This is a genomic window from Streptomyces sp. NPDC015127, from assembly GCF_043080095.1.
GTDB lineage: Bacteria > Actinomycetota > Actinomycetes > Streptomycetales > Streptomycetaceae > Streptomyces.
Genome location: NZ_JBIBVE010000022.1, coordinates 1 through 56,362 on the forward strand (window position 1 = coordinate 1; position 56,362 = coordinate 56,362).

A 56,362-nucleotide genomic window follows, 5' to 3' on the forward strand; every position below is an offset into this window, starting at 1 on the left:
AGCACCCGAGGCCCTTCGTCTGGACGAAGACCGCCGACGAGATTCTCGACAAAGTCGCCGCATACTGCCGACGAATCTCTGACTCAGATCACTAGGAGGTGTCTTGTCGATCAGGCCGGATCAGCGAGTGGGGTCCCCCGACGCCCGCAGGGCGTAGGGGGAGGGTCTGGTGCCGTGCATCGCAAGGCGGCGGAGGGAGGCGACGCGGAGCGTCGGCGACCGACGACAACGCTGGCGGCACCTCCCGTGCCCGAAGGGCTAGGGGGAGAGGCGCGATGCCAGGCGTCGGGAGCCCGGCAAGATCGGCGAGACACCCCCTAGGGGGTGTCCGGTGGATCAGGGTCGGACAGGACGCGGCGTCTGGTGCATGAGGTCTCCCCAGGCCCGCAAGGCCTGGGGAGAAGCATCGCAAGGCGCCGGAGTGCCCTGATAGCGGAGCTGTCCGGGCATTTCGGCAACGCGGCGAGGTGCCGTCGCCTGGGGGTACCCCCAGGCGAAGCCCTGGGGGAGCGTCGTGGCCCCGGCCAAGATCCGCCGGACACCCCCTGGACCGGCCGCTCGGCCCGGGCCCCGCTCTCCGGGGGCCCGGGCCCCGTTCGCCCTCTTCGCCCATTTGTACAAGCAGGACAACCAGTTGCCCCGATCTGGGCTTCCCGCACAACCACAACCACCGGGCCCGGCCCTTAGCGTTCTCACCACCCGAGAGGCGAGAGGGGGCGGACGCGATGCCCGAGAGCGCGGAACACCGGCACTACTTCGTGGTGATCGGCGGCGACATGGCGCGCAGAGTCTGCGGCCTGCTGCGGTCGGCCGGGCACCTCGTGTGTCACCTCGCCCGCCCCACGGACGAGGATCTGCGCGAGGCCCTGCGGCGCGACGTGACGGGTGTGGCCGTCCTGCTCGACGACGACGTCGAGTCCCTGCGCTACGCCCTCGCCGTCGAGCACATCCACCCCCACGTCCACCTGGTCGTGACGGTGTTCGACCGGACGGTCAGCGAGCAACTCCTGCGCGTACTCCCCAACTGTCAGGTCACCTCGCCCGCCGATGTCGCCGCGCCCGTGCTCCTGGCCGCCTGTCTCCAGCCCGATCTGCTGAGCATCACCCAGACACCCGAGGGCCATGTCGCCGCCCGGCGGCAAGGCGACGACGTGCACCTGGAGCCATGGCGGCCGGCGCGCTCGGTCAGATACCGGGCCCGGCTGGGCAGGATCCGTGGACAGCTGCGGCCGCACGACGGCAGCTCGCGGATCATGCTCACGGGTCTGGCCGGGCTGCTCATGGTGCTCCTGGCGGACTGGACGTGGCTGGTCGCCCACCATCGCCCGCCCGTCGAGGCGCTGTTCGAGGCGGCGCGGACGGTGTCCGCGGTCGGCCCCGCGCTCGCGCACGGCTCGGACAGCTATCTCGTGTTCTCCGCCGTCGCGATGCTCGTCACGATCGTTTTCACCGCCGTCTTCACCGCGGGCATGGTCGACCGCCTGCTGGCACCGCGCACCGTCGGCATCGTGGGATCCCGGGCCCTCCCCCGGGCCGGCCATGTGGTCGTCGTCGGACTGGGACAGGTGGGCCTGCGCCTGTGCACACAGTTGCAGGCCCTCGGCATCGGCGTCATCGCGGTCGAACGGAACCCGCAGGCGCCGAACCTGCGCCTGGCCAAGGCACTGCGCGTGCCCGTGGTCATCGCCGACGCGACCGACAGGTTCGTCCTGAGCACGCTCGGCCTGCGCGACGCCCAGGCGCTGGCCGCTGTCGCCTCCGACGACCTCGAGAACATCGCCGTATCGGTGGCGTCGCTGGCCGTCGCTCCGGAGCTGCGGGTGGTCATGCGCGCGGGCGAGCACGAGGCCATTGCGGAGACCCGCTCGCTGTTCCGGATCGGTCACGTGCACGACCTCAACAGCCTGATCGCCGCGTACACGACGGCCAGCCTGAGCGGGCTTCGGCCGCGTGGCATCCTCACCAGCGGCAAGCGGCTGCTGGTGCAGCGCGAGGACGGGGCATTCGTGCCGTGGCCGCTCGCGGACCGCTGCGATCACCCGCACGAAGGGGACACGGGGGACCGTCTTCACGCGGCGGCCGGCACGGTGAACAGGGACGCGTGACCGGCCGCGCAAGCACGTGACGGCCCGCGCCGGACGCTCTTCCGCCCCTGCGGGTCCGCCGGATGCTGGTCCAGGAGAGTGAACAAGGGCCGCCACGCGCGCGTGGCGGCCCTCATGATTGCGTGTCCGCAAGTAAAAACGGTTCTGCTGCGAAGAACCGCGGTGGGGCGGGTGGGACTCGAACCCACGGCCGACGGATTATGAGTCCGCTGCTCTAACCGGCTGAGCTACCGCCCCTAACGGCGCGTCGCGCACATTTGTGCGCGCCGTCTGCCGCAGCATAGCCGGTCATACGATCTCCTGCCTCGCATGGTCGGCCACGCTCGACCATGAGGACTTCGCTGCGTGCCGCCCGGTTCCGCGTGTCGCGCAGAACATACGGAAGAGGCCCCGGAACGCGAAAAAGGACCCGCACCGGGGTCCTCTTCCGTCTCTGCTCCCCCGGCTGGACTCGAACCAGCAACCCTCCGGTTAACAGCCGAATGCTCTGCCAATTGAGCTACAGGGGATCGCGCTCCCCCGACTGGACTCGAACCAGTAACCTGCCGGTTAACAGCCGGCTGCTCTGCCAATTGAGCTACAGGGGATTGCTGCGTGTGCACCGAACGTACCTCCCGGGGTCCTCCTGGGGGGCGTGCGCTCGCTGCGACACATACATTAGCGCAAGCAGGGGGGTGCTCCGCCAATCGGTTCGGTGCCGGGTGAACACGGGCCTGGACGGGGTAGGCGGGCAGCACCGACGCAACGGAAGGTGACACCCATGCGGTACAAGCTCACGTTCGTCGTGGGACTGGCCCTCGGCTATGTGCTCGGCACACGGGCCGGGCGCGAGCGCTACGAGCAGCTCAAGAGGTCCGCGCGACAGTTCTCCCAGAACCCTGCGGTGCGCAACGCGGCGGAGTCGGCCGCCCACAACGGACGGGAGGCGGCGGGCAAGGCGTTCCACGCCGTGAGCGACAAGGTCGGCGACCGGGTGCCCGATTCGGTCGCGGAGCGGGTGCGCGCGCTGCGGGAGCGTGGCTCCGGCACCGAGGACGAGTGGGGAACCAGCAACACCTGACCCCACGCTGCCGCCGGTGGAACCGGCGGCAGCGCCGTGTCCGGCCGCCGAACCGGCGGCGGATGACGAGACCGCTCCCGGCGTACGGCAGAATTCCGGACATGGGGATAGTCGCCGGATTGGACAGCTCGTCTGCGTTCACACGCATCGTCGTCTGCGACGCGGACACGGGCGCCGTGCTGCGCCAGGGTTACGCGCCGCATCCCGTCGAGCCCAAAGCCACCGAGATCGATCCACAGGCGTGGCTGCTCTCGCTCGGCGAGGCGGCCGGAGGCGGTCTGCTGGAGGGCGTGGAGGCCATCGGTGTCTCCGCCCAGCAGCACGGCCTGATCGCTCTCGACGCACAGGGCGGACTGGTGCGGCCCGCGCTGCTCGGCAACGACAAGCGGGCGCAGGTCGCAGCGGCCGACCTGATCGACGCGCTCGGCGGGCGGCAGGCCTGGGCCGAGGCCGTCGGATCGGTTCCGCAGGCCGCCCAGCCCGTGGCCAAGCTGCGCTGGCTGGCCCGCACGGAGGCGGAGGCCGCCCAGCGGGTGGCCTTCGTGATGCAGCCGCACGACTGGCTGGTGTGGCAGCTGCTCGGGCGCCCGGCCCGCCGGACCACCGACCGCGGCGGCGCCTCCGGCACCGGATACTGGTCGGCAGGCACCGGCTCGTACCGCCCGGACCTCGTCGAGCTCGCGCTCGGTCACCCGTGCGCGCTGCCCGAGGTGCTGGGTCCCGCCGACGCCGCCGGGACCACGCCGGAGGGGCTGCTGATCTCGGCGGGCACCGGCGAGACCATGGCGGCCGCCTTCGGGCTCGGGGTCGGCACCGGCGACGCGGTGGTGTCGCTGGGGGCCTCCGGTTCCGTGATGGCCGTGCACCACGAGGCGCTGGCCGACCCGACCGGAATAATCACCTCGTTCGCCGACGCGACGGGGATGCACCTTCCGGTCGTGCACACCCTCAATGCCGTACGGGCGCTGCGCGGCACCGCCGAGCTGCTGGGCACGGCCGACCTGGCCGAGCTGTCGGCGCTCGCCATGAAGTCGACGCCCGGCTCGTGCGGCCTGGTGCTGCTGCCGTACCTGGAGGGCGAACGTACGCCCCAACTGCCGCACACCGCGGGCACCTTGAGCGGGCTGCGGCGCGAGTCGATGAAGCCCGAGCACCTGGCGCGGGCGTCGTTCGAGGGCATGCTCTGCTCGCTGGCCGACGCGCTGGACGTGCTGCGCGGACGCGGGGTCGACGTGCGGCGGGTGTTCCTCCTCGGGGCGGCCGCCGAGCTGCCGGCCGTCCAGGCCATCGCCCCCTCCGTCTTCGGGACCCAGGTCGTGGTGCCGCAGCCGGCGGACTACGCGGCTCTGGGCGCGGCCCGGCAGGCGGCGTGGGCGCTGGGCGCGGCGCGCGGGACGCTGTCCCCGCAGACGCCGCCGGCCTGGCAGGGCGCCGCCGCTGGCGTCGCCCCCGGCTTGCCCAAGGGGACCTTCGAGCCGGGCGACGAGGCCGCGGTGGGCAAGGCGGTGCGCCAGCAGTACGGGGCGACGCGGGACCAGATCCACCCGGGGGCATTCGGGCCTGCGGTATGACGATCTGCTTTTGACTCGCGCTTGGGGAAAACCCTTGGGGTTTCGGCGACCGGGTGCCGGAAGATGAGGTGACCTCCGATCTTGCCGAGCCCGAGAGACCGCGCGTGCTGATAAGACTGCTGCGGACCTATCTGAGTCCGTACAAGAAACCGATCGCCCTGCTGGTGCTGCTGCAACTGCTGCAGACCAGCGCCACCCTCTATCTGCCGACGCTCAACGCCGACGTCATCGACAACGGTGTCGTCAAGGGCGACACCGGTCGCATCCTGACCGTCGGCGCGCTGATGATCGGTATCAGCGTGGTCCAGGTGCTCTGCAACATCGGGGCCGTCTTCTACGGCGCGCGGACCGCCGCCGCGCTCGGACGGGACGTGCGGGCCGACGTGTTCGGGCGGGTGCAGAGCTTCTCGGCGCGCGAGGTCGGCCACTTCGGTGCGCCGTCATTGATCACACGGACGACGAACGACGTGCAGCAGGTCCAGATGCTGGTCCTCATGGCGTTCACGCTGATGGTGTCGGCGCCGATCATGTGCGTCGGTGGCATCGTGATGGCGCTCGGCCAGGACGTGCCGCTGTCGGCCGTGCTGCTGGCGGTCGTGCCGGTGCTCGGCATCGCCGTCTCGCTGATCGTCAAGAAGATGCGGCCCCTGTTCCGCACCATGCAGGAGCGGCTCGACACGGTGAACCGGGTTCTGCGCGAGCAGATCACGGGCAACCGCGTGATTCGCGCCTTCGTCCGGGACGAATACGAGAAGGGGCGCTTCCGCGGGGCGAACGACGAGTTGACGGACGTGTCGATGTCCACCGGCCGGCTCATGGCGCTGATGTTCCCCACCGTCATGACCGTGGTGAACGTGTCGTCCATCGCCGTCGTCTGGTTCGGCGCCCACCGCATCGACAGCGGTGCCCTCCAGATCGGCGCGCTGACCGCCTTCCTCGCCTATCTCATGCAGATCGTGATGGCCGTGATGATGGCCACCTTCATGTTCATGATGGTGCCGCGGGCCGAGGTGTGCGCCGAGCGGATCCAGGACGTGCTGGACACCGACTCCAGCGTCGTGCCGCCGAGCGCGCCCGTGCGGGAGCTGCGCGCCCGCGGGCATCTGGAGGTGCGCGGCGCGGACTTCTGCTACCCGGGCGCCGAGGAGCCGGTGCTGCGCGGCATCGATCTGGTGGCGCGGCCGGGCGAGACCACCGCGATCATCGGGTCGACCGGAAGTGGCAAGTCGACCCTGCTGGGGCTGGTGCCGCGGCTGTTCGACGCGACCGGCGGCGCGGTGCTCGTCGACGGCGTGGACGTGCGGGAGCTGGACCAGGAGCTGATGGCGCGCACGGTCGGGCTCGTGCCGCAGAAGCCGTACCTGTTCTCCGGCACCGTGGCGACCAACCTGCGCTACGGCAAGCCGGACGCGAGCGACGAGGAGCTGTGGCAGGCGCTGGAGGTGGCGCAGGCGGCCGACTTCGTCCGCGGGCTCGACGGCGGTCTGGACGCGCCCGTCGCCCAGGGCGGGACGAACGTCTCCGGAGGCCAGCGCCAGCGGCTCGCGATCGCGCGGACTCTGGTGCAGCGCCCGGAGATCTACCTCTTCGACGACTCCTTCTCCGCGCTGGACTACGCCACGGACGCGGCGCTGCGTGCCGCGCTGGCGCGCGAGACCGCCGACGCGACCGTGGTGATCGTCGCCCAGCGGGTGTCGACCATCCGCGACGCGGACCGGATCGTGGTGCTGGACGAGGGGCGGGTCGTGGGGGCGGGCAGCCACCACGAGTTGATGCAGGGCAATGAGACGTACCGGGAGATCGTGCTCTCGCAGCTGACGGAGGCGGAGGCCGCATGAGCGGGGGACCTGCTGCACGGATGATGGCGGGGCAGACGCCCGGCGAGCGGTCGATGGACTTCAAGGGCTCGGGCAGGCGGCTGCTGCGGCAGCTGGCGCCCGAGCGGGCCGCGCTGTGGTGGATGCTGGCGGCCGGTGTGCTGAGCGTCGCGCTGAACGTGGTCGGGCCCAAGATCCTCGGCATCGCGACGGACCTGGTCTTCGCCGGCGTCGTCGGCCGTGAGTTGCCCGACGGCACGACCAAGGAGCAGGCGGTCGAGGGCCTGCGGGCCGAGGGCGACGACGGGCTCGCCGACATGCTCTCCGGAGTGGGCTTCACCCCGGGTGAGGGCATCGACTTCACCGCCGTGGGCCATGTGCTGCTCGTGGCCCTCGCCGTGTACGTGGCGGCGGGCCTGCTGATGCTGGTGTCGACGCGGCTGTCGATCAAGGTGATCAACCGGACCGTGTACCGGATGCGGGAGGACGTGCAGGCGAAGCTGTCGCGGCTGCCCCTGTCGTACTTCGACAAGGCCCGCCGCGGCGAGGTGCTCAGCCGCGCCACCAACGACATCGACAACATCTCGCAGACCCTCCAGCAGTCGATGGGCCAGCTGATCAACTCGCTGCTCACGATCGTCGGTGTGCTGGCGATGATGTTCTGGATCTCGCCCCTGCTGGCGCTGGTCGCCCTCGTCACCGTGCCGGTGTCGGTGGTCGTGGCGACGCGGGTCGGCAAGCGGTCGCAGCCGCACTTCGTCGCCCAGTGGAAGTCGACGGGCGCGCTCAACGCCCATGTGGAGGAGATGTACACCGGTCACGCGCTGGTGAAGGTCTTCGGCCGCCAGAAGGAGTCGGCGCAGGGCTTCGCCGAGCAGAACGAGGCGCTGTACGAGGCGGGGTTCAGGGCGCAGTTCACCAGCGGGATGATGCAGCCGCTGATGTTCTTCGTCTCCAACCTGAACTATGTGCTGGTCGCCGTCGTCGGCGGTCTGCGGGTCGCGTCCGGCTCGCTGTCGATCGGTGACGTGCAGGCGTTCATCCAGTACTCGCGCCAGTTCTCGATGCCGCTGACGCAGGTCGCCTCGATGGCGAACCTGGTGCAGTCGGGTGTCGCGTCCGCCGAGCGGATCTTCGAGCTGCTGGACGCGGAGGAGCAGGAGCCGGATGCGCCGTCCGTCGAGCGGCCGGAGCGGGCCGAGGGACGGGTGTCGCTGGAGAAGGTGGCGTTCCGCTACGAGCCGGAGAAGCCGCTGATCGAGGGCCTGTCGCTCTCCGTCGAGCCCGGACAGACGGTCGCGATCGTCGGCCCGACGGGCGCGGGCAAGACGACGCTGGTCAATCTGCTGATGCGGTTCTACGAGGTGACCGGCGGGCGGATCTCGCTCGACGGGGTCGACATCGCCAAGATGTCCCGGGAGGACCTGCGGGCGGGCATCGGGATGGTGCTCCAGGACACGTGGCTGTTCGGCGGCACCATCGCGGAGAACATCGCCTACGGGGCTGCGCGCGAGGTGTCCCGGGAGGAGTTGGAAGAGGCCGCGCGCGCCGCGCATGCGGACCGGTTCATCCGCACACTGCCCGACGGCTACGACACGGTGATCGACGACGAGGGCTCGGGTGTGAGCGCCGGCGAGAAGCAGCTGATCACCATCGCCCGGGCGTTCCTGTCCGACCCGGTGATCCTGGTGCTGGACGAGGCGACGAGCTCGGTCGACACGCGTACGGAGGTGCTGATCCAGAAGGCGATGGCCCGGCTGGCCCACGGCCGCACCAGCTTCGTGATCGCCCACCGCCTCTCCACCATCCGGGACGCGGACGTGATCCTGGTGATGGAGGACGGCTCGATCGTGGAGCAGGGGACGCACGAGGAGCTGCTCGCGTCCGAGGGGGCGTACGCGCGGCTGTACGCGGCGCAGTTCGCGCAGGCCGTGGTGGAGGTGGAGTAGCCCCGGCGGGGCGGGGGCGGCGCCCGCGGCGCGGGGCGTCCCCGTCAGTCGAGGTAGCCGCGGAGCTGGTCGGCGAACGCGTGGTCGCGGAGTTTGTTCAGGGTCTTGGACTCGATCTGGCGGATCCGTTCGCGCGTCACACCGAAGAGGCGGCCGATCTCCTCCAGCGTGCGGGGGCGGCCGTCGTCCAGGCCGTAGCGCAGCTGCACCACCTTGCGTTCCCGCTCGCCGAGCGTGGACAGCACCGCCTCCAGGTGCTCGCGCAGGAGCAGGAAGGCCGCCGATTCGACGGGGGACGCGGCGTCGCCGTCCTCGATGAGGTCGCCGAGGGCGACGTCGTCCTCCTCCCCCACCGGCGCGTGCAGCGACACCGGTTCCTGCGCGAGGCGCAGCACCTCGCCGACCCGCTCGGGCGGCAGGTCGAGCTGGGCGGCGACCTCTTCGGGCGTGGGCTCGTAGCCGCGCTCCTGGAGCATCCGGCGCTGGACGCGGACCACGCGGTTGATCAGCTCCACGACATGGACGGGCACCCGGATGGTGCGGGCCTGGTCGGCGAGCGCGCGGGACATGGCCTGGCGGATCCACCACGTCGCGTACGTCGAGAACTTGTAGCCGCGCGCGTAGTCGAACTTCTCGACCGCGCGGATCAGGCCCAGGTTCCCCTCCTGGACGAGGTCCAGCATGGTGAGCCCGCGGCCCACATAGCGCTTGGCGACCGAGACGACGAGGCGGAGGTTGGCCTCGATCAGACGGCGTTTGGCGACGCGGCCCATGACCACCAGCCTGTCGAGGTCGACAGCGAGCCGGGAGTCCGGGTCGGGGGTGTTCGCCAGCTTCTCCTCGGCGAAGAGGCCCGCCTCGACGCGCCGCGCGAGCTCGACCTCCTCGGCCGCTGTGAGCAGCGGGATGCGGCCGATCTCGCGCAGATACTGGCGGAACAGGTCGGAGGACGGCCCCGACGCGTCGGCGGAGCGGGCCGCGGGCCGGGGCAGCTCGGGCAGGTCGAGTGCGCCGTCGGTGTCCTCGGCCGCCGTGTCGGCCACGGACTCGGGGGCGGGGTCCGGGACATGGTCCTGGACGGGGTCCGGCACCGCCTCCGGGTGCCGTGCGGGCCGGCCCTGCACGGGCACCTGCTCGACGGCGGCCGTGGCGACGGCCACGACGGCGTCGGTCTCGGTCAGGGTCTGGGTCTGCACGGGGGCGACCTCCAGGGTGATCGCTGCCGTTCGGGGGCGTGCGGCAGCTCCGAGGGCTCAGGCACCGCCCCCCAGTGTGGGGTACGACACATCCCTGCCACGAGGGGCGTGCGGTGACTTTTTGCGACCCGTGCGTGACCGGTCGGTTACTCGGATGCCCGGCGTACGGGTGTCTGGGAGTATCTGCCGGTGCACAAGAGCTGTGAGTACGAGACCCATGTGACCGTGCGCTGCGCGGGCGGCGGGGAGGACAGGCTGGACGCCTGGGCACGCGAGGCCGGGCTGAAGGTCACTCATATCGAGCTGGCCCGGGGCCGGATGGTCTCCCAGCCGATGCTGACGCTCCAGAGCCGGGACGGTTTCGCGGCCCAACGGGCCGCATCCGAGCGGCTGGTGGAACGGCTGCGGGCGTCCGGGTTCGACCCGGTGCGCGTGAAGATCGAGACCACGCCGTGGTCCCCGGAGGTCGCCGGGGCCGCGGACGGGTACTTCGAGCACCATGTGAAGCTCATGCTCGACGAGGACTTCGACCGGGAGGCGCTCGCGGCGCTGGCCGTGCGGCACGGGGGGCACCTGTCGTGGAACGCGCGGAGGGTGTCCGGTGGCGGACGGCACGAGCGTTTCGTGACGCAGCGCTGCCACGGCGGGTCCGCGGCGGATGCGGGCAGGGCGTGCGACGCGCTGGTCGCGGAGTTGCGGGCGGCGGGGCACGAAATCATCGCGGAGGAGCGGGAGTTCGTGCTGTACGACAGTGACCTGTCGGTGGACGACGGGTGGATCGAGGAGGGGACGGCACAGTGACGGAGACAGGCAGGCGGCCGATTCCGGGTGGGCCGGAGGATCTGGCCGAGCCCGTGGCGGACATTCGGCGGCGCACCACGGAACTGCCGCGCACGCTGCACGTGGGCATGGATCCCCAGGGGGCGCAGCGCCAGGTCTTCGACCCTGCGCTCAAGCACTTCACCCGGGCGTTCAGGCCGTTGGACGCCGTCGCGCCCGATGCCACGGCCTGGCAGTCGGCCCGCCGCGAGGCGCTCGACACGGTCCTCACCGCCGTCTCGCGATCGGGATGGGCCGATTCGCTGGTGCTGCGCGGCAGCATGCTGATGGCGGCCTGGTTCGGGCGGGAGGCACGTGAGCCGAAGGATCTCGACTTCGTGGTCGTGCCTGCCGACTGGAACATCGAGGAGGAGCGCGCCGGCACGATGCTGACCGAGGTCGCGTCGGCCGCGCAGCGCGTGGCCGACGAGCGGGGCGGGCCGCTGACGATCGACGCGAGCGGCGCCGAGTCGGAGTACATCTGGACGTACGACCGGGTGCCGGGGCGGCGGATGGTGCTGCCGTGGCGGGTGACCGGACAGCCCGGCGGCCAGGTCCAGCTCGACTTCGTCTTCAACGAGCGGCTGCCGCAGGAGCCGGTGCCCACCACGGTCGCGGGCACCGAGCTGCGGGCGGCGAGCCCGGAGCTGTCCCTGGCGTGGAAGGTCCAGTGGCTGCTCACCGACTGCTACGCGCAGGGCAAGGACCTCTACGACGCCGCCCTGCTCGCGGAGCGCCACCCGCTGCGGTACGAGCTGCTCCACGAGGTGTTCCGGCTGTCCGGCGAGTGGCCGTATCCGCAGCGGGAGGAGGTCGGTTTCGCGGACCTCGAGGAGGCCGTCGGGTCCGTGGAGTGGAACCACTTCGCCGCGGACTACCCGCAGTTCGCGGACGCCGAGCGTGAGTACGCGGAACGTCTGCTGACGGCGCTCGCCCCGACCTTCGCGGACGAACGGTAGTTCCTGGGGGCGCGGCCCGGCGCAGCCGCTACAGCGCCGCCGCGCCCTGGTTGCGCAGGGACTGACCGTACTGCTGGAGCACCCACAGCTCGTTGGCCACCGCCGCGTACCGCTCCGGGTCCGCGTTGCTCCCCAGTCGGGCCATGGTGCCCTGGACGTCGCGGATGCGGCGGTCCACAGCGCGCAGCCGGACCTGGACGAGCTGCTCGCCCGCGTATGCCTCGTCGACGATCCTGCCGTGGACCGCCTCCACCGCCAGCTCGGTGACCAGGGCGCGGACCGTGTCGTTCGGCGCGGCGTCGCGGACGCGGGCCAGGTAGCCGGAGGTGTCCCCGGCGCCCTGCTCGGCGCCGCCCGCGTCCTCGATGGTCTGGCGGACGGCCGCGTACGGCGGCGCGGTGAACTCGTCGACGCCGTACGCGTCGAAGGCGGGCGAGACCAGGGCCGGGTACTGGAGGGCGAGCTTGAGCAGTTCGCGCTCGGTGCGGTGGGCGGGGCTGCGCAGATTGAGCGCGGGCCCGGCCGCGTGCTGCGGCGGTGCCTGGACCTGCTGCTGCGGCCGCGGGGATCCGGGCCTCTCCGGGCCGCGTCCGCCGCGCTCGCGGGCCCAACGGGCCAGCTGCGCCACCCTCTTGACGACGAACTGGGTGTCGAGGATCCCGAGGATGCCGGCGAGCTGGACGGCCGACTCGTGCTGGATCGCGACGTTCTTGATGGCGGCGACGACGGGGGCGGCCTCGTCGAGGGCGGCGGCGCGGCCGGCGGGGGTCTCCAGATTGTGCCGGGCGACCATCTGCCGGATCGCGAACTCGAAGAGCGGGGTGCGGGTTTCGACCAGCTTCTGCACCGACGCGTCGCCCTCGGCGAGCCGCAGCTCGCAGGGGTCCATACCGCCGGGGGTGATCGCGATGGACGTCTCGGCGGCGAACTTCTGGTCGTCCTCGAAGGCACGCAGCGCGGCCTTCTGCCCGGCCGCGTCGCCGTCGAAGGTGAAGATCACCTCGGCCGTTGCGTTGTCCATCAGCAGCCGGCGAAGGATCTTGATGTGGTCGCCGCCGAACGCGGTGCCGCACGTCGCGATCGCGGTGGTGACGCCCGCGAGGTGGCAGGCCATCACGTCCGTGTAGCCCTCGACGACGACGGCCCGGCTGGTGCGGGCGATCTCCTTCTTGGCCAGGTCGATGCCGTAGAGGACGTGCGACTTCTTGTAGATCGCGGTCTCGGGGGTGTTCAGGTACTTGGGGCCGTTGTCGTCGTCGCGCAGCTTGCGGGCGCCGAAGCCGACGACCTCGCCGGTGATGTCGCGGATGGGCCACATCAGCCGGCCGCGGAACCGGTCGATGGGGCCGCGGCGGCCCTCCTGGGAGAGGCCGGAGAGGACGAGCTCCTTGTCGCTGAAGCCCTTGCCGCGCAGGTAGCGGGTGAGGTGGTCCCAGCCGGCCGGGCTGTAGCCGACGCCGAAGTGCTGGGCGGCCGCCTGGTCGAAACCGCGCTCGGCGAGGAACTTCCGGCCGATCTCGGCCTCGGGGCCGTCGAGCTGCTCCACGTAGAACTCGGCGGCGATCTTGTGCGCCTCGACGAGGCGGATCCGCTCGCCCCGCTGGTGGGTGGGGTTGTACCCGCCCTCCTCGTAGCGCAGGGTGATGCCCGCCTGGGCGGCGAGACGCTCGACCGTCTCCGAGAAGGAGAGGTGGTCGATCTTCATCACGAAGGCGATCGTGTCGCCGCCTTCCTGGCAGCCGAAGCAGTGGAACAGGCCCTTGCTCGGGCTGACCTGGAAGGAGGGTGACTTCTCGTCGTGGAAAGGGCACAGTCCCTTGAGGTTTCCGCCGCCCGCGTTGCGCAGCTGGAGGTACTCGGACACGACGGCGTCGATCGGGACCGCGTCCCGTACCGCCTTCACGTCGTCATCGTTGATCCTGCCGGCCACGCGTGAATTCTACGGTGGCGCGCGGACACCGCTCTCAGCCGTTCAGCTCCGCGAGCGGGACGCTCGGGTCGCCCAGCGCCTGGGCGTCCACCCGCGCCTTGGAGCGGATGAGCTGCTGGAGGCTCTCGGTGACGTCCCACACATTGACGTTCATCCCCGCGAGCACCCGGCCGCCGCTCAGCCAGAACGCGATGAATTCGCGCTTGCCCACGTCGCCGCGCAGCACGACCTGGTCGTACGACCCCGGCGGTGCCCAGCCGCTGTACTCCATGCCCAGGTCGTACTGGTCGGAGAAGAAGTACGGGACGCGGTCGTAGGTAACGGCCTGGCCGAGCATGGCACGGGCGGCGGCCGGACCGCCGTTCAGCGCGTTCGCCCAGTGCTCGACGCGCAGCCGGGCGCCGATCAGCGGGTGCTGGGCGGCGGCGACGTCGCCCGCCGCGTAGATGTCGGGGTCCGAGGTGCGCAGGCTCGCGTCGACGGCGACGCCGCCGCCGTGCGCCCGGTCGGCGAGCGCGAGGCCCGCGCCCTCGGCCAGCGCGGTGCGCGGCGCGGCGCCGATCGCGGCGAGGACCTCGTGGGCGGGGTGCTCCTCGCCGTCGTCCGTACGGGCCGCGAGCACCATTCCGTCCTGGCCGATGATCTCGGTGAGCCGGGCGCCGAAGTGGAAGCGGACGCCCCGCTCGCGGTGCAGCTCGCTGAAGACCTGGCCGAGCTCGGGCCCGATGACCTGGTGCAGGGGTGTGGCCTCCGGTTCGACGACCGTGACCTCGGCGCCGTATCCCCGGGCAGCGGCGGCGACCTCCAGGCCGATCCAGCCGGCGCCCGCGATGACGAGATGGCCGTTGTCCCGGCCGAGCGCGGCGAGGACGCCGCGCAGCCGGTCGGAGTGGGCGAGGCGGCGCAGGTGGTGGACTCCGGCGAGGCCGGTGCCGGGGATGTCGAGTCGGCGCGGCTCGGCTCCGGTGGCGAGCAGCAGCTTGTCGTAGTGGATGACGGCCCCGTCGCCGAGGCGGACGGACTTGGCCGCGCGGTCGATGGCCACGACCGGCTGGCCGAGGTGCAGCTCGACATCCGCCTGCGCGTACCAGCCCGGCTCGTGCACGAAGACGCTGTCGCGCTCCTCCTTGCCCGTGAGGAAGCCCTTGGACAGCGGTGGACGTTCGTAGGGGTGGTCGCGTTCGTCGCCGATGAGGATCACTCGCCCGGTGAATCCTTCGGCGCGGAGGGTCTCTGCGGCCTTGGCTCCGGCCAGTCCACCGCCGACGATGACGAATGTCCGATGTGCGTCGACCACGTGATGCCTCCTTGAGTCCCACTGTTCGTCTCTGCGCCGCTCGGCCTTCAGCGAGCGTCCCGCACGGAACGTGGCGGCGGAAGAGGGAGTGCCCCTCGGGCGTGTCAAACCGGACGAAACGACAAACGATCACCGTACCTCGTGCAGCGGGTGCGGGGCGGTCAGCGGCGCAGGGACAGCCGGGCGTGCAGGGTGCGGGCGGAGGCGTCGGTGAGCGAGGCGATCTGGTCGACGATCACGCGCTTGCGGGCCCGGTCGTCGGGCGCGGCCTCGAACAGCGCCCGGAACTGCGGCTCCAGCCCTTCCGGCGCGCGGGCGGTGAGCGCCTCCGCCAGCTCGGCCAGCACGATGCGCTGGTCGGCGCGGAGCGCCTCCTGCTCGGCGCGCTGCATCACATAGCGGTCGGCGACGGCCTTGAGGACGGCGCACTCGTTGCGCGTGGGTCGCGGGACGACCAGCTCGGCCTCGTACCGGGTGAGCCCGCCGCTGCCGAACGCATGGCGCGTGGCGCCCTCGGCGGCGAGCGCGAACCGGCCGATGAGCTGGCTGGTCGCGTCCTTGAGCCGGGCCTGGGCGACGGCCGAGCCGTCGTAGTGGTGCGGCCACCACGGCTCGTCGATCAGCCGGTCGAGCGCCTCGGACAGCTCCTCGGGGTCGGTGTCCTTGGGCACGTAACGGCCCACGGCGACGGCCCAGATGCCCTCGCGCTCGGCCGGGGACAACAGGCAGTTGGGGTCGATGTGCCCGGCGTGCAGCCCGTCCTCGAAGTCGTGCACCGAGTACGCCACGTCGTCGGACCAGTCCATGACCTGCGCCTCGAAGCACTTGCGGTGCGCGGGTGCGCCGCTGCGCACCCAGGCGAAGACCGGCAGGTCGTCCTCGTACACCCCGAACTTCCCCGAGGCCGGGTCGGTGGGATGGCCGCCGCGCGGCCAGGGGTACTTGGTGGCGGCGTCCAGCGCGGCCCGGGTGAGGTTGAGACCCACGCTGACCGGCTCGTCGTGGCCGGCAAGCGGGACGAACCGCTTGGGCTCGATACGGGTGAGCAGCCGCAGCGACTGGGCGTTGCCCTCGAAGCCGCCGCAGTCCTCGGCGAACTCGTTGAGCGCCTGCTCGCCGTTGTGGCCGAACGGAGGGTGACCCAGGTCGTGGGCGAGGCAGGCCGCCTCGACGAGGTCCGGGTCGCAGCCGAGCGCGGCGCCGAGCTCGCGCCCGATCTGGGCGCACTCCAGCGAGTGCGTCAGCCGGGTGCGGGGGCTGGCGTCCCAGGCGTGGCTGCGGGTGCCAGGAGTGACGACCTGGGTCTTGCCCGCCAGGCGGCGCAGCGCGGACGAGTGCAGGACGCGGGCCCGGTCGCGCTGGAAGGCCGTACGGCCGGGCCGCTTGTCGGGCTCGGGCGCGAAGCGTTCGGCGTCCGCGGTGCCGTAGCCGTCGGGCGCCGAGGAATCGGAGGCGTACGCCTCCGGGGTCCGGGCCCCGGCGGCCTGCCGGTTGCGGGCGGGGTCGTGCGGTGCGGGTGCCTGGGGGTCGGGCGGCCAGGTGATGCCGTCGGTGCCGGTGGTGCCAGTGCCATCCATGCACCGAAGGTAACCGCCGGGGCCGACGGTGGGGACCAGGAAGGGCCGAGGGCGCCCGGGAGGGTGGTCGGCGGGGCGCCCGGGAGCGTGGTCGGCGGGGGCGTGCGGGTGGGTGGCGCGGGGGTGGCCGCGCGGGTCGGTTGGCGCGGGGGTGGTCGCGCGGGTCGGTTGGCGCGGGGGCGGCCGCGTGGGGTGGCCGCGCGGGTCGGTTGGCGCGGGGGTGGTCGCGCGGGTGATCGGCGCCGGGGCGGTCGGGCCGGGGGCGGCCCGGTTGTCAGGCCGCGGACAGCTCGTGGTGGCGCAGGGCGTACGGGCGCGTGCGTGCCTCGTCGTAGCGGTGGAGCAGCAGGCGGGCAAGCGCCGGGTGCGTGCCGAGCGGTTCGGCGGCGATCCAGGGTGCGGCAGCGGCGCTGCGGGTCGCGAAGAGGCCGGGAGCGGCGAAGTAGGACGCGACGGCGATCCGGTGCCGGCCGCGGGCGGTGAGCGCCCGGACGGCGGCGGGCACGGTCGGCGCGAGCGCGGAGGCGTACGCGGCGACGACGGGTACGCCTCCGAGACGTTCGCCGAGCATCTCCGCCATGCGGCGGGTGTCCTCGGCGGACTCGGGGTCGCGCGACCCCGCGGAGGCGAGCACGACGCCGGCGCTGCGGCTGCCGCCGTCCGCGTCCTGCCAGCCGGCCTCGGCCAGCCGGGAGCACAGGGCCTCGACCAGCAGGGGGTGCGGGCCGAGGGGCCGGGCGACGCGGATGTCCGCGCCTCCGCCCGGCGCGGCCGCGGCGGCCTGCGGCAGGTCGTGCTTGACGTGGTAGCCGCGGCTGAGCAGCAGCGGCACGAGCACGGCGGGCGCGCCGCGGAGCCCGGCGAGGGTGTCGGTGAGCAGCGGCTCGTTCAGCTCGATGTGCCCGAGCCGGACGTCCAGACCCGGCCGGAGCTCACGGACCCGCTCCAGGAGAGCGGAGACGGTGCGCAGGGCGCGCGGGTCGCGGCTGCCGTGGGCTACGGCGACGAGGGCCGGCTGGGGGTGGGACGGGTGGGAGCGGGGCGGGCGTTGGTGGGTCTGGGGCATGCGCTGCGGGTTCCGTTCAGTCGGACGTGACTCAGCTGGGTGCCGAGCTGAGCGGTGATGCGCGTCAGCAGCTGAGCGGTGGTGTCGAACTGCGCGGCGCTGTCGTGGGGCATCGCGGGCTGGAGGTGCGGGGACTCACGAAGGTGTTCCGGCTCCGTCATGGACCGATCGTGGCGGGCGGAGGTTGCCGGGGTGTTGCGTGGGGGTGACAGGTGTTTGCGCCGGGCTCACGGTGAGGGGGCGGGGGGTGGGCGGGGCTGGTGCGGCCGAGCGCGGGGGCGGGTGGCCGGATACGGGTGGTGTGCGGGGGGGGGTGGGCCGCTGCGCGGGGCCGTTCCCCTACCCGCCCCTTCCCGTAACCGGGGCTCCGCCCCGGACCCCGCGCCTCAATCGCCGGCGGGGCTGTCATGTGGCGACGCGCCCCGGGACGTAGACCGCGCCCCAGCCCCAGCCGTACCCGAAGCGTCAGGCCGTGAGCCAGACCCGCAGGGGGCCCGCCACGGCGCAGCCCGCTCGCAGGGCCGGTGGCAGGTCGTCGCCGTGCTCGTAGCCGACCACGGGGACGTCCGGGCAGCGCGCGGTCACCGCCGACAGGCAGCCCGCCCAGGCCGCGTCCAGGTCGCCGTCCCGGGTGAAGAGGTTGGAGATGCCCGCCGCCCCCGGTGTCGTGGTCAGCACCGCTCCCGCCGTCACCCGGCCGACCGGGTCGTGTGCCGCGAGGACCGTCGTCGTCGGGTCGGACAGCAGCTCCGCGCGGAACAGGGCGTCGAGGCCCTGGCCGTCGTCCCACGCCGTCGCCCACTCGGCCAGTTCCCCGGGCGTCGTCACCGGGGACCACCGTGCGCCGCGCGGTGCCACGGGCGCGGGCAGGCCCGCCGGGCGGTACAGCCACTGCGCCTCGAACAGCACCTCGAACCCCGCCGCCGTCAGGTCCAGGCAGGCGAAACTGTCCTTGACCGACGCGCCGGGCCCCGCGGCCGCGGTGTCGATGGCCGCGAGGACATCGGCGGAGGACGCGTCCGGGGTCAGCGTCACCGCGTCCGGATACAGCGGCGGGGTCCGGCGGGAGTTCGTCCAGGCGTGCGGGGCGAACGTGCCCGGCAGACCGTGCGCGCGGCACATGGCCTCGCACCACACCGCGTTGTTGTGGGCCGCTCGCAGCGCCCTCTCGTCCGTCACGGAAGTGATCATGCCAACACAGGGGCCACCGGGACGAACCGTTTTCTCATGGACCGCGTCTGACGTCCCGTGAGGGGTTTGAGGAAGATCTCGCGCCGCGGGCAGCGGCGAACCGTCCAGGCCGTCATGCTCGGCTGCGTACTCGCGCTCGCGCCCGCCACCTGGATGCACGCCGTGGCCGACAGCCGCGTGCGCGCCGTCGCCGACGTGCCCGCGCAGGACGTGGCCGTCGTCTTCGGTGCCGGGCTGTGGAACGGCCGGCCCACCCCGTACCTCGCCCACCGCCTGGACGCCGCCGCCGAGCTCTACCGGGCGGGGAAGGTCAAGGTCGTGCTGGTCACCGGCGACAACAGCCGTGTCGAGTACGACGAGCCCGACGCGATGCGCACGTATCTGACGGAGCGCGGTGTCCCGGACGGGCGGATCGTCAGCGACTACGCCGGTTTCGACACCTGGGACTCCTGCGTCCGGGCGAAGGAGATCTTCGGTGTCGAGCGCGCGGTGCTGGTGACGCAGGGCTTCCACATCCGCCGGGCCCTCGCCCTGTGCCGTTCCGCCGGGGTCGAGTCGTACGGCGTCGGTGTCGCCGAGCCGCACGACGTGACCTGGTACTACGGCGGGGTGCGCGAGATGTTCGCGGCGGGCAAGGGGTCGCTGGACGCCCTGCTGCGGCCCGACCCGAGGTTCCTCGGCGCGAAGGAACCGGGCGTGCGGCAGGCCCTGGAGTCGGCCGGCCGCTGACACGCGGCACCGGCACGCTCGCATCCGGGCCCCCGGCGCGCGACAGTGAGCCGCATGACGAACGACGACGCGGCAGAGCTCCTCGCCCGGCACTCCGAAGCACTCGCCCTCTTCACCGACCGGGTGCACGCGGTGCGGGCCGGCCAGTGGGACGATCCGACGCCCTGCACCGAGTGGTCCGTGCGCGATCTGGTCAACCACCTCACGGCCGAGCAGCTGTGGGTGCCGGACCTGGTGACAGACGGGGCGGACATCGAGGACGTGGGCGACGCGTACGACGGCGACGTGCTCGGCGCGCGTCCGGCGGCCGCGTGGGACGCGGCCGCCCGCGCCGCCCACAAGGCGTTCGCCGCGGACGGCGCGCTGGAGCGGACTGTGCGGCTGTCGTACGGCGAGACCCCGGCCGTCGCCTACTGCGCGCAGATGACCACGGACGCGGTGGTGCACGCCTGGGACCTGTCGCGGGCGATCGGCGCCCCGGAGCGGCTGCCCCACGCGCTCGTGGCGTTCGCGCTGGACGAGGTCACCCCGTACGCGGACGAATTGGCCGCCTCGGGTCTCTTCGCGCCGCCGATCGAGCCGCCGCCGGGCGACAGCGCCCAGTCCCGACTGCTGGCCATGCTGGGCCGCCGGGGCTAGGGAGGGTCGTGGCCCCGGCCAAGATCCGCCGGACACCCCCTAGGAGTCAGGGGCGCCGGCCTCACCGGGGCGGGCCGTCCGCGCGGAGGGCGGCGTACCTCGCTTGTAATGTGCCGCGCCCGCCGGCGTAACACGGATGTTCCACGCTGGGCGTCATGCGCGACGAGACCATCCCGACCCACTGTCCCTACTGCGCCCTGCAGTGCGGCATGAACCTGCGCGGCAGCACATCGGCCGAGGCGGTCGTCGAGGTGGTGGAACGCCCCGATTTCCCCGTGAACCGGGGGGCGCTGTGCGGCAAGGGCCGCACCTCTCCCGCCCTGCTCTCCTCCCGGGTGCGCCTGACCGAGCCGCTCATCCGATCCCACGCCACAGGCCGGCTCGAGCCGGCCACCTGGGAGGAGGCCCTGCGTACGATCGCCGACGGGCTGCGCCGTACGAGGGACACGTACGGCCCCGACGCGGTGGGCGTCTTCGGCGGCGGCGGGCTCACCAACGAGAAGGCGTACACGCTGGGCAAATTCGCCCGGGTCGTGCTCGGCACCTCGCAGATCGACTACAACGGCCGGTTCTGCATGTCGTCGGCCGCCGCCGCGCACAACAAGGCGTTCGGTCTGGACCGCGGCCTGCCCTTCCCGCTGGAGGACATCCCGAGGACCGGGTGCGTGATCCTCGTCGGCTCCAACCTCGCCGAGACCATGCCGCCCGCGCTGCGGTACCTGACGGAGCTGAAGGAGAACGGCGGCACGCTGATCGTCGTCGACCCGCGGCGTACGAAGACCGCCGAGCAGGCCGACCTCCACCTGGCGCCCCGACCCGGCACCGACCTGGCGCTCGCCCTCGGTCTGCTGCACCTGGTCGTCGCCGACGGGCGCACCGACGAGGAGTTCATCGAGGAGCGGACCAGCGGCTGGGCGGACGCCCGGGCGGCGGCGATGGCGCACTGGCCGGAGCAGGTCGAGCGGCTCACCGGCGTGGGCGTGCCCCAGCTGCGTGAGGCCGTACGGATGTTCTGCGACGCGCCCACGGGCATGGTGCTCACTGCGCGCGGGCCCGAGCAGCAGTCCAAGGGCACGGACACGGTCAGCGCCTGGATCAACCTGTGCCTGGCCACCGGCCGGGCCGGCCGCCCGCTGTCCGGCTACGGCTGTCTGACGGGACAGGGCAACGGGCAGGGCGGCCGTGAGCACGGCCAGAAGGCCGACCAGCTGCCGGGCTACCGCAAGCTGGACGACCCGGCGGCGCGGGCCCATGTCGCCGAGGTGTGGGGCGTGGATCCTCAGACGCTGCCCGGCCCGGGACGCAGTGCCTACGAGCTGCTGGACGCGCTCGGCACGGACGTGAAGTCGCTGCTGCTGATGGGCTCGAACCCGGTGGTCTCGGCGCCGCGCGCCGCGCACATCGAGGAGCGGCTGAAGTCGCTGGACTTCCTGGCCGTCGCGGACGTCGTGCTGTCGGAGACCGCCGCGCTCGCGGACGTGGTGCTGCCGGTGACGCAGTGGGCGGAGGAGACCGGCACGACGACGAACCTGGAGGGACGAGTGCTGCTGCGGCGCCGCGCGGTCGACGCGCCGCCCGGCGTGCGCAGTGATCTCCAGGTGCTGGGCGGCCTCGCCGGGCTGCTGGGTCACGAGAAGGGCTTCTCGTCCGACGCGGAGGAGGTCTTCGACGAGCTGCGCCGGGCATCGGCGGGCGGGCCCGCGGACTACTCGGGGATCACCTATCGCAGGATCGCCGAGGAGGACGGGGTGTTCTGGCCCTGTCCCGAGCAGCAGGACGCTCATCCGGGGACGCCGCGGCTGTTCCTCGACCGGTTCGCCACGGACGACGGGCGGGCGCGGTTCGTGCCCGTCGGACACCGGCCCGCCGCCGAGGAGCCGGACGACGAGTACCCGGTGCTGCTGACCACCGGGCGGGTGGTCGCCCAGTACCAGTCGGGGGCGCAGACGCGCCGCGTCGACGAGCTGAACGCGGCGGCACCGGGCCCGTTCGTGGAGCTGCATCCGCAGCTGGCCGAGCGCATCGGCGTCGCCGCGGACGGCGATCCGGTCGCGGTGGTCTCGCGGCGGGGGCGGGCCGTGGGGCCCGCACGGATCACCAACGGGATCAGGCCGGACACGGTGTTCATGCCGTTCCACTGGCCCGGCGAGGGCCGGGTGAACACGGTGACGAACCCGGCGCTCGATCCCACGTCGCGGATGCCGGAGTTCAAGGTGTGCGCGGTGCGCGTGGAACCGGCGGCCTGACGGGCCACCACCCCCGGCTCACACCCCCGCCGCTCCCGCCCGGCCGCACCAGTCGCCGCCCGCGATGCGCTGCCCGCGCGCCGTCAGGTCGCGGGCCACGCCGTCGGCGGCGACGTAGACCCAGGCAGGTAGCGCGGTGCCGTCCGCGAGGGTCACCTGCCGCGCCACCCGCTCGTACATGTTGCGCGGGTGGCCGGGGGCGATGAAGTCCTCCAGCTGGTCGAGCGTCCTGAGCAGGCGGGCGTACTCCTCGGGCGCGGCCCGCACGCACGCGCCCGCGACCGGGCCGCCGTCCTGCGCGTCCTCGACCAGGTACGGGTAGCCGGGCCCGTCGTACAGCAGGGCGCCCGGCAGTGTCGCGGGCTCCTCGGCCGAGGTGCGGCCGGCGAGGAACAGGTCGTGGTTGTGCTCGCCGGGCCGCAGGGTGCCGTAGACGAAGAACGGAAGCTGCGCGCTCACGGCGTCGTCGTCTCCGCCCGTACCCATGCCGCGTACGCGGCGCCCGCCCGAACGGTCGGGAAGGCGATGATCTCGGGGGTGTCGTAGTCGTGCGCGGCGGTCAGATGTGCTTCCAGGGCCTCGTAGCAGGCCGGGGTCGTCTTGAAGACGACCTGCCACTCCTCGGCGCGCTCGACGGCGTTCCGCCAGCGGTACACGGAGGTCATCGGCGCCGAGACCTGCGCGCAGGCGGCGAGTCCGGCCTCCACCGCGCCGTGCGCCAGTTCGTGCGCCTTATCGGCGCTGTCGGTGGTGGTCAGCACGGCGAGCAGCTCGGGCGCGGCGGGCTGTTGCTCCACGGCAGGGGCTCCTTCGGTGGGCGGCTGGGGGACGGGGGCCAGGCCCGTCCACGCCACCGTACGCACCACCCGGCCCCCTGCGCCCGGCCCGCCCCTTGATCAGGCCGCGTAGGGGTGCGCGGCCTTGGCGGAGCGCAGGGCGGTGCCCCACCAGGAGAGCTGGTCGAGCATCGTCTTGGCGGCCGCGTCGGGGCCCGCGGGGTCGCGGTGGTTGCCCTCGTCGTCGAAGTGGGCCCCGGCGTTGTGGAAGGAGACCGTGTCGCGGACGGTGACGGCGTGGAGCTCGGCGAACACCTGCCGCAGGTGTTCGACGGCCCGCAGCCCGCCGGACATGCCGCCGTAGGAGACGAAGCCGACCGGCTTGGCCTGCCATTCGCCGAAGTGCCAGTCGATGAGGGACTTGAGGGTGGCGGGGAAGGAGTGGTTGTACTCGGGGGTGAGGACGACGAAGGCGTCGGCGGCGGCCAGCCGGGGTGTGACCTTGGCGAGTTCGGCGGTCACGGCGGGGGACGGCTTGTAGGACAGGGACGTGGGCAGTTCCGTCTCGGCGAGGTCGACGAGATCGACGGTGAAGTCCTCGCGACGGGCGGCGCGGGAGAGGAACCAGTCGGCGACGACGGGCCCGAAGCGCCCTTCGCGGTTGCTTCCGACGATGACGGCGAGCTTCAGCGGCGCCTTCTCGGCGGGGCCGGTGACGGTCGTGTTCTCAGGCGTGTTGAGGTCCATGGGGAAGAGCGTGGTACCTCAAGTTTGGTTGAGGTCAAGCGCCGCGGTGCCGTCACCCGTTCAGCATGCCCGGGGCGCACCCCACCCGAATGCGGCACCCTGCGCGGTGACCTGCGGCGACACCCCGCGTCCAGCGCGACACGCCGCTCCGTGCCAGTGAATCTGATGCGCCATCAGCAGGCATGGGGGGCGGCCCGGCCCTTACCTCGAAGCAGAGGACCCTGCATCACGCGCTCCCGGAGGACCCCCATGCGCACGACCGCCCGCCTGCTGACCGGCATCGCGCCGGTCATCGCCTCGATAGGTCTCGCCACCCCGACGGCCCTCGCCGGGGACTTCGGAACCCTGGAGCTCCACCCGTCGACGGCCGCGCCGGGCGACACCGTCACCGTCAGCACCCAGGCGTGCGGCAAGAACGGGCGCGGCACCGGTGACGCACGGGCGCTGGGCGCGGGCGAGTTCAAGCTGTGGCCGGGCACGCACAAGGAGCTCGCCGTGGGCCAGTTCACGGTGCCCGAGACCGTACGGCCCGGGACGTACGGGATCGGTGTCGTGTGCAAGAACGGCAAGGAGGCCAGCGGGGACGTGACCATCCGTCACCACGGTCCGAGCGGCCATGTGAAGACCGGCATCGGCGGCAGCGTCGGCCCGGACCTCACCCAGATCGCGGCGGGCACGGCGGTCATCGCCGCGGCCGCCGTCGGCGGGACCCTGCTCCTGCGCCGCCGGGCGAGCGGCGCGCAGGGCAGCTGACGGGCCGGCTTCCACCGGCCCGTACCGCCCGAGCCCCCGCTCCCGTCCGGCCCCGAGCCGACGGGGGCGGGGTGCGAGCCGTTCGGCCCTCTTGCCGGAGGCCGCTCCGGGCTCTTTCCCCCGAGGCCGTTCCGGCCCCGCCTTCCCGGACGCCCTTCCCGGAGGTCATTCCGCCCCCTTCCCCGAGGCCGTTCCGGCCCGGCCCCCTTCCCGGAGGAGAGATGAGCGCGAAGGCCAAGGGCCTGGGTGTCGCCCTTGCCCTGTGCGCGGGCCTGTGGCTGGTCCAGAACGGCGTGCGGGACGTGACGCCGCCGATACCGTCGGCCGCCGAGGCGTTCGCAGCGGGCCCCAATCAGCACACCGACGCCGCCGCCGCCCCGCTGCCCGCGTCCAGGCCGCTGCGGCTGCGGATCCCCGAGATCGACGTGGACGCCCCGGTGAGGGGCCTCGGCCTGGAGCGGGACGGCAGCCTGGAGGTCCCGCCGGCCGCCGACCGCAACCTCGCCGGGTGGTACGAGGACGGCACCGCGCCCGGGGCGAAGGGCACGGCGATCGTCGCCGGCCATGTGGACAACACCGAGGGCCCGTCCGTCTTCTACAACCTCGGCGCGCTCCGGAAGGGCAACCGGGTCGAGATCACGCGCGAGGACGGCCGGACCGCGGTGTTCACCATCGACGCGATAGAGGTCTACGACGCGGACGCCTTCCCCGACCGGAAGGTCTACGGCCCCCGCGACCGCGCCGAACTGCGGGTGATCACCTGCGGCGGCGGCTACTCGGAGAAGACGGGCTACCGGGGCAACGTCGTGGCGTACGGGCATCTGATCGGCGTGCGGCAGGGCTAGCGGGTTTCTCGCACCCAAAAAGCTAGCCATGGACATAGTAGCCATGTACGGTATCGGCCGAGGCGCATCCATACCCGCCCTCCGTCGAGCCCCGCGAGGAGCAGCCATGTCCACCGCACCCCTGCTGAACAGCCAGATACTCGGCCAGGCCCACTACGCCGCCCGCGCCCTGCTGGAGCGCGAGCTGGCCCGTACCGGCAACACCTTCTTCCACTCCATCGCGCTGAACGCCCTGGCCGCACAGGGCGGCGCGGCCGCGCGCGAGGCGATCGCCGAGCGCATGACGTCCACCGTGAAGATCGACGAGGGCGAGGCATTGAAGGCCCTGGTGGAGCTGGCGGACTCCGGTCTGGTCGAGACCGTGCCGTCTTCCTCCGCGCCCGGGGACGCGGACCGCATACAACTCACCGAGGACGGCCGGGCCCTGCAGACCCGGCTCGCCGCGTTCGCGGCCGAGGTCGCACCCCGCGTCTACGGCACCGTCCCCGAGGAGGACCTGGCCGTCGCCGCCCGCGTCCTGCTGCAGATCACCGAGCGCGCGAACGCCGTCTGCGCGGAGACCGCCGACCGCTGATGAGCAGGGCCCGCGCTACGCGCTCCACTGGTCGAAGCCGAGCTTGGCGACCAGGGAGAAGACGACGACGAGCAGCACCCCGCGCACGAACTCGCTGCCCTTCCTCAGGGCCATGCGGGCGCCGATCATGCCGCCCGCCAGGTTGAAGACGGCCATGACCAGGGCCAGCTGCCACAGCACGGTGCCCTGGTACGCGAACATCGCCAGCGCGCCCCCGTTGGTGCAGACGTTGACGATCTTGGCGGTCGCGGAGGCGGTCACCAGGTCCAGGTGGAGCACGGCGGTCAGCGCCAGGACCAGGAACGTGCCGGTGCCCGGCCCGAACAGGCCGTCGTAGAAGCCGATCCCGCCGCCGACGAGGACGATCGCCGCGACAGTCCGGGCCCGGCTCACGCGCCGCCGCGCCTCGTCGGTCGCCGTGCCGAACGTGGGCCGCAGCATCACGAAGGCCGCCACCCCGAGCAGCACGACCATGATCACGGGACGCAGGACGTCGCTGCTGATGCCGGCCGCGAAGAAGGCGCCGCCCATCGAGCCCGCCAGAGCCGCGAGCCCGATCCGCACGGCCGTCTTCACCTGGACGGGCGCCTTGCGCACATAGGTGACGGCCGCACCCGTGGTGCCGACGATCGCGACGGCCTTGTTGGTGCCGAGGACGTGGGCGGCCTGGACGTTCGGCAGGCCGAGCAGCAGGGCGGGCAGGAGCAGCAGTCCCCCGCCGCCCACCACCGCGTCGATCCAGCCGGCCACCGCGGCGGCGAGACAGAGGAAGACGAGGGTGGTCAGTGATATGTCGGGCACGGGGCGACCCTATGGACGCGATGCGTGCACCGTCCAACGAACTGTTGATTCTTGAGCGTCTCCTGAGCTTTCCGTAACCGGGGCGCGGCCCCGCGTGAGGGACGGCCCCTCACATCCGCCCCCGGCCGCCGCTGAGGGCAGCGTTCCGCACGGGAAACAGAAGGGAACCTGCCGGGTAACACCGACGACGCACGCTGCTTGCATGACTTCGGACATCGTGGTGATCGGCGGCGGGACGGCAGGCGCGCGGCTCGCGCGGCAGCTGGGCACGGCCGCCCGCGTCACCGTCATCGGCGAGGAACAGCACGCCCCGTACAACCGGGTGCTGCTCGCCGAGGTGCTCGCCGGGCGGTACGGGCCCGAGGTGATCGCCCTGCCCGAGGTGCCCGTACGGCGCGGTGTCCGGGCGACGTCCATCGACCGCGAACGCCGGCTCGTGCACTGCGCGGACGGCACCGCGGTCGGCTACGACCGGCTGGTCCTCGCGACCGGTTCCAACCCGGTGCTGCCGCCGCTGCGGGGCATCGGCCCCGGCCTCCCCGACGGCGTGCACCCCTTCCGCACCCTCGACGACTGCGCGGCCCTGTCGAAGGCCGTCCGCCCGGGCACCCGGGCCGTCGTCGTCGGCGGCGGGCTGCTCGGCGTCTCCGCGGCCCGGGCGCTCGCCGAGCGCGGCGCCAAGGTGGTGCTGGCCCAGCAGGGCGAGCACCTCATGGAGCGCCAGCTCGACGTCTCCGCCTCCACGCTGCTGCGCAGCCACCTGGAGGCCATGGGCGTCGAGGTGCACACCGAGTGCCGGGTGCGCGGCCTGCGCACCGGCGCCGACGACGCGGTCAGCGCCGTGGTGCTCGCCGACGGCTTCGCGCTCGACGCCGAGCTCGTCGTGCTGGCCTGCGGGGTGCGCCCCAGGATCGGGCTCGCGGCCGACGCGGGGCTCACGGTCCGCCGCGGCATCGTCGTCGACGACGAGCTGCGCACCTCCGACCCGTACATCCACGCCATCGGCGACTGCGCCGAGCACGACGGCGTGGTCCACGGCCTCGCGGGCCCGGCCGTCGAACAGGCCGACGTCCTCGCGTCCGTGCTCAGGCCCGGCGCCACCGGCCGCTACACCGGCACCCGCGCCCTGACCCGGCTCACGCTCGCCTCGGCGACGAGCCCTCTCGACCTCGCCGCCTTCGGCGATCCCACACCCCGTCCCGGCGACGACGTCGTGCAGCTCGCCGACGCCACCCGCGGCGCGTACCGCAAGGTCGTCGTCCGCGGGGACCGGCTGGTCGGCGGGGTACTGCTCGGGGATCTCGCCTCGGTCGGCGCACTCGCCCGGGCCTGGGAGGGCGACGAGGCCCTTCCCGACTCCGTGCCCCTGCTCCACCTGCTCACCAATGATGGAGGCCTCTGAACATGGCTGCGATGTCCACCCCCGCGATCACCCCCACCATCGTGGTCGTCGGCCACGGCATGGTCGGCCAGCGATTCCTGGAGGCCCTCGCCGACCGCGGCGTCACCGGCCGTGCGCGGATCGTCGTGCTGTGCGAGGAACCGCGCCCCGCCTACGACCGGGTCCGCCTCACCTCGTACTTCTCCGGGAACACGCCCGAGGACCTGTCCATGGTCGAGGCCGGCTTCATGGAGAAGCACGGCATCGAACTGCACGTGGGCGACCCGGCGGAGGCGATCGACACCGCCGCCCGCACGGTCACCTCGCGCGCCGGGCTGACGGTCGCGTACGACACGCTGGTGCTGGCCACCGGCTCGTACCCGTTCGTGCCGCCGGTGCCGGGCAAGGACGCGGAGGGCTGCTTCGTCTACCGCACCATCGAGGACCTGCTGGCGATCGAGGAGTACGCCAGGAAGTCCCGTGTCGGCGCCGTCGTCGGCGGCGGCCTGCTCGGACTGGAGGCGGCGGGCGCGCTGAAGGGCCTGGGGCTCGAGACGCACATCGTCGAGTTCGCGCCGCGGCTGATGCCGGTGCAGGTCGACGAGGGCGGCGGCGCGGCGCTGCTGCGCACCATCGAGGACATGGGCCTGTCGGTCCACACCGGCGTCGGCACCCAGGAGGTCACCGCCGACGACAGCGGCGCCGTCAACGGCATGGCCCTGTCGGACGGTTCGGTGCTCGCCACCGACATGGTCGTCTTCTCCGCCGGCGTGCGGCCGAGGGACCAGCTCGCCCGGGACGCGGGTCTCGCCGTCGGCGAGCGCGGCGGCATCGTCGTCGACGAGCAGTGCCGCACCTCCGACCCTGCGGTCTTCGCGATCGGCGAGTGCGCGCTCGCCTCCGACGGGCGGGTCTACGGACTGGTCGCGCCCGGCTACGAGATGGCCGAGACGGCGGCCGCCGCGCTGGAGGGCGAGGTCGCGTCGTTCACCGGCGCGGACCTGTCCACCAAGCTGAAGCTGCTCGGCGTCGACGTCGCCTCCTTCGGCGACGCGCACGGAGCGGCCGAGGGCTGCCTCGACGTCGTCTACTCCGATTCCCGCGCCGGTGTCTACAAGAAGCTCGTCATCGACCCCGAGGGCACGCTGCTCGGCGGCATCCTCGTCGGCGACGCCGAGGCGTACGGCACGCTGCGCGCGTTCACCGGCTCGAAGCCGCCGGTCTCCCCCGAGCAGCTGGTGCTGCCCGCCGGCTCCGGCGCGCCGGTCGCGCTCGGCCCCGCCGCCCTGCCCGACGACGCCGTCGTCTGCTCCTGCCACAACGTCACCAAGGGCACGATCCGCGGCGCCGTCACCGAGCACTCCTGCACCACCGTCCCCGAGGTGAAGAAGTGCACCAAGGCGGGCACGGGCTGCGGCAGTTGCGTCAAGGTGCTCGGCCAGCTGGTCAACGCCGAGCTGGAGGCCGCGGGCGTCGAGGTCGACAAGGGCCTGTGCGGCTGCTTCGCCCAGACCCGCCAGGAGCTGTACGAGATCGTCCGCGCCCTGCGCATCACCTCGTATCAGCAGCTCCTCGACAACCACGGCCGGGAGGCGGCGCGCGGCACGAACGGCTGCGAGATCTGCAAGCCCGCCGTCGGTTCCGTCATCGCCTCCCTGGCGCCCACGATCGGCGCCCCCGGCTATGTGCTGGAGGGCGAGCAGGCGGCGCTCCAGGACACCAACGACCACTTCCTCGCCAACCTCCAGAAGAACGGCTCGTACTCGATCGTGCCGCGCATCCCGGGCGGTGAGATCACCCCCGAGAAGCTGATCGTCATCGGCGAGGTGGCCCGCGACTTCGGCCTCTACACGAAGATCACCGGCGGCCAGCGCATCGACCTGTTCGGTGCCCGGGTCGACCAGCTGCCCCAGATCTGGGGCCGGCTGGTGGACGCGGGCTTCGAGTCGGGGCACGCCTACGGCAAGGCGCTGCGGACCGTTAAGTCCTGTGTGGGGCAGACCTGGTGCCGCTACGGCGTGCAGGACTCGGTCCGCATGGCGATCGACCTGGAGCTGCGCTACCGCGGCCTGCGCTCCCCGCACAAGCTGAAGTCGGCGGTCTCCGGCTGCCAGCGCGAGTGCGCGGAGGCCCAGTCGAAGGACTTCGGCGTGATCGCCACCGCCAACGGCTGGAACCTGTACGTCGGCGGCAACGGCGGAGCGACGCCGCGCCACGCCGACCTGCTGGCGCAGGACCTGTCCGACGCCGAACTGATCAGGCTCATCGACCGGTTCCTGATGTTCTACATCCGCACCGCCGACCGGCTGGAGCGCACCTCGACCTGGCTGGAGCGGATCGAGGGCGGCCTCGACCATGTGCGCGACGTCGTCGTGCACGACTCGCTGGGCATCTGCGCCGAGCTGGAGTCCCTGATGGCCGACCATGTCGCCGGCTACCGCGACGAGTGGGCCGAGACGCTGAACGACCCGGAGCGGCTGCTGCGGTTCGTGTCCTTCGTCAACGCGCCCGACGTGCCGGACCCGACGGTGAAGTTCGTGCCCGAGCGCGACCAGGTCAAGCCCGACCTGCCGCTGCTGTCCATCCGTCCGCTGGGCGAAGCCCTGGAAGACTCCCTGGAAGGTACTGCCGCCCGATGACCATCGCGCCTGAGAAGACCCTGCAGAAGACGGACACGCACGTCCAGCTCCGGCTGGGCGACGAGTGGCTGACCGTGTGCCCGCTGTCCCGGCTCACGCCGGGCCGCGGGGTGGCCGCCCTGCTGCCGGACGGCCGCCAGGCCGGGCTGTTCCTGGACCGTGACGGCGTGCCGTACGCGATCGACAACCGCGACCCGTTCACCGGGGCGCAGGTGCTCTCGCGCGGCCTGATCGGCACGGCGGCCGGCCGCCCGTTCGTCGCGTCGCCGCTGCTCAAGCAGCGCTTCGACCTGGTGTCCGGGCGCTGCCTGGACGACGAGACGGTCTCGGTGACCGCCTACGAGGTCCGCCTCGGCTAGGGGCTGTCCGACGGATCAGGGCCGGACAGGACGCGGCGTCTGGTGCATGGGGTCTCCCCAGGCCCCCAGGCCTAGGGGGTCGGGTCTCCCCAGGCCCCCAGGGGCCGAGGGGGTGAGGTCTCCCCAGGCCCGCAGGGGCCAAGGGGACGCATCGCAAGGCGCCGGAGTGCCCTGATAGCGGAGCTATCCGGGCTTCGGCAACGCGGCGAGGTGCCGAGCCAGACGTCGTGGCCCCGGCCAAGATCCGCCGGACACCCCCTGAGGCATCCCCGGCTCCGCTCACGCGTCGTCTGTCACTGCCCTGACTCTTCGCGGCGCGTGAGCGGCACCCTGTCCTGCCGGGCCCCTGCGGCCCGGCAGGCGCCCCTGGGTGACGGCGAGTACCGCGCCGACGAGCAGCACCACCGCGCCGGCCGCCTGGACGGCGCCGAAGGACTCGCCGAGGAAGACCATGGCCGCCGAGCTGCCGAAGACGGGCACGAGGAACATCATCACGGAGGCCGAGGCGGGGCCGACCGCGCCGACTCCGCGGTAGTAGAGGAGGTTGGCGAGGGCGGTCGGCCCGACGGCGAGGAAGACCACGTTCAGCCAGATCCCGGCGGGCAGTTCGCCCCAGCTCACCTCGCCCAGCTCGGGGGCCGAGAAGAGGCCGAGGGCCACGGCCCCGGCGCAGGTCGCGTACGTCGTGGCCCGCAGCGGTTCGATGCCGGCCAGCACGCGCGGCCCCGCGAGGGTGAAGCAGGCCCAGCAGACGGCGCTGAGCAGGAACAGCAGATCACCGGTCAGCCGTGTCGCGCCCCCACCGCCGGTGCCCGCGCCGACGAAGAAGACCACGGCGCCCACCACGCCCAGGCCGAGCCCCGCGATGCGGGCGGGCGACGCCGACTCCTTGCGGGTGAGCAGCAGGAACGCGGTGGTCAGGACCGGGCTCATGACGGGGATGATGACGCCCGCGTCCATGGAGGGCGCGAGCGAGAGCCCCCAGAAGAAGCTCAGGTTGTACGCGAAGACGCCGAGCAGCCCGGCGAGCGCCGCCCTCCCCCGGTCGCGCGGGGCGACCCGTACGCCGCGCCGGCCGAAGAGGCGCACGGCGAGCAGCAGGGCGAGCGCGCCACCGCCGAAGCGGAGGAACGCCGCGACACCGTGGGGCACCTCCTCCACGACCACCTTGGAGCTGCTGAAGGCGCTGCCCCACAGCACCATGGTCACGGTCAGCAGCAGGTACGGATTGTCCTTGCCCTGAGGCGTGTTCACCGTCTTCGCCGAGTTCATGGGAACAGCGTCGGCGCCCGGCCCCTCCCCGGTCTTGTACGTATGTGCGGGGGACAATGGTGGGCGTGGACACGGCTGACGGCTCTCCGGGCGCGCACGGCGACGGCTGGGCGTGCTACTGGCGCGACCCGGACCGCCCGCTGGAGGCGATGCGCGCCCACTTCTTCGACCACGTCTACCACCCGCACAGCCATGACGCGTACTCGTTCGGGCTCACCGAGGCGGGTGCCCAGCGCTTCAGCTGCCGGGGCGGCGCGCACGTCAGCGGTGCGGGCATGGTGATGGCGTTCAACCCGGACGATCCGCACGACGGGCGGGCGGCTGCCGACGTCGGCTACCAGTACCGGATCGTGCACATCGGCCCCGATGTCGTACGCGAGGTGCTGACGGACGTGGCCGGCGGGCGGGCGGCCATGCCGCTGTTCCGGGAGCCCGCGCTGAGCGACCCGGAGCTGAGCGGCACCCTGCTGCGGCTGCACACGGCGCTCCTCGGCGACGCGGACCCCCTGGTGCGCGACGAGCGGCTGACGGCGGCGGTCACCGCCATGGTCGCCCGGGGCACGGCACGCCCGCCGCGGGCACGCGTCCCGGGGCGCGACGGCCCGGCCAGGGTCGCGGCGCGCCGGGCCCGGGCGCTGCTGGAGGAGGCGTACGCGCAGAAGGTGACGGCCGAGGCTCTCGCCGCGGCGGCGGGCTGCAGCCGCTTCGCCCTGTACCGCGCCTTCCGGGCCGAGTACGGGATGTCACCGGCGGACTGGCAGCGGCTGGTGCGCCTGCGGCGGGCGCGCGGGCTGCTCGCGGCCGGTCTGCCCGCGGCGGACGCGGCCGCCGCGGTGGGTTTCACCGACCAGAGTCACTTCCACCGGTGGTTCGTGCGCTGTTTCGGTGTGACTCCGGGGCTGTACCAGCGGGCGGGCCGGTCGTGACGCGTCCGTCACGACCGGCCCGGCGTCGCCCCCGCCGGAGTCAATCGCCCTGTGCCATGGCCTCCTTGGCCGCCTCCATGTCCATCCAGATGACCTCCCACATGTGGTGGTCGGGGTCCTGGAAGGAACGGCCGTACATGAAGCCGTAGTCCTGCGGGTCGTTGGCCGGGGTGCCGCCGGCGGCGAGGGCCGCGTCCGCGAGCTCGTCGACCTTGTCCCGGCTGTCGGCGCTCAGGGCCAGGATCACCTCGGTGGAGGTGGTGGCGTCCGCGATCTCCTTCTTGGTGAAGTCCTTGAACCGCGGCTTGGTCAGCAGCATCGCGAAGATGGTGTCGCTGATGACCAGACATGCGGCGTTCTCGTCGGTGAACTGCGGGTTGAAGGAGTAGCCGAGCTTGCTCCAGAAGGCCTTGCTCGTCTCCAGGTCGTCCACAGGCAGGTTCACGAAGATCATCTGGGGCATGGCCGTCTCTCTCTCGTACGGTCTCGTCGGGTGCTCCGCCGTGCGGTGCGTTCGAAGGGATAGACGGGCGGGACGGTCCGGACTCATCGCTCGCGGGCGGCAAAGTTCGGGGGATGTCCGAGTGACCCCCGTGGCGGCAGGACCGGGCGTGTCCGGACACTCCCGGAGTCGACGCCTCCGGGTCACCATCCGTTGCCGCAGCGTCAATTCGCTGCTCCTATGTTCTGCGACGCGCGACCCCGCGGCGCCGGCCGGCGCGGCGGGTCGGTCATCCCACCCTGGAGTGACAAGTGGAACGTCGTAGTTTCCTGCGTGGCGCGGTCGTCGGCACGTCCGCCGCCGCCTTCGGCTTCACGCTGTGGCAGGGGGCCGCGTCCGCGGCTCCGGCGCAGCCCGGCGCCGGCCCGTACGGGGCGCTCGGTGCGGCCGACGCGAACGGCATCCAGCTCCCCGCCGGTTTCACCAGCCGGGTGATCGCCCGGTCCGGCCAGAAGGTCGGCTCCACCGCGTACACCTGGCACAGCGCCCCGGACGGCGGCGCCTGTTTCGCCAACGGCAGCGGCTGGATCTACGTCTCCAACTCGGAGATCTCCTCGACCGGCGGTGCCAGCGCGATCAGGTTCGACTCGTCGGGCACCATCACGAGCGCGTACCGCATCCTGTCCAACACCAACCGCAACTGCGCCGGCGGTGCCACTCCCTGGAACACCTGGCTCTCCTGCGAGGAGGTGAGCACGGGATACGTCTACGAGACCGACCCGTGGGGCGTGAACGCCGCCGTCCGCCGCAGCGCGATGGGCCGCTTCAACCACGAGGCGGCGGCGGCCGACCCGGTGCGCAAGGTGATCTACCTGACGGAGGACGCCTCCGACGGCTGCCTCTACCGGTTCGTGCCCACCACGTGGGGCAACCTGTCCTCCGGCACGCTCCAGGTGCTCAAGGCCGGGACCGCCACGTCCGGCAGCTTCACCTGGGCGACCGTGCCGGACCCGGACGGCTCGCCGACCCCCACCCGCGACCAGGTGTCCGGCGCCAAGCTGTTCAACGGCGGCGAGGGCTGCCACTACGCCAACGACACCGTGTGGTTCACCACCAAGGGTGACAACCGGCTGTGGCAGCTGAACCTGCTGAACAACACCTACGAGCTGGCCTACGACGACTCGCTCGTCGTAGGCGGCGGCGCGCCGCTGACCGGTGTCGACAATGTGACGGGCTCCGCCTCCGGTGACCTCTTCGTCGCCGAGGACGGCGGCAACATGGAGATCTGCGTGATCACGCCGGACGACGTCGTCGCGCCGTTCCTGCGGGTCAACGGGCAGTCCGGCTCGGAGATCTGCGGCCCGGCCTTCTCGCCCGACGGCCGCCGGCTGTACTTCTCCAGCCAGCGCGGCACCTCGGGCAGCTCCTCGGGCGGCATCACCTACGAGGTGACCGGTCCGTTCCGCGCGTAGGGCTCCGGCTCCGCCGAGGCGCCGCCGCGCAGCAGGGCGGCGCCCAGCGGGGTGAGGGTGTGCAGGACCGCGTTGCCGTGGCGCAGGGTCACGACGAGTCCGGCCTCGCGGAGGACCGCGGCGTGCTGGCTCGCGGAGGCGAGGGAGACCCCTGCCCTGCGGGCCAGTTCGCTGGTGGTGCATCCGTTGCGGATGGCCTGGAGCACGGCGGAGCGCGTGTGGCCGACGAGACGGCCCAGCGAGGGCCCGGCCGACTCGCCGAAGGCGGGCTCGCCCCCGTGCGCGACGGGGTAGACAAGCACCGGCGACAGCGAGGCGTCGCGCAGCACCACCGGGGTGCCGCGGCAGAAGAACGACGGCTGGAGCAGCAGTCCCCGCCCGTTCAGATGCAGCTCCCGGTCGACCGGGTAGTCGGCCTCCAGCACGGGGGCGCGCCAGCGCAGCACGGGCGGCAGCGAGGCGAGGAGCTCGTCGGCGCCGCCGTCGAGCAGCGCGCGGCCGCGCACGGCGCGGTCCGCCTCGACGCGCGCCTGGATGTGGGGCCAGTACGGCTCCACGGCGGCCCGGTAATAGGCGCGCAGGGCGGCCACGAGCCGGGCGACGGCCTCCGAGCTGCCCTCGGCGAGGGCGAGGAGCCGGGCGGGCAGGACGCGCAGCGGCGAGCGGTGGGCGACCGCGAGGGCGAGTTCCGTGTGCAGCCGCGCGGGCGGGGTGGCGCGGAGCGCCTCCAGCCCCGCGTCGAGGCCGTCACGGCCCTCGGCAGGCGTCAGGAAATCGGGGAAATAGCCCCGCGGTGGCACGAGCTGGGCGAGCAGACGTGTTTCACCTTTCAACCGGCTGCGGGCTTCGGAGCGCCATTCACCGAAGGTGAGTGCGCCTCTGCGGTCGCGCAATCGGTGAAAACTGAGAATGGATTCCCACAACGCGTCGGGCCTGGCGGCCATCCGTACTTTCGCCAAGTCGTCCGCATTGAAATGAATTCGAAGCACCGAACCCCCACCTGTTGCACCCGCAATCGCCCCCATCACTGAGTATGCATGCAATCACAGGTTGTTACCACGGTGTTTCAGCCACAGTTGAAACGCCTCGCGGGAGCACGGGGGCAACCGAAAGGCTGTACGACGTCGGGCATGAAACCTACTTCACCGATGTGACGCAGCAAGGACCGTGGGGGGCCTTCGCGTCCGGCGGCGGTGGCGGAGGTTGCGGCTCCGTGTCCGGCACGGGTAATGGAGCGCGGTCGGCGGGTGGGGATCCGCCGGCCGCGTTCCGCCGGTTTCCTTGCGGGTTCCTTGCGGGTTCCTTGCCGGTTCCCCGCGGGGAAAATGTCGAGAATTCGATTCCCGTTGGACGTACGGAATTAAACTGAATGCCCGGTCAGGATTAGGTGGATCCTGTCACCGCGGACTCCGCACAACGGACAAAGCGGAAGGGGCAGGCGCCTCGCACAGGGCGCCTGCCCCTTCCGCTTGGGTTCCGGGACCGTCACCGGGATGCCGGTGAGGGTCGAGGTTCCGGACTGCGGGTTTTCGTGCCCCGCTCCCGGATGACGGCCCCGGAAGTATGTCCGCGCTCGGACGCGTGGGTGCTCGGACGCCGTCGGCCGAGCACCCCCGGCGTCAGCGCGAGTCGCTGCCCGTCGACTGGGCTGCCGCCCGGCCCGCCTCGAGGCGCGCCACCGGGATGCGGAACGGGGAGCAGGAGACGTAGTCCAGGCCCACCTCGTGGAAGAAGTGCACCGACTCCGGGTCGCCGCCGTGCTCACCGCAGACGCCGAGCTTGATGTCCGGGCGGGTGGCCCGGCCCGACTCGACGGCGCTGCGGACGAGCGAGCCGACGCCGTCCTTGTCGATGGTCTCGAACGGGGAGACACCGAAGATGCCCTTCTCCAGGTACGCGGTGAAGAAGCTGGCCTCCACGTCGTCCCGGGAGAAGCCCCACACCGTCTGGGTGAGGTCGTTCGTACCGAAGGAGAAGAACTCGGCGGCCTCGGCGATCTGACCGGCGGTCACGGCGGCGCGCGGCAGCTCGATCATCGTGCCGAGCGCGAGCTTCAGCTCCACGCCGGTCTTCGCCCGGACCTCGGCGATGACCTGCTCGGCCTCGTCGCGGACGATCTCCAGCTCCTGGACGGTGCCCACGAGCGGAATCATGATCTCCGCGCGCGGGTCGCCCTTGGCCTCGATGCGCTCGGCCGCGGCCTCCGCGATCGCCCGCACCTGCATGGTGAACAGGCCGGGGATGACCAGGCCCAGCCGTACACCGCGCAGACCCAGCATCGGGTTCTGCTCGTGCAGGCGGTGCACGGCCTGGAGAAGCCGCAGGTCGTTCTCGTTGGGGTCCTTGCGGGCCTCGGCGAGGGCGACGCGCACCGACAGCTCGGTGATGTCGGGCAGGAACTCGTGCAGCGGCGGGTCGAGCAGACGCACCGTCACCGGCAGCCCGTCCATCGCCTCGAACAGCTCGACGAAGTCCCGCTTCTGCTGCGGCAGCAGGGCCTGCAGGGCCTCCTCGCGCTCCTCGTCCGTGTCGGCGAGGATGAGCTTCTCGACCATCTCGCGGCGCTCGCCGAGGAACATGTGCTCCGTGCGGCACAGGCCGATGCCCTGCGCGCCGAACCGCCGCGCACGCAGGGCGTCCTCGGCGTTGTCGGCGTTCGCCCGCACCCGCAGCCGGCGCACCCGGTCCGCGTACGCCATGATCCGGTGCACGGCGGCGACCAGCTCGTCGGCGTCGTCGGCGCCCGCGTGCATGCGGCCCTCGAAGTACTCCACGACCGGGGACGGCACGACCGGGACCTCACCGAGGTACACCTTGCCGGTGGAGCCGTCGATGGAGACGACGTCGCCCTCCTCGATGACCTGGTCGCCCACGGTCATCCGGCGGCGCTTGGTGTCGACCTCCAGCTCCTCGGCGCCGCAGACACAGGTCTTGCCCATGCCGCGCGCCACGACGGCCGCGTGGGAGGTCTTGCCGCCGCGCGAGGTCAGGATGCCCTCGGCGGCGATCATGCCGTCCAGGTCGTCCGGGTTGGTCTCGCGGCGGATCAGGATGACCTTCTCGCCGGAACGCGACCACTTGACCGCGGTGTAGGAGTCGAAGACGGCCTTGCCGACGGCCGCGCCCGGGGAGGCGGCGATCCCGCGGCCGAGCAGCTCAGTCTTCGCCGTGTCGTCGAAGCGCGGGAACATCAGCTGGGCGAGCTGGGCGCCGTTGACCCGCTGGAGCGCCTCGGCCTCGTCGATCAGGCCCTGGTCCACGAGCTGCGTGGCGATGCGGAACGCGGCACCGGCGGTGCGCTTGCCGACGCGGGTCTGCAGCATCCACAGCTGGCCGCGCTCGATGGTGAACTCGATGTCGCACAGGTCCTTGTAGTGCGTCTCGAGGGTTTCCATGATCTGCATCAGCTGGTCGTACGACTTCTTGTCGATCGACTCGAGCTCGGCGAGCGGCACGGTGTTGCGGATACCGGCGACGACGTCCTCGCCCTGCGCGTTCTGCAGGTAGTCGCCGTAGACGCCCTGGTGGCCGGAGGCGGGGTCGCGGGTGAAGGCGACGCCGGTGCCGGAGTCCGGGCCGAGGTTGCCGAAGACCATGGAGCAGACGTTGACCGCGGTGCCGAGGTCGCCGGGGATGCGCTCCTGGCGGCGGTAGAGCTTGGCGCGGTCGGTGTTCCAGGAGTCGAAGACCGCGTGGATGGCGAGGTCCATCTGCTCGCGCGGGTCCTGCGGGAAGTCGCGTCCGGCCTCGGCCTTGACGATCTTCTTGAACTGCTTGACCAGCTTCTTCAGGTCGGCCGCGTCGAGGTCGGTGTCGACGGTGACCTTCTTGGCGGCCTTGGCCTCGTCGAGGGCGTCCTCGAAGAGCTCGCCCTCGACGCCCAGCACGGTCTTGCCGAACATCTGGATCAGGCGGCGGTACGAGTCCCAGGCGAAGCGCTCGTCGCCGGCCTGCGTGGCGAGGCCGGCCACCGACTCGTCGGAGAGGCCGATGTTGAGGACGGTGTCCATCATGCCCGGCATCGAGAACTTGGCACCGGAACGTACGGATACCAGCAGCGGGTTGTCGGCCTGGCCGAGCTTCTTGCCCATGGACCGCTCGAGGGCGTCGAGGTGGGCGCTCACCTCGTCGCGGAGGGCGGCGGGCTCCTCACCGCTCTCGAGGTAGACCTTGCAGGCCTCGGTGGTGATCGTGAAGCCCGGAGGGACCGGAAGACCGAGGTTGGTCATCTCGGCGAGGTTCGCACCCTTCCCGCCGAGCAGGTCCTTGAGGTCCTTGTTGCCCTCGGTGAAGTCGTAGACGAACTTCTGATCTTTGTTTTCCGACACGGGTCTCGACTCCTCGAGGACTCGGTGGCTGCCCTGACGGCGAGGAACATACCCAGATCGAAGGCACCTGGGTACGTCCACTTGCGCGTCATACGGCCTTAACCACTCGTCCGCCAGGAGATCGAAAGTGCCGCTGAGGCGCGGAGGCATAGACCTCTTGCTTCATCTCTTGAACGGATCACTACGAAGAGCGACCACATACCCCCACAACATGCACGATCAGTGAGAATCGAGTACGGGATTCGAACACCAAAAGGGTGGCACTCAGTGCCATCCTTTGAGAGATGCAGTCGTCTTCAAATCGCTCATCTGAGCGCACCCCCTATCAGGGGTGGCGAGAATCACGCCGAAGAACCTGACGAAATTCCAACATCCGGACCGCCACGGCAGGCGCCGGCGAGCGCTCAGCCGCCCGAAGTGTCCAGTTCAGCGTCCGCTGCGACCCCTGCGCAGTCGTACGGATCCTTCAGCCAGCCGTCCGGCAGGACCACGCGGTTGTTGCCCGACGTCCGGCCCCGGGGCCCGTCCGCACCCTCCGGCCACGCCTGATCCAGATCGAGCCCGCTCAATTGAGCGCTCAGCTCGTCCAGGGACGACGTGACCGCCAGCTTCCTGCGCATCTCGGAGCCGACCGAGAAGCCCTTGAGGTACCAGGCCACGTGCTTGCGGAAGTCGATGACACCGCGCGACTCGTCGCCGATCCACTCGCCCAGCAGCGCGGCGTGCCGCAGCATCACCTGCGCGACCTCGCGCAGCGTCGGCCGTGCGTAGTCACCACGCCCCTCGAAGGCCGCCACCAGGTCGCCGAAGAGCCACGGCCGCCCCAGGCAGCCGCGCCCCACGACCACCCCGTCGCAGCCGGTCTCGCGCACCATGCGCAGCGCGTCGTCCGCGGACCAGATGTCGCCGTTGCCGAGCACCGGGATCTCAGGGACGTGCTCCTTGAGGCGTGCGATCGCGTCCCAGTCGGCCGTTCCGCCGTAGTGCTGCGCCGCCGTGCGTCCGTGCAGGGCGATCGCCGTGATGCCCTCGTCGACCGCGATGCGGCCCGCGTCGAGGTAGGTGATGTGGTCGTCGTCGATGCCTTTGCGCATCTTCATCGTGACCGGCAGGTCACCCGCGTTGGACACGGCCTCGTTGAGGATCGCCCGCAGCAGCGGCCGCTTGTACGGGAGGGCCGAGCCGCCGCCCTTGCGGGTCACCTTGGGGACCGGGCAGCCGAAGTTCAGGTCGATGTGGTCGGCCAGGTCCTCGTCCACGATCATGCGCACGGCCTTGCCGACGGTGACCGGGTCCACCCCGTACAGCTGGATCGAGCGCGGTGTCTCGGTCTCGTCGAAGTGGATCAGCTGCATCGTCTTCTCGTTGCGCTCGACCAGCGCCCGCGTCGTGATCATCTCGCTCACGAACAGGCCCTTGCCCCCGCTGAACTCACGGCACAGGGTGCGGAAGGGGGCGTTGGTGATTCCGGCCATGGGAGCGAGCACCACCGGCGGCTGCACGGTGTGCGGGCCGATCCGGAGCGTGGTGGCAGCAGGGGCGAGCGTGGTCATGGGCCCCATTATCGCGCACCGGCCGGATCCCCGGTCGGCCCGTACGATGCGCCCATGCACGAGATCGGCCGCCGGCACCGGATCCTGGTCCTGGCGATCTGCTGCATGAGCCTGCTGATCGTCAGCCTCGACAACACCGTCCTGAACGTCGCCCTCCCGTCCCTGCGCGACGAGCTGGACGCCTCCGTCGCCGGCATGCAGTGGACGATCGACGCCTACACCCTGGTCCTCGCCTCCCTGCTGATGCTCGCCGGGTCCACCGCCGACCGCATCGGCCGCCGCAGGGTCTTCAAGGCCGGGCTCGTCCTGTTCTCCCTGGGGTCCCTGCTCTGCTCGCTCGCGCCCAGCCTCGAACTGCTCGTCGTCTTCCGCATGGTGCAGGCCGTCGGCGGCTCCATGCTCAACCCCGTAGCGATGTCGATCATCACCAACACCTTCACCGACCCGCGCGAACGCGCCCGCGCCATCGGCATCTGGGGCGGCGTCGTCGGCATCTCCATGGCGGCGGGACCGCTGGTCGGCGGACTGCTCGTCGACACCGTGGGCTGGCGGTCCATCTTCTGGGTCAACCTGCCCGTCGGCCTCGCCGCCCTCCTGCTCACCTGGCGCTACGTCCCCGAGTCCCGGGCCCCCAGGCCCCGCCGCGCCGACCCGGTCGGCCAGCTGCTCGTGATCGTGCTGCTCGGCTCGCTCACCTACTCGATCATCGAGGCCGACCCCGCCTTCGCCGCGCTCTCGGCCGGCGCCCTGGCCGGCCTCCTGATCTACGAGCCGAGGCGCCGCGAACCCCTCATCGACCTGCGCTTCTTCCGCAGCGCACCGTTCAGCGGCGCGACCGTCATCGCGGTGTGCGCGTTCGCGGCGCTCGCCGGCTTCCTCTTCGTCAACACCCTCTACCTCCAGGACGTGCGCGGTTACTCGGCCCTGCGGGCCGGCCTGTACATGCTGCCGATGGCGGGCCTCACGCTGGTGTCCGCGCCCCTGGCGGGACGGCTCGTCGGCAGCCGGGGCCCGCGCCTGCCGCTGCTGATCGCGGGCACCGCCATGGCCGCGAGCGGCGTTCTGTTCGCCGCGTTCGAGGCCGAGACCTCGCAGGTGCTGATGTTCGCCGGCTATGTGCTGTTCGGCCTGGGCTTCGGCATGGTCAACGCGCCGATCACCAACACCGCGGTCTCCGGCATGCCCCGCGCCCAGGCCGGAGTCGCCGCGGCGGTCGCCTCCACCAGCCGCCAGATCGGCCAGACGCTCGGCGTCGCCGTCATCGGGGCCGTACTCGCCGCCGGAGTCCCCGCCTCCGCCCCCAGCGAGGGCTTCGTCGCCGCGAGCCGGCCCGCCTGGTGGATCATCGCGGGCTGCGGCCTGTGCGTGCTGGTCGTCGGCGCGCTCACCAGTGGCCGCCGCGCGCAGGAATCCGCGCGCCGCACGGCGGAGCGGCTGACGTGCCGGAACGAAGAGGACGCCCCCGCGCACCGGTGAGGCGCGCCGCATCGGGGCCGGCCCCCGGACGCCCGCACAAAGGGCCCGTCAGGAGGTGGCCGCCGCGACCGCGAGTGACCTGAGCTCCTCCAGCCGCTCGCGGCTCTCCTCGTCCAGGTGCAGCAGCCCCACGTGGGCGTTGCGGATGTACTTCGCCCGGCCGCCCTGCGCCACCACCTCGTGGCGGGCCCACACCGCACGGAACTCGGCCGACCGCTCCAGCCGGGCCAGCAGCGCCTTCCAGGCCGGCTCCGCCAGGTGCTCGGCCATCGACGCACGGAACTTGTTCGTGATCGCCGTGGCACTCCAGCAGGGGCTGGGCATGAGCGCGGTGGCCGCCGGGCTGGCACTCGTTCCGATGGCCCTGGCCTTCTTCGGGGCCTCCCTGGCCGGGCCGCGGCTGGTGACCCGGTACGGCAGCCGCGTCGTGACCGCGGGCGGTGTGCTCCAGGGCCTCGGCATCGGCGCGCCGGCCCTGGCGGTGTGGCGGGACTGGCCCTCGGTCGGCTTCCCGAAGCTGCTTCCCGGTGTCGCGCTCGCGGGTCCTGTCGCCGGCGTCGTCGGCCGGCACGGGCGCGGCGCTGACGGTCACGCTGCTGGTGCAGCTCGGGGTGATCGCGCTGACGACACCGCCGAGCCTGCGCCTGCCGCGCACGGTGAACTGAGGCGACACCGCCGAGTCCGCGCCTGCGGCGGCAGCTGAGCCGAGGCGACACCGCCGGGTCCGCGTGTGCCGCACGCGCACGTGAACGGGGCCGGACACGCGAAGGGGCCCGGATCGCGCATCACGCGCGGTCCGGGCCCCTTCATGCGATCAGGAGGCGTCCTCCTGCGGCTGCTCCGGGCTGCCCTGGGCGCGCTCACGCATCTTGCGCAGCAGCTCCTGCTTCTGGTCGGCGGCCGCCTTGCGGTCCGCCGTGCGCGCGGGACCGTTTCCGTGCTGGTCGGCGCGGGACAGCTTCTTGCGCTGTCCGCCCACGCCGAGGAGGTTGTTTCGGCTCTTGGCCATGCGGTTCTCCCGTGAGGGTGAGAAGTGACTCGGGTATCGGGGGGCGGGTGGGCCGCCGCCCTCTCACTCGTAGATCTGGAAGAACGAAGACATGCACGGACAGTAGCGCGTGCCCGGCTGTGCGGGCACCCGGATTTCCGTGGCCCGAATGACAGATATTGAAATCTGTCAGACGTCATGCCATAGTCGTCAGGGAAGAGACCCGACTCCTGGGAGACCTCATGACCTCCGTCACGCACCCCACCCGTCCCCTCGGCACCACCGGCCCGCGCGTCTTCCCCCTCGGCCTCGGCTGCATGGGCATGTCCGCGCTCTACGGCGAGGCCGACCGCGCCGAGTCGATCGCGACCATCCACGCCGCGCTCGACGCCGGCGTCACCCTCCTCGACACGGGCGACTTCTACGGCATGGGCCACAACGAGCTGCTGATCAACGAGGCGCTGCGCACCGCGGGCTCGTCCGCCCGCGAACAGGCCCTGGTCAGCGTCAAGTTCGGCGCCCTGCGCACGGTCGAGGGCGGCTTCAGCGGCTACGACGGCCGGCCGGACGCGATCAAGAACTTCGCCGCGTACAGCCTCCAGCGCCTCGGCACGGACCACATCGACGTCTACCGGATCGCCCGCGTCGACCCGGATGTGCCGATCGAGGAGACCGTCGGCGCCATCGCCGAGCTGGTCGAGGCCGGCCATGTCCGCCACATCGGGCTGTCCGAGGTCGGGGCGCAGACCATCCGGCGGGCCGCCGCCGTCGCCCCGATCGCCGACCTCCAGATCGAGTACTCCCTGATCTCGCGCGGCATCGAGGAGGAGATCCTGCCCACCGTCCGCGAGCTCGGCATCGGTGTCACGGCGTACGGAGTGCTCTCGCGGGGGCTGATCAGCGGCCACTTCACCCCCGACCGCGAGCTGGGCCCGGGAGACTTCCGGGGCATGAGCCCCCGTTTCCAGGGCGACAACCTCCGGCGGAACCTGAACCTGGTCGAGCAGCTGCGCAAGGTGGCCGACGACAAGGGCGTGAGCGTGGCGCAGACGGCGATCGCCTGGGTGCTGTCGCGCGGCGAGGACATCGTGCCGCTGATCGGCGCCCGTACCCGTGCGCGTCTCGCCGAGGCGCTGGGCGCGCTGGACGTGGAGCTGTCGGCCGAGGACCTGGCGGCCGTCGAGCAGGCGGTACCGGCGGGTGCGGCGGCCGGCGAGCGCTACCCCGCGGCCCAGATGGCCCACCTGGACAGCGAGCGCTGACCCGTCCGCCGCGCCGGGTACTGTCAGCTCATGCCCACCGAGACCCTGACCGCCGAGCGCATCCTCGAAGCCACCGAGGAGGTGCTGCGGCGCTACGGCCCGGCCAAGGCCACGGTCGTGGACGTCGCCCGGGCGCTCGGCGTCTCCCACGGCAGCGTCTACCGCCACTTCCGCACGAAGGCGGCGCTGCGCGAGGCGGTGACCGAGCGCTGGCTCGGCCGGGCGGAGGTCGCCCTCGCGGAGATCACCGGGGCTCCGCAGCGCACCGCGCCCGAGAAGCTCGTCGACTGGTTCTCGGCGCTCTTCGCGGCCAAGCGCCACAAGGCGGGCGACGACCCCGAACTGTTCGCCACGTACGGCGTGCTGATCGACGAGAACAGCGGTGTTGTGGACCGGCATCTGGACGCCATGCTCGGTCAGCTCCGGCAGATCGTCGAAGAGGGTGTCCGGGCCGGCGACTTCGCCGACACCGACCCGGTGGCGACGGCCCGCGCGCTGTTCGACGCGACCGCCCGTTTCCACGACCCGGCGTACGCGCCGGAGTGGCGAAAGCCCACCGTCGACGCCGAGTTCGACGCCGTGGTGGGCCTCCTGCTGCGCGGCCTGCGCGCCTGACGGCGTCCGCTACGAGGCCGTCGGGTCGACCGTCGCCTGGTGCTCCAGGGCCAGATGCTCCTCCGCCTTCAGCCAGGGCAGAAACTGGGCGCTCCTGCGCCACCCACAGGTGTCGCAGCGCAACTGCCGCTGCACACCGGACCGTTGGACGCGCACGACGTGTTCCCTGCCGTGCCCGTCCCATCTGCTGACCTTGCTGGTGGTCATCGACACCATGCGCCCCAGTGTGCACAAAGGCCCCCGGTTCCGTACCCGGAACCGGGGGCTTCGTGATGAACGGCCAGGGAACCGCCGGTCAGCAGCCGAGCAGGCGGCTGCCCAGGTAACCCTGGATCTGGTCCAGCGAGACGCGCTCCTGCTTCATGGTGTCGCGCTCGCGGACGGTGACCGCGTTGTCGTCGAGGGTCTCGAAGTCGACGGTCACGCAGAACGGGGTGCCGATCTCGTCCTGGCGGCGGTAGCGGCGGCCGATGGCGCCGGCGTCGTCGAACTCGATGTTCCAGTTCTGCCGGAGGTCGGCGGCCAGGCCCTTGGCCTTCGGCGAGAGCTGCGGGTTGCGGCTCAGCGGCAGCACGGCGACCTTGACGGGCGCGATGCGCGGGTCGAGGCGCATGACGGTGCGCTTCTCCATGACGCCCTTGGCGTTCGGCGCCTCGTCCTCGTTGTAGGCGTCGAGGAGGAAGGCGAGCATGGCGCGGCCGACACCGGCGGCGGGCTCGATGACGTACGGCGTCCAGCGCTCACCGGCGTCCTGGTCGAAGTACGACAGGTCGGTGCCGGACGCCTTGGAGTGGGCGGAGAGGTCGTAGTCGGTGCGGTTGGCGACACCCTCCAGCTCGCCCCACTCGTTGCCGCCGAACTGGAAGCGGTACTCGATGTCGGCGGTGCGCTTGGAGTAGTGGGAGAGCTTCTCGGCCGGGTGCTCGAACCAGCGCATGTTCTCCTCGCGCAGGCCGAGGCCGGTGTACCAGTTCCAGCGCTGCTCCATCCAGTACTCGTGCCACTGCTCGTCCTCGCCCGGCTTGACGAAGAACTCCATCTCCATCTGCTCGAACTCGCGGGTGCGGAAGATGAAGTTGCCCGGCGTGATCTCGTTACGGAAGGACTTGCCCATCTGCGCGATGCCGAACGGGGGCTTCTTGCGCGACGTCTGCTGGACCTGGCCGAAGTTGGTGAAGATGCCCTGCGCGGTCTCGGGCCGCAGGTAGGCGATGGAGCCGGAGTCCTGGGTGGGGCCGAGGTGGGTGGAGAGCAGGCCGGAGAACTGCTTGGGCTCGGTGAACTGGCCCTTGTTGCCGCAGTTGGGGCAGTTGACCTCGGACAGACCCTCCGGGAGGCGGCCGTGCTTCGCCTCGAAGGCCTCCTCCAGGTGGTCGGCGCGGTAGCGCTTGTGGCAGGAGGTGCACTCGGTGAGCGGGTCGGTGAAGGTGGCGACGTGGCCGGATGCCTCCCAGACCTCGGTGGCCAGGATCACCGACGAGTCGAGGCCGACGACGTCCTCGCGGGAGGTGACCATGTAGCGCCACCACTGACGCTTGATGTTCTCCTTGAGCTCGACACCCAGCGGCCCGTAGTCCCAGGCGGCCTTCTGGCCGCCATAGATCTCGCTGCACGGGTAGACGAAGCCACGGCGCTTGCTCAGGCTGACGATGGTGTCGATCTTGTCGGCGGCCACGGTGCTCTCTTCATTACGACGACGACGAACGGAGAATGCTTCAGGTTACCGGCGGCCTGACCCTCCGGATCAAATCGGTCCGGGTGGAGGGCCTGGCAACAGGGTTTATTGACAATCGTTTCCGACTTTGTTGAAAATGACTGTCATGAACGTACGACGCCTCATACCCACCACCGCCGTCGCCGGAGCCGTCGCGCTCGGCCTCATGGCCGTCTCCGCGTGCTCCACCTCCGACGCTGCCGAGGGCGGCAGCGACGGCAAGCTGAAGGTCGTGGCGTCTTTCTATCCGATGCAGTATCTCGCCGAGCAGATAGGTGGCGCCAATGTCTCCGTCACCACGCTCACCAAGCCGGGCGTCGAGCCGCACGACCTCGAGCTGAAGCCCCGGCAGACCGCCGAGCTGAACGACTCCGGCCTCATCCTCTACCTCAAGGGCATCCAGCCCGCCGTCGACGACGCGATCGCCGAGTCCGGCGTGAAGCACAAGATCGACGCCGCCACCCTCACCAAGCTGGAGAACCACGGCACCGAGGTCGGCCACGACCACGGGCACGAGGAGAGCGGCCACGAAGAGGCCGGCCACGCGGACGAGCACGGCCACGAGGGCGAGAGCGAGGCCGGCGCCGACCCGCACATCTGGCTGGACCCGGTGAAGTACGCCGAGGTCGCCAAGGGCGTCGGCAAGGCCCTCGGGAAGGCCGACCCGGACCACGCCGCGGACTACGAGAAGAACACCGACGCGCTCGTCGCCAAGCTGAACGACCTGAACACCGACTTCGAGCAGGGCCTGAAGAACTCGGCCACGAAGACCTTCATCACCACGCACTCCGCCTTCGGCTACCTCGCCGAGCGCTACGGCCTGGACCAGGAGGGCATCGCGGGTCTCGACCCCGAGTCCGAGCCCAGCCCCGCGCGGATCAAGGAGCTGCAGACGATCGCGAAGGAGGAGAAGGTCACCACGGTCTTCTTCGAGACCCTCGCGAGCGACAAGACGGCGAAGACGCTCGCCGAGGACACAGGCCTGAGGACCGATGTCCTCGACCCGCTGGAGGGCATCACCGACGCGTCCAGGGGCGACGACTACCTGCAGGTCATGCGCTCCAACCTCACCGCGCTGCAGAAGGCCCTCGGCGCGAAGTGATCCCGCACGAAGCGACACCCACCCCGCACGCAACGGAGGCACCCGCCATGGACACCGTTACGGATCCGGTCATCTCCGTCAGCGGTGCGCGGGCCACGCTCGGCACGCGCACAGTGCTGCGCGGTGTGGACCTCGCCGTCGGGCGCGGAGAGGTCGTGGCACTGCTCGGCGCCAACGGCTCGGGCAAGTCGACCGTGGTGCGCTCCGCGATCGGCCAGGTGCCGCTGACGGACGGCTCGATCGAGCTGTTCGGCACGCCGCTGCGCCGGTTCCGGCAGTGGGCGCGCGTCGGCTACGTGCCGCAGCGGACGACGGCCGCGAGCGGCGTGCCGGCGACCGTGCGGGAGGTCGTGTCCGCGGGCCGCCTCTCCCGCACCCGTTTCGGCTTCTCCTCGCGCGCCGACAAGGCGGCCGTGCAGCGGGCGATCGAGCTGGTGGGTCTCGCCGACCGCGTCAAGGACTCGGTGACCGCCCTGTCGGGCGGCCAGCACCAGCGGGTGCTGATCGCGCGGGCGCTGGCATCCGAACCCGAACTGCTGATCATGGACGAGCCGATGGCGGGCGTGGACCTGGCGAGCCAGGAGATCCTCGCGTCGACGCTGCGGGAGCAGGTCGCGGACGGCACGTCGGTGCTGCTCGTGCTGCACGAGCTGGGTCCGCTGGAGCCGCTGATCGACCGGGCCGTGGTGCTGCGCGACGGCTGTGTGGTCCATGACGGGCCGCCGCCCACCGCGGTGGGCCAGCACGCCCTGCCGGGCCACGACCACGTACATCCGCACGCGGCCCACGAGCCGCTCCGCACGGGACTGCTGACCTGATCATGGAAATCCTGGAAACCGAGTTCATGCAGCGGGCACTGCTCGCGGCGCTGCTGGTCGGCATCACCGCCCCCGCGGTCGGCATTCACCTGGTCCAGCGCCGCCAGGCGCTGATGGGCGACGGAATCGGCCATGTCGCGATGACGGGCGTCGGCCTCGGATTCCTGCTCTCCACCAACCCGGTGTGGATGGCGACGCTGGTGTCGGTGCTCGGCGCCGTACTGATGGAGCTCATCCGCGCCTACGGGCGTACCCGCGGCGACATCGCGCTGGCGATGCTCTTCTACGGCGGCATGGCCGGCGGTGTGATGCTGGTCAACCTCTCGGACACGGGGTCGACGGCGAATCTGAGCTCGTTCCTGTTCGGTTCGCTGTCCACGGTGTCGCAGGAGGACCTGACGGCCATCGCGCTCCTGGCCGGCTTCGTGGTGCTGGTCTCGCTGGGACTGCGCAAGCAGCTGTTCGCGATCAGCCAGGACGAGGAGTTCGCGCGGGTGACCGGCCTGCCGGTCCGCGCGCTGAACCTGCTGGTCGCGGTGACCGCGGCGGTCACGGTCAGCGTCGCGATGCGCGTGGTGGGCCTGCTGCTGGTCAGCGCGCTGATGGTGGTGCCGGTGGCGGCCGCGCAGCAGGTGACGCGCTCGTTCCGGGCGACGTTCGCGCTCGCCGTGGGGATCGGGGTCGTCGTGGCCCTGACCGGAACCGGCACCTCGTACTACCAGGACGTGCCGCCAGGGGCGACGATTGTCCTGCTGGCCATCGCCGTCTTCGTGGTGCTCACCGCGCTGGCGCTGCCGCTGGCGCGCCTGCGGGCGAAACCGGCGGCCGGCAGCACCGAGTGCACGGTGGACATGCCGGGTACGCGACGGCCCAGTGACGACGTCAAGGTCTGAGCGCGGGCGGGGCCCGCGCGCGGGCCTGGCAGAATGGCCCGACACATGTGCGGGCGAGGCAAGGAGGCTCCTGTGACCACGGCGCCAACCGGCGGGAACACCGCCCCGGTGCGAGGCCGGTCCACCCGGCAGCGGGCAGCGGTGGCTGCGGCGCTCGACGAGGTGGACGAGTTCCGCAGTGCGCAGGAGCTGCACGACATGCTCAAGCACCGCGGCGATTCGGTCGGCCTGACGACGGTCTACCGCACGCTCCAGTCGCTCGCCGACGCGGGCGAGGTGGACGTGCTGCGCACGAGCGACGGCGAGTCGGTGTACCGGCGCTGTTCGACGGACGACCATCACCACCACCTGGTGTGCCGGATGTGCGGCAAGGCGGTGGAGGTCGAGGGCCCGGCCGTGGAGCAGTGGGCGGAGATGATCGCCGCGCAGCACGGATACGTGAACGTGGCGCACACGGTCGAGATCTTCGGCACGTGCGCGGAGTGCGCGTCGAAGGCGAACTGACCGCCAGGGCGTGACCGCCGCCCTTGTGGCGCGGCGCGGCATGAACGCCACCCTCGTGGCCCGCGCCGCGTTGTGGTGCACCACCGGGTCCGGCTGCCCGCCGCCGGCCCGATCGGCTGTACCCGGTGCAGCGGCCCTGTCGCGCCGGACCTGGGGTCGGGCTACGCGTCCGGGCCGAGATCACGTCGTCACGGTCGCCGGGAGGTCCGGGTTTCTCCGTGGGTGATCGGCCGCGGGCCGGAGGGTCAGGACCATGGTGAGTCCGCCGCCGGGGGTGTCCTCGGCGGTGAGTGTGCCGCCGATGGCCTCCGCGAAGCCCCTGGCAACGGCGAGGCCCAGGCCCACTCCGGCACCGCTCGGGGCGTCGCCGTAGCGCTGGAAGGGCGCGAAGATGCGGTCCTTGGCCTCGTCCGGGACGCCCGGGCCGCGGTCGATGACGCGGAGTTCGACGCGGTCGGCGATGGCGCTCGCCGAGACCAGGACCGGTGCGCCGCCGGGGCTGTACTTGACGGCGTTCTCGACGATGTTGGCGACTGTTCGCTCCAGCAGGCCGCGGTCGACGGCGACCATGGGCAGGGTCTCGGGGATGTCGAGCTCGACGCTGCCCTCGGGTACGCCCACGAGCGCCATGGGCACCACTTCGTCGACGTCGGTCTCTCGGATCACGGGGGTGACGGTGCCGGTTTCCAGACGGGACATGTCGAGGAGGTTGCCGACCAGGTGGTCGAGGCGGTCCGTGCCGAGTTCGATGCTCTCCAGCAGCTCGGCCCGGTCGTCGTCCGACCATTCGACGTCGTCGGAGCGAAGGGAGGTCACGGCGGCCTTGATGGCGGCCAGCGGCGTGCGCAGGTCGTGGCTGACCGCGGCGAGCAGGGACGTTCGGATCCTGTTCCCCTCGGCGAGTTTCCGGGCCTCTTCCGCCTCGCCGAGGAGGCGCTGGCGGTCCAGGACGACGACGGCCTGGGCGGCGAAGGCGGCAAGGACCCGGCGGTCCTCGGCGGGCAGGGCCCGGCCGGAGAGCGCGAGCGCCATGTGGTCACCCACGGGCATGTCGACGTCCGCGCCCTCGGGGCGACTGACGGGCCGTGCGCCGACGCTGCACGCGCAGGTCCACGGCTCGACGTCGCTCGTACGCTCCAGCAGGGCGACGGAGTCCATGGAGAACGTCTCGCGGACGCGTTCCAGCAGGGCGTCCAGCGTGGTCTCTCCGCGCAGGACGCTGCCCGCCAGGAAGGACAGCGTCTCCGACTCGGCGCGCAGGCGGGCGGCCTGGTGGGTCCGGCGGGCGGCCAGGTCGACGACCGAGGCGACCGCTATCGCCACCCCCACGAAGATCACGAGAGCGACCATGTTCTCGGGGTCGGCGATGGTGATCTCGTGGAGGGGCGGTGTGAAGAACCAGTTGAGCAGCAGGGAGCCGGCCGCAGCGGATGCCAGGGCCGGAATCAGCCCGCCCAGCAGGGCGGCGGCCACGGTCAGCGACAGGAACAGCAGGACGTCGTTGGCCAGTCCGACATCGGGGGCGACCCGGCTGAGGAGCAGGGTGAGCAGCGCCGGGCCGGCCAGGCCGACCAGCCAGCCCCATATGGTCCGGGACCTGCCGAGCCGGGCACCGCGGGAGACGGGCAGGCGACGGCCCTTGGCGGCCTCGTCGTGGGTGACGATGTGGACGTCCAGGTCGGGGCCGGATTCACGGGCGACGGTGGCGCTCACGCCCGGGCCGAGGATGTACTGCCAGGACCGCCGGCGGCTGACGCCCAGCACGATCTGGGTGGCGTTGACACCGCGCGCGAACGCGAGCAGGGCGGTCGGCACGTCGTCGCCGATCACATGGTGGAAACTGCCGCCGAGGTCCTCTACCAGCGTGCGCTGAACGGCGAGTTCCTTGGGCGAGGCCGAGGTCAGGCCGTCGCTGCGGGCGATGTAGACGGCGAGGACCTCGCCGCCGGCGCCCTTCTCGGCGAGCCGGGCGGCGCGTCGGATCAGCGTGCGGCCTTCGGGCCCGCCGGTGAGGCCGACGACGATGCGTTCCCGGGAGCCCCAGATCTTCGAGACCTGGTGTTCGGTCCGGTACTCCTGGAGGTATTCGTCCACCCGGTCGGCGGTCCACAGCAGGGCCAGCTCGCGCAGCGCGGTGAGGTTGCCGGGGCGGAAGTAGTGGGAGAGGGCCGCGTCGACCTTGTCGGGCTGGTAGATGTTGCCGTGTGCCATGCGGCGGCGCAGCGCCTGCGGTGACATGTCGACGAGCTCGATCTGATCGGCGCGGCGCACCATCTCGTCGGGGACCGTCTCCCGCTGGCGTACGCCGGTGATGGATTCGACGACGTCGCCCAGCGACTCCAGGTGCTGGATGTTGACCGTGGAGATGACGTCGATGCCGGCGGCGAGCAGTTCCTCGACGTCCTGCCAGCGCTTGCTGTTGCGGGAGCCGGGGACGTTGGAGTGGGCCATCTCGTCGACCAGGGCCACGGCGGGACGGCGGGCGAGGACCGCGTCGACGTCCATCTCGGTGAAGACGCCGCCCCGGTACCGGAGTTCCTTGCGCGGGATTGTCTCAAGACCGTGCAACATCACTTCCGTGCGGGGCCGGTTGTGGTGTTCGACGAAGGCGACGACGCAGTCCGTTCCGCGCTCGACGCGTCGGTGCGCCTCGGACAGCATCGCGTAGGTCTTGCCGACGCCTGGGGCGGCGCCGAGGTAGATCCGAAGCTTGCCGCGTGCCATGGTCTCGTCCGGTTCCTGCGTCTCGAAGCGGCAGCCCGTACCGGGCTCGGTGATGAGGTGTCGCGGATGGGGAGGCATCCGCTTCCGGTTCCGCGCCTGGAGGTTGCCATCAGCGCGTGGTCAGTTCCTTGAGTGCGATGTTGAGCTTGAGGACGTTGACGCGGGGTTCGCCGATGAAGCCGAGGATCCGGCCGTCGGTGTGGGCGGCGACGAGCTTGTTCACCTGCTCGAGGTGGAGGTGGTTTCTCGCGGCGACCCGGTGGGCCTGGAGTTTCGCGTACTCGGGCGAGATGTGCGGGTCCAGGCCGGAGCCGGAGGAGGTGACGGCGTCCGCCGGCACGTCCGAGGGCTTCACCTTGTACGTGGCGGTGGAGTTGTCCTTGATGACGGCGGCCTTGGCGTCCTTCACCCACCGGATGAGCTCGGCGTTGTCGGCGGAGCGGTTGGTCGCGCCGGACAGGATCAGCTTGTACTGCGTGTTGACGGTGTTGCTGCCGAGGCCGTTGGAGGGGCGCGGCTGGAACCACTTCAGGTCCGGAGCCGGTGTCTCGCCGCCGTCCCGGAGTGGCAGGTCGTAGCGCTGTCCGATGAGTGCGGAGCCGACGACCTTGCCGTCGCTCTCGATCTCGGAGCCGTTGGCCTTGTCGCCGAACAGGCCCTGGGCGACGCCGGTGACGGCGAGGGGATAGACGACGCCGGTCACCAGGGTCAGGACGAGGAGGGCGCGCAGGCCGGCCCCCAGCAGCCGTGCCGCGTTCGTGAAGGAGTTGTTCATGGCAGATCAGCACGCTTTCTGATTCAACGCAGCCCGGGGACGAGGGAGATGAGCAGGTCGATGAGCTTGATCCCGATGAACGGGGCGATCAGGCCGCCGAGGCCGTAGACGGCGAGGTTGCGGCGCAGCATCCGGTCCGCGTTCATCGGCCGGTACCGGACTCCCTTCAGGGCGAGCGGCACCAGGGCGACGATGACGAGCGCGTTGAAGACGACGGCGGAGAGGATCGCGGACTCCGGCGAGGCCAGGCCCATGATGTTGAGCTTGTCCAGGCCCGGGTAGGCGACGGCGAACATCGCGGGGATGATCGCGAAGTACTTGGCCACGTCGTTGGCGATCGAGAACGTCGTCAACGCCCCTCTGGTGATGAGCAGTTGTTTGCCGATCTCGACGATCTCGATGAGTTTGGTCGGGTTGGAGTCCAGGTCGACCATGTTCCCGGCCTCCTTGGCGGCCGAGGTGCCGGTGTTCATGGCCACGCCGACGTCGGCCTGGGCGAGGGCGGGTGCGTCGTTCGTACCGTCGCCGGTCATGGCGACGAGCTTGCCGCCGGCCTGTTCGCGCTTGATCAGGGCCATCTTGTCCTCGGGCGTGGCCTCGGCGAGGAAGTCGTCGACCCCCGCCTCCTGGGCGATGGCCTTGGCGGTCAGCGGGTTGTCGCCCGTGATCATGACGGTCTTGATGCCCATGCGGCGCAGCTCGTCGAACCGCTCCCGCATGCCCTCCTTCACCACGTCCTTGAGGTGGATGACGCCCAGGACGCGTGCGCCCTTGTCGTCCTCCACGGCGACCAGCAGCGGCGTGCCACCAGCCTCGGAAATGCGGTCCGTGAGCACCTGCGCGTCCTCGGAGACACGTCCGCCCCGCTCCTCCACCCAGGCCACGACCGAACCGGCCGCGCCCTTGCGGACCTTGCGTCCCTCCATGTCCACGCCCGACATACGGGTCTGGGCGGTGAAGGCGATCCACTCGGCGTGCGCCGGCTCCCCCGGGTGGCGCCCGCGCAGCCCGTACTTCTCCTTCGCGAGGACGACGACGGAACGGCCCTCGGGGGTCTCGTCGGCGAGTGAGGAGAGCTGCGCGGCGTCCGCCATCTCGGCCTCTGTGGTGCCCTTGACGGGGACGAACTCGGCGGCCTGCCGGTTGCCGAGGGTGATCGTGCCGGTCTTGTCGAGCAGAAGGGTCGAGACGTCGCCGGCGGCCTCGACCGCGCGGCCGGACATCGCGAGCACATTGCGCTGGACGAGCCGGTCCATTCCCGCGATGCCGATGGCGGACAGAAGCGCGCCGATGGTCGTCGGGATGAGGCAGACCAGCAGGGCGACGAGGACGATCATCGAGGTCTGTTCGTCGGCTCCCGCGTAGATCGCGAACGGCTTCAAGGTGACCACGACGAGCAGGAAGACAATGGTCAGTGAGGCGAGCAGGATGTTGAGCGCGATCTCGTTGGGCGTCTTCTGCCGCGCGGCACCCTCGACCAGGTTGATCATGCGGTCGATGAACGTCTCGCCGGGCTTCGTGGTGATCTTGACGACGATGCGGTCGGAGAGGACCTTCGTGCCGCCGGTGACGGCGCTGCGGTCGCCGCCGGACTCCCGGATCACCGGGGCCGACTCGCCCGTGATCGCGGACTCGTCCACGCTTGCGACACCTTCGACCACGTCACCGTCGCCGGGAATGGTGTCCCCGGCCTCGCAGACGACCAGGTCGCCGATCCTCAGCTCGGTGCCGGGCACCCGCTCCTCGGCCGTGCGGTCCTCGGCCAGGCGGCGGGCAACCGTGTCGGTCTTCGCCCTGCGCAGGGTGTCGGCCTGGGCCTTGCCACGGCCTTCGGCCACCGCCTCCGCCAGGTTGGCGAAGATCGTGGTCAGCCACAGCCAGCCGGCGATCGCCCAGCCGAACCAGTCGGTCGGGTCCTTCACCGCCAGCACGGTGGTGCCCACCGAGCCGATCAGGACGACGAACATCACCGGGGACTTGACCATCACCCGGGGGTCGAGCTTGCGGAGCGCGTCCGGGAAGGACGTGAGCAGCTGCTTGGGGTCGAACAGACCTCCGGCGACGCGCCCGGCGTCGGGCTTGTGTCCGGTCGGCACATCGCTGTGAGGTGCCCGGGTCGCAGTGGCCGTGGACATGGAGTCCTCCGGCTTCTTCACGTCGGTGGTCATGAGGCCAGCCCTTCGGCGAGCGGGCCCAGCGCGAGCGCCGGGAAGTAGGTCAGACCGGTGATGATCAGGATGGTGCCGACCAGCAGGCCCGCGTAGAGCGGCTTGTCGGTGCGCAGCGTTCCCGCGCTCTCCGGGACAGGTTTCTGCTCGGCGAGCGAGCCGGCGAGCGCGAGAACGAACACCATGGGCACGAATCGGCCCAGCAGCATCGCGAGTCCGATGGTGGTGTTGAACCACTGGGTGTCGGCGTTCAGTCCGGCGAAGGCGGAGCCGTTGTTGTTGGCGCCGGAGGTGTAGGCGTAGA

Annotated in this window: 46 protein-coding genes, 3 tRNA genes and 3 pseudogenes (1 of these 52 cut by a window edge); 26 read left to right on the forward strand and 26 right to left on the reverse strand. The window is 71.6% G+C overall.

The features are described from left to right. Nucleotides 1-725: 725 nt before the first annotated feature. The gene (locus ACF08N_RS32400; protein WP_392328290.1) at nt 726-2,105 is read left to right on the forward strand and encodes an NAD-binding protein; all 1,380 of its coding nucleotides are present in this window, start codon (nt 726-728) and stop codon (nt 2,103-2,105) included. A 163-nt stretch (nt 2,106-2,268) separates the two neighbouring features. On the opposite strand, the gene ACF08N_RS32405 is transcribed toward ACF08N_RS32400, so the two are convergent. From ACF08N_RS32405 to ACF08N_RS32415, 3 genes are all read right to left on the reverse strand, one after another. Continuing rightward, a tRNA-Ile gene (locus ACF08N_RS32405) sits at nt 2,269-2,342 on the reverse strand. Between the two features lie 199 nt (nt 2,343-2,541). Continuing rightward, nucleotides 2,542-2,614 (reverse strand) — tRNA-Asn (locus ACF08N_RS32410). Between the two features lie 5 nt (nt 2,615-2,619). Continuing rightward, nucleotides 2,620-2,692 (reverse strand) — tRNA-Asn (locus ACF08N_RS32415). Nucleotides 2,693-2,865: 173 nt separating this feature from the next. On the opposite strand from ACF08N_RS32415, the gene ACF08N_RS32420 reads away from it, so the two are divergent. The 4 genes from ACF08N_RS32420 to ACF08N_RS32435 all read left to right on the forward strand — a co-directional run bounded on the left by ACF08N_RS32420 (nt 2,866) and on the right by ACF08N_RS32435 (nt 8,502). Continuing rightward, the gene (locus ACF08N_RS32420) at nt 2,866-3,165 is read left to right on the forward strand and encodes a YtxH domain-containing protein (protein ID WP_392328291.1); all 300 of its coding nucleotides are present in this window, start codon (nt 2,866-2,868) and stop codon (nt 3,163-3,165) included. A 101-nt stretch (nt 3,166-3,266) separates the two neighbouring features. After that, a complete protein-coding gene (locus tag ACF08N_RS32425) occupies nt 3,267-4,736 on the forward strand; it encodes an FGGY family carbohydrate kinase (RefSeq protein WP_392328292.1) in 1,470 nt (489 codons plus the stop codon). Nucleotides 4,737-4,840: 104 nt separating this feature from the next. Next, the gene (locus ACF08N_RS32430) at nt 4,841-6,574 is read left to right on the forward strand and encodes an ABC transporter ATP-binding protein (RefSeq protein WP_392328293.1); all 1,734 of its coding nucleotides are present in this window, start codon (nt 4,841-4,843) and stop codon (nt 6,572-6,574) included. Continuing rightward, complete coding sequence (locus tag ACF08N_RS32435) at nt 6,571-8,502, forward strand: ABC transporter ATP-binding protein (RefSeq protein ID WP_392328294.1); 1,932 nt, start codon at nt 6,571-6,573, stop codon at nt 8,500-8,502. The genes ACF08N_RS32430 and ACF08N_RS32435 overlap by 4 nt, the downstream gene beginning before the upstream one ends. 44 nt (nt 8,503-8,546) lie before the next feature. Here the strand turns inward: ACF08N_RS32435 and ACF08N_RS32440 are convergent, their stop codons facing one another. Next, complete coding sequence (locus ACF08N_RS32440) at nt 8,547-9,719, reverse strand: RNA polymerase sigma factor (protein WP_392328345.1); 1,173 nt, start codon at nt 9,717-9,719, stop codon at nt 8,547-8,549. Between the two features lie 168 nt (nt 9,720-9,887). Here ACF08N_RS32440 and ACF08N_RS32445 point away from each other — a divergent pair, with 168 nt between their 5' ends. Then, nucleotides 9,888-10,499 (forward strand): hypothetical protein, encoded by a 612-nt coding sequence (locus tag ACF08N_RS32445; RefSeq protein WP_392328295.1) that lies wholly within the window; start codon nt 9,888-9,890, stop codon nt 10,497-10,499. A 53-nt stretch (nt 10,500-10,552) separates the two neighbouring features. Next, nucleotides 10,553-11,476 carry a nucleotidyl transferase AbiEii/AbiGii toxin family protein gene (locus ACF08N_RS32450; protein ID WP_392328296.1) on the forward strand — a complete coding sequence of 308 codons (924 nt, stop codon included), beginning with the start codon at nt 10,553-10,555 and terminating at the stop codon, nt 11,474-11,476. Between the two features lie 28 nt (nt 11,477-11,504). Here ACF08N_RS32450 and dnaG read toward each other — a convergent pair whose 3' ends face one another. From dnaG to ACF08N_RS32475, 5 genes and pseudogenes are all read right to left on the reverse strand, one after another. Next, complete coding sequence (gene dnaG / locus ACF08N_RS32455; RefSeq protein ID WP_392328297.1) at nt 11,505-13,406, reverse strand: DNA primase; 1,902 nt, start codon at nt 13,404-13,406, stop codon at nt 11,505-11,507. A 34-nt stretch (nt 13,407-13,440) separates the two neighbouring features. Further along, nucleotides 13,441-14,703, reverse strand: coding sequence for an NAD(P)/FAD-dependent oxidoreductase (locus tag ACF08N_RS32460; RefSeq protein WP_392328298.1), 1,263 nt, complete (start codon nt 14,701-14,703; stop codon nt 13,441-13,443). Nucleotides 14,704-14,864: 161 nt separating this feature from the next. Next, nucleotides 14,865-16,280: a deoxyguanosinetriphosphate triphosphohydrolase gene (locus ACF08N_RS32465; RefSeq protein ID WP_392328299.1), complete on the reverse strand. Its 1,416-nt coding sequence runs from the start codon at nt 16,278-16,280 to the stop codon at nt 14,865-14,867. 274 nt (nt 16,281-16,554) lie between these two features. Beyond that, a pseudogene (locus tag ACF08N_RS32470) lies at nt 16,555-17,507 on the reverse strand (sirohydrochlorin chelatase). 304 nt (nt 17,508-17,811) lie between these two features. Further along, nucleotides 17,812-18,537 carry a hypothetical protein gene (locus ACF08N_RS32475; RefSeq protein WP_392328300.1) on the reverse strand — a complete coding sequence of 242 codons (726 nt, stop codon included), beginning with the start codon at nt 18,535-18,537 and terminating at the stop codon, nt 17,812-17,814. Between the two features lie 114 nt (nt 18,538-18,651). On the opposite strand from ACF08N_RS32475, the gene ACF08N_RS32480 reads away from it, so the two are divergent. From ACF08N_RS32480 to ACF08N_RS32490, 3 genes are all read left to right on the forward strand, one after another. Next, on the forward strand, nt 18,652-19,266 hold the full coding sequence (locus ACF08N_RS32480; protein ID WP_392328346.1) for a vancomycin high temperature exclusion protein: 615 nt from the start codon (nt 18,652-18,654) through the stop codon (nt 19,264-19,266). A gap of 54 nt (nt 19,267-19,320) precedes the next feature. Beyond that, nucleotides 19,321-19,905 (forward strand): TIGR03086 family metal-binding protein, encoded by a 585-nt coding sequence (locus ACF08N_RS32485; protein WP_392328301.1) that lies wholly within the window; start codon nt 19,321-19,323, stop codon nt 19,903-19,905. A 155-nt stretch (nt 19,906-20,060) separates the two neighbouring features. Beyond that, the gene (locus ACF08N_RS32490) at nt 20,061-22,151 is read left to right on the forward strand and encodes a molybdopterin oxidoreductase family protein (protein ID WP_392328302.1); all 2,091 of its coding nucleotides are present in this window, start codon (nt 20,061-20,063) and stop codon (nt 22,149-22,151) included. 18 nt (nt 22,152-22,169) lie between these two features. Here the strand turns inward: ACF08N_RS32490 and ACF08N_RS32495 are convergent, their stop codons facing one another. From ACF08N_RS32495 to ACF08N_RS32505, 3 genes are all read right to left on the reverse strand, one after another. Further along, nucleotides 22,170-22,637: a gamma-glutamylcyclotransferase family protein gene (locus tag ACF08N_RS32495; RefSeq protein ID WP_392328303.1), complete on the reverse strand. Its 468-nt coding sequence runs from the start codon at nt 22,635-22,637 to the stop codon at nt 22,170-22,172. Then, the gene (cutA, locus tag ACF08N_RS32500; RefSeq protein ID WP_392328304.1) at nt 22,607-22,948 is read right to left on the reverse strand and encodes a divalent-cation tolerance protein CutA; all 342 of its coding nucleotides are present in this window, start codon (nt 22,946-22,948) and stop codon (nt 22,607-22,609) included. Before cutA ends, ACF08N_RS32495 begins: the two co-directional genes overlap by 31 nt. Nucleotides 22,949-23,047: 99 nt before the next feature. After that, entirely contained in the window at nt 23,048-23,674 is a 627-nt protein-coding gene (locus ACF08N_RS32505; protein ID WP_392328305.1) for an NADPH-dependent FMN reductase, read from the reverse strand. A gap of 249 nt (nt 23,675-23,923) precedes the next feature. On the opposite strand from ACF08N_RS32505, the gene ACF08N_RS32510 reads away from it, so the two are divergent. The 3 genes from ACF08N_RS32510 to ACF08N_RS32520 all read left to right on the forward strand — a co-directional run bounded on the left by ACF08N_RS32510 (nt 23,924) and on the right by ACF08N_RS32520 (nt 25,846). Next, nucleotides 23,924-24,427 carry a hypothetical protein gene (locus tag ACF08N_RS32510; RefSeq protein WP_392328306.1) on the forward strand — a complete coding sequence of 168 codons (504 nt, stop codon included), beginning with the start codon at nt 23,924-23,926 and terminating at the stop codon, nt 24,425-24,427. A 221-nt stretch (nt 24,428-24,648) separates the two neighbouring features. Beyond that, complete coding sequence (locus ACF08N_RS32515) at nt 24,649-25,272, forward strand: class F sortase (protein WP_392328307.1); 624 nt, start codon at nt 24,649-24,651, stop codon at nt 25,270-25,272. A gap of 106 nt (nt 25,273-25,378) precedes the next feature. Further along, the gene (locus ACF08N_RS32520; RefSeq protein ID WP_392328308.1) at nt 25,379-25,846 is read left to right on the forward strand and encodes a hypothetical protein; all 468 of its coding nucleotides are present in this window, start codon (nt 25,379-25,381) and stop codon (nt 25,844-25,846) included. Between the two features lie 15 nt (nt 25,847-25,861). Here the strand turns inward: ACF08N_RS32520 and ACF08N_RS32525 are convergent, their stop codons facing one another. Continuing rightward, entirely contained in the window at nt 25,862-26,647 is a 786-nt protein-coding gene (locus tag ACF08N_RS32525) for a sulfite exporter TauE/SafE family protein (protein WP_392328309.1), read from the reverse strand. Between the two features lie 202 nt (nt 26,648-26,849). Here ACF08N_RS32525 and ACF08N_RS32530 point away from each other — a divergent pair, with 202 nt between their 5' ends. Genes ACF08N_RS32530 through nirD form a run of 3 tightly spaced genes read left to right on the forward strand, consistent with a single transcriptional unit; the run spans nt 26,850 to nt 31,026 of the window. After that, nucleotides 26,850-28,049, forward strand: coding sequence for an NAD(P)/FAD-dependent oxidoreductase (locus ACF08N_RS32530; RefSeq protein ID WP_392328310.1), 1,200 nt, complete (start codon nt 26,850-26,852; stop codon nt 28,047-28,049). Nucleotides 28,050-28,051: 2 nt separating this feature from the next. Further along, nucleotides 28,052-30,667 (forward strand): nitrite reductase large subunit NirB, encoded by a 2,616-nt coding sequence (gene nirB / locus ACF08N_RS32535; RefSeq protein WP_392328311.1) that lies wholly within the window; start codon nt 28,052-28,054, stop codon nt 30,665-30,667. Beyond that, nucleotides 30,664-31,026, forward strand: a complete 363-nt coding sequence (nirD, locus tag ACF08N_RS32540) for a nitrite reductase small subunit NirD (protein WP_392328312.1) — start codon at nt 30,664-30,666, stop codon at nt 31,024-31,026. Before nirB ends, nirD begins: the two co-directional genes overlap by 4 nt. A 279-nt stretch (nt 31,027-31,305) precedes the next feature. Here the strand turns inward: nirD and ACF08N_RS32545 are convergent, their stop codons facing one another. After that, entirely contained in the window at nt 31,306-32,298 is a 993-nt protein-coding gene (locus ACF08N_RS32545; protein WP_392328313.1) for a DMT family transporter, read from the reverse strand. 56 nt (nt 32,299-32,354) lie between these two features. On the opposite strand from ACF08N_RS32545, the gene ACF08N_RS32550 reads away from it, so the two are divergent. Beyond that, nucleotides 32,355-33,224: an AraC family ligand binding domain-containing protein gene (locus tag ACF08N_RS32550; RefSeq protein ID WP_392328347.1), complete on the forward strand. Its 870-nt coding sequence runs from the start codon at nt 32,355-32,357 to the stop codon at nt 33,222-33,224. 40 nt (nt 33,225-33,264) lie between these two features. Here the strand turns inward: ACF08N_RS32550 and ACF08N_RS32555 are convergent, their stop codons facing one another. Further along, nucleotides 33,265-33,687, reverse strand: coding sequence for a VOC family protein (locus tag ACF08N_RS32555; protein ID WP_392328314.1), 423 nt, complete (start codon nt 33,685-33,687; stop codon nt 33,265-33,267). A 290-nt stretch (nt 33,688-33,977) separates the two neighbouring features. Between ACF08N_RS32555 and ACF08N_RS32560 the strand changes: the two genes are divergently transcribed. Then, nucleotides 33,978-35,138, forward strand: coding sequence for an alkaline phosphatase PhoX (locus ACF08N_RS32560; RefSeq protein WP_392328315.1), 1,161 nt, complete (start codon nt 33,978-33,980; stop codon nt 35,136-35,138). On the opposite strand, the gene ACF08N_RS32565 is transcribed toward ACF08N_RS32560, so the two are convergent. The 3 genes from ACF08N_RS32565 to dusB form a co-directional block, all read right to left on the reverse strand. Next, complete coding sequence (locus tag ACF08N_RS32565) at nt 35,108-36,127, reverse strand: ArsR/SmtB family transcription factor (RefSeq protein ID WP_392328316.1); 1,020 nt, start codon at nt 36,125-36,127, stop codon at nt 35,108-35,110. The genes ACF08N_RS32560 and ACF08N_RS32565 overlap by 31 nt on opposite strands. Nucleotides 36,128-36,757: 630 nt before the next feature. Next, complete coding sequence (ppdK, locus tag ACF08N_RS32570) at nt 36,758-39,466, reverse strand: pyruvate, phosphate dikinase (protein ID WP_392328317.1); 2,709 nt, start codon at nt 39,464-39,466, stop codon at nt 36,758-36,760. 404 nt (nt 39,467-39,870) lie between these two features. Further along, a complete protein-coding gene (dusB, locus tag ACF08N_RS32575) occupies nt 39,871-41,019 on the reverse strand; it encodes a tRNA dihydrouridine synthase DusB (RefSeq protein WP_392328318.1) in 1,149 nt (382 codons plus the stop codon). 54 nt (nt 41,020-41,073) lie between these two features. On the opposite strand from dusB, the gene ACF08N_RS32580 reads away from it, so the two are divergent. After that, a complete protein-coding gene (locus tag ACF08N_RS32580) occupies nt 41,074-42,495 on the forward strand; it encodes an MFS transporter (RefSeq protein WP_392328319.1) in 1,422 nt (473 codons plus the stop codon). A 48-nt stretch (nt 42,496-42,543) separates the two neighbouring features. Here ACF08N_RS32580 and ACF08N_RS32585 read toward each other — a convergent pair. Continuing rightward, a pseudogene (locus ACF08N_RS32585) lies at nt 42,544-42,789 on the reverse strand (XRE family transcriptional regulator); the annotation flags it as partial. Between ACF08N_RS32585 and ACF08N_RS32590 the strand changes: the two are divergent. Further along, a pseudogene (locus ACF08N_RS32590) lies at nt 42,779-43,160 on the forward strand (MFS transporter); the annotation flags it as partial. The pseudogenes ACF08N_RS32585 and ACF08N_RS32590 sit on opposite strands and share 11 nt — an antisense overlap. A gap of 149 nt (nt 43,161-43,309) precedes the next feature. On the opposite strand, the gene ACF08N_RS32595 reads toward ACF08N_RS32590, so the two are convergent. Further along, complete coding sequence (locus tag ACF08N_RS32595) at nt 43,310-43,504, reverse strand: DUF6243 family protein (protein ID WP_392328320.1); 195 nt, start codon at nt 43,502-43,504, stop codon at nt 43,310-43,312. A 221-nt stretch (nt 43,505-43,725) separates the two neighbouring features. Between ACF08N_RS32595 and ACF08N_RS32600 the strand changes: the two genes are divergently transcribed. Beyond that, nucleotides 43,726-44,745 carry an aldo/keto reductase gene (locus ACF08N_RS32600; RefSeq protein ID WP_392328321.1) on the forward strand — a complete coding sequence of 340 codons (1,020 nt, stop codon included), beginning with the start codon at nt 43,726-43,728 and terminating at the stop codon, nt 44,743-44,745. 30 nt (nt 44,746-44,775) lie between these two features. Then, a complete protein-coding gene (locus tag ACF08N_RS32605; RefSeq protein ID WP_392328322.1) occupies nt 44,776-45,360 on the forward strand; it encodes a TetR family transcriptional regulator in 585 nt (194 codons plus the stop codon). Nucleotides 45,361-45,369: 9 nt separating this feature from the next. On the opposite strand, the gene ACF08N_RS32610 is transcribed toward ACF08N_RS32605, so the two are convergent. Together ACF08N_RS32610 and ACF08N_RS32615 are read right to left on the reverse strand one after the other, a co-directional pair. Continuing rightward, the gene (locus ACF08N_RS32610; protein ID WP_392328323.1) at nt 45,370-45,576 is read right to left on the reverse strand and encodes a hypothetical protein; all 207 of its coding nucleotides are present in this window, start codon (nt 45,574-45,576) and stop codon (nt 45,370-45,372) included. A 79-nt stretch (nt 45,577-45,655) separates the two neighbouring features. Beyond that, nucleotides 45,656-47,035: a glycine--tRNA ligase gene (locus ACF08N_RS32615; RefSeq protein WP_392328324.1), complete on the reverse strand. Its 1,380-nt coding sequence runs from the start codon at nt 47,033-47,035 to the stop codon at nt 45,656-45,658. Nucleotides 47,036-47,180: 145 nt separating this feature from the next. On the opposite strand from ACF08N_RS32615, the gene ACF08N_RS32620 reads away from it, so the two are divergent. From ACF08N_RS32620 to ACF08N_RS32635, 4 genes are all read left to right on the forward strand, one after another. Further along, nucleotides 47,181-48,176, forward strand: coding sequence for a metal ABC transporter substrate-binding protein (locus tag ACF08N_RS32620; RefSeq protein WP_392328325.1), 996 nt, complete (start codon nt 47,181-47,183; stop codon nt 48,174-48,176). A gap of 47 nt (nt 48,177-48,223) precedes the next feature. Continuing rightward, nucleotides 48,224-48,994: a metal ABC transporter ATP-binding protein gene (locus ACF08N_RS32625; protein WP_392328326.1), complete on the forward strand. Its 771-nt coding sequence runs from the start codon at nt 48,224-48,226 to the stop codon at nt 48,992-48,994. 2 nt (nt 48,995-48,996) lie between these two features. After that, nucleotides 48,997-49,887: a metal ABC transporter permease gene (locus ACF08N_RS32630; RefSeq protein ID WP_392328327.1), complete on the forward strand. Its 891-nt coding sequence runs from the start codon at nt 48,997-48,999 to the stop codon at nt 49,885-49,887. 72 nt (nt 49,888-49,959) lie between these two features. Next, nucleotides 49,960-50,391, forward strand: coding sequence for a Fur family transcriptional regulator (locus tag ACF08N_RS32635; protein ID WP_392328328.1), 432 nt, complete (start codon nt 49,960-49,962; stop codon nt 50,389-50,391). 180 nt (nt 50,392-50,571) lie between these two features. Here the strand turns inward: ACF08N_RS32635 and ACF08N_RS32640 are convergent, their stop codons facing one another. The 4 genes from ACF08N_RS32640 to kdpA form a co-directional block, all read right to left on the reverse strand. Beyond that, nucleotides 50,572-53,115, reverse strand: coding sequence for a DUF4118 domain-containing protein (locus ACF08N_RS32640; protein ID WP_392328348.1), 2,544 nt, complete (start codon nt 53,113-53,115; stop codon nt 50,572-50,574). Between the two features lie 109 nt (nt 53,116-53,224). Further along, entirely contained in the window at nt 53,225-53,890 is a 666-nt protein-coding gene (locus ACF08N_RS32645; protein WP_392328329.1) for a potassium-transporting ATPase subunit C, read from the reverse strand. A gap of 23 nt (nt 53,891-53,913) precedes the next feature. After that, nucleotides 53,914-56,058, reverse strand: a complete 2,145-nt coding sequence (gene kdpB, locus ACF08N_RS32650; protein ID WP_392328330.1) for a potassium-transporting ATPase subunit KdpB — start codon at nt 56,056-56,058, stop codon at nt 53,914-53,916. After that, on the reverse strand, nt 56,055-56,362 hold the final stretch of the coding sequence (kdpA, locus tag ACF08N_RS32655) for a potassium-transporting ATPase subunit KdpA (protein ID WP_392328331.1). 1,387 nt of this gene lie beyond the right edge of the window; 308 of the gene's 1,695 nt are visible here — the last part of the coding sequence; the start codon falls outside the window, past its right edge; its stop codon occupies nt 56,055-56,057. Before kdpA ends, kdpB begins: the two co-directional genes overlap by 4 nt.

Excerpts from the sequence above, each read along its gene's own strand:
- ACF08N_RS32400 (WP_392328290.1), top strand. The coding sequence starts at position 726 with ATGCCCGAGAGCGCGGAACACCGGCACTACTTCGTGGTGATCGGCGGC.
- ACF08N_RS32420 (WP_392328291.1), top strand. The coding sequence starts at position 2,866 with ATGCGGTACAAGCTCACGTTCGTCGTGGGACTGGCCCTCGGCTATGTG.
- ACF08N_RS32425 (WP_392328292.1), top strand. The coding sequence starts at position 3,267 with ATGGGGATAGTCGCCGGATTGGACAGCTCGTCTGCGTTCACACGCATC.
- ACF08N_RS32435 (WP_392328294.1), top strand. The coding sequence starts at position 6,571 with ATGAGCGGGGGACCTGCTGCACGGATGATGGCGGGGCAGACGCCCGGC.
- ACF08N_RS32465 (WP_392328299.1), bottom strand. The coding sequence starts at position 16,280 with ATGGATGGCACTGGCACCACCGGCACCGACGGCATCACCTGGCCGCCC.
- ACF08N_RS32475 (WP_392328300.1), bottom strand. The coding sequence starts at position 18,537 with ATGATCACTTCCGTGACGGACGAGAGGGCGCTGCGAGCGGCCCACAAC.
- ACF08N_RS32480 (WP_392328346.1), top strand. The coding sequence starts at position 18,652 with ATGCTCGGCTGCGTACTCGCGCTCGCGCCCGCCACCTGGATGCACGCC.
- ACF08N_RS32485 (WP_392328301.1), top strand. The coding sequence starts at position 19,321 with ATGACGAACGACGACGCGGCAGAGCTCCTCGCCCGGCACTCCGAAGCA.
- ACF08N_RS32490 (WP_392328302.1), top strand. The coding sequence starts at position 20,061 with ATGCGCGACGAGACCATCCCGACCCACTGTCCCTACTGCGCCCTGCAG.
- ACF08N_RS32495 (WP_392328303.1), bottom strand. The coding sequence starts at position 22,637 with ATGGGTACGGGCGGAGACGACGACGCCGTGAGCGCGCAGCTTCCGTTC.
- ACF08N_RS32505 (WP_392328305.1), bottom strand. The coding sequence starts at position 23,674 with ATGGACCTCAACACGCCTGAGAACACGACCGTCACCGGCCCCGCCGAG.
- ACF08N_RS32510 (WP_392328306.1), top strand. The coding sequence starts at position 23,924 with ATGCGCACGACCGCCCGCCTGCTGACCGGCATCGCGCCGGTCATCGCC.
- ACF08N_RS32515 (WP_392328307.1), top strand. The coding sequence starts at position 24,649 with ATGAGCGCGAAGGCCAAGGGCCTGGGTGTCGCCCTTGCCCTGTGCGCG.
- ACF08N_RS32520 (WP_392328308.1), top strand. The coding sequence starts at position 25,379 with ATGTCCACCGCACCCCTGCTGAACAGCCAGATACTCGGCCAGGCCCAC.
- ACF08N_RS32530 (WP_392328310.1), top strand. The coding sequence starts at position 26,850 with ATGACTTCGGACATCGTGGTGATCGGCGGCGGGACGGCAGGCGCGCGG.
- nirB (WP_392328311.1), top strand. The coding sequence starts at position 28,052 with ATGGCTGCGATGTCCACCCCCGCGATCACCCCCACCATCGTGGTCGTC.
- nirD (WP_392328312.1), top strand. The coding sequence starts at position 30,664 with ATGACCATCGCGCCTGAGAAGACCCTGCAGAAGACGGACACGCACGTC.
- ACF08N_RS32545 (WP_392328313.1), bottom strand. The coding sequence starts at position 32,298 with ATGAACTCGGCGAAGACGGTGAACACGCCTCAGGGCAAGGACAATCCG.
- ACF08N_RS32550 (WP_392328347.1), top strand. The coding sequence starts at position 32,355 with ATGGTGGGCGTGGACACGGCTGACGGCTCTCCGGGCGCGCACGGCGAC.
- ACF08N_RS32555 (WP_392328314.1), bottom strand. The coding sequence starts at position 33,687 with ATGCCCCAGATGATCTTCGTGAACCTGCCTGTGGACGACCTGGAGACG.
- dusB (WP_392328318.1), bottom strand. The coding sequence starts at position 41,019 with ATGACCACGCTCGCCCCTGCTGCCACCACGCTCCGGATCGGCCCGCAC.
- ACF08N_RS32580 (WP_392328319.1), top strand. The coding sequence starts at position 41,074 with ATGCACGAGATCGGCCGCCGGCACCGGATCCTGGTCCTGGCGATCTGC.
- ACF08N_RS32595 (WP_392328320.1), bottom strand. The coding sequence starts at position 43,504 with ATGGCCAAGAGCCGAAACAACCTCCTCGGCGTGGGCGGACAGCGCAAG.
- ACF08N_RS32600 (WP_392328321.1), top strand. The coding sequence starts at position 43,726 with ATGACCTCCGTCACGCACCCCACCCGTCCCCTCGGCACCACCGGCCCG.
- ACF08N_RS32605 (WP_392328322.1), top strand. The coding sequence starts at position 44,776 with ATGCCCACCGAGACCCTGACCGCCGAGCGCATCCTCGAAGCCACCGAG.
- ACF08N_RS32610 (WP_392328323.1), bottom strand. The coding sequence starts at position 45,576 with ATGGTGTCGATGACCACCAGCAAGGTCAGCAGATGGGACGGGCACGGC.
- ACF08N_RS32620 (WP_392328325.1), top strand. The coding sequence starts at position 47,181 with ATGAACGTACGACGCCTCATACCCACCACCGCCGTCGCCGGAGCCGTC.
- ACF08N_RS32625 (WP_392328326.1), top strand. The coding sequence starts at position 48,224 with ATGGACACCGTTACGGATCCGGTCATCTCCGTCAGCGGTGCGCGGGCC.
- ACF08N_RS32630 (WP_392328327.1), top strand. The coding sequence starts at position 48,997 with ATGGAAATCCTGGAAACCGAGTTCATGCAGCGGGCACTGCTCGCGGCG.
- ACF08N_RS32640 (WP_392328348.1), bottom strand. The coding sequence starts at position 53,115 with ATGGCACGCGGCAAGCTTCGGATCTACCTCGGCGCCGCCCCAGGCGTC.
- ACF08N_RS32645 (WP_392328329.1), bottom strand. The coding sequence starts at position 53,890 with ATGAACAACTCCTTCACGAACGCGGCACGGCTGCTGGGGGCCGGCCTG.
- kdpB (WP_392328330.1), bottom strand. The coding sequence starts at position 56,058 with ATGACCACCGACGTGAAGAAGCCGGAGGACTCCATGTCCACGGCCACT.